Origin of the sequence: Streptosporangium sp. NPDC020072 (assembly GCF_040631445.1) — a bacterium.
Classification (GTDB): Bacteria; Actinomycetota; Actinomycetes; order Streptosporangiales; family Streptosporangiaceae; genus Streptosporangium.
Genome location: NZ_JBEYAB010000008.1, coordinates 223,055 through 279,117 on the forward strand (window position 1 = coordinate 223,055; position 56,063 = coordinate 279,117).

Sequence of the window (56,063 nt, forward strand, 5' to 3'; positions counted from 1 at the left end):
CGGCATACGCGACGCCCGATGACGGTCCGTCCCCAGGGCTGTACGCGTATCGTCCGAGACTCCGGCCGGTCCGGCCCAGTCTAGAATGACGGGTTCGGTCTATATGGTCGCGGCATGAGTTCCTCCTCCTCGAATGTCTTAGGCCCGTGGTCGGAACAACTGACCGGTGCCTTTGAGATCCTGCTCGGTCGTCCGTTGGCGGGTTTCGACGCCAAAGCCGTCTACGCGACGTTCTTCGGCGGCGACCTCGTCAACGAGCTCGGCTTCACGCGGGACTCCATCTGGATGAGCCCGGCCGTCCTCCGCGGTGCTGAGCCGGTTGTCTGGGACTGCCCGGTCTTCGACCTGGAGGAGCCGCTGCTGGAGTTCGACGCAAGCCGGTCGGTCTTCGAGTTCGACAAGGCGGGACTTCCGCCGGAGTTCGAGACGGACCTCGCGGTGGCGTGTTTCTCCGGCCGTCTCGTCCTGGGTGGTGACCTGGCTCCTGTGTTGGCGCGACACGGCCTCTCCGCGTCCGATCTGCGCGGCACCTGGACCGTCTGCTACCCGCGGCTGGTCTCGGACGGCACACTCTTTGACGCGATGCGGGTCGCCACCGCGCTCGGCACGGGCCCCGAAAGCCTCCTTCCCCTTGAGGCGGAGGCGGCCGAGGAGTGGCGGGAGGCGCTGGCCGACCGCACGTCGCCCGAGTTGTTCGCCCACTTGAGCTTCTTCTGCACCGAGGGCGAGGAGGGGCTGATGTACCTGCGAACCGAACGGTCGGGCGGTGACCTGCTCGCCGACGAGGGCTGCACGCTGATCGCCAACTGGGAGGAGGGCCAGGGTCAGGTCGAGCTCGCGGTCGTCCAGGTCGGCGAGCTCCTGGGCGGCACCGCGACATCCTGAGGCGCGCACGGCAGGCGGTACGACGCCGTCTGCCGTCGGCCTCTCGAAATGCGGCGCAAGGCTGAGCCGCCTGCTCAAGCGCACCGACCTGGCCCCGGAGGCACGCAGCCACCTCCTCGCCGCCTACGCCGAAGAACTGGTCGGCGAGGACGACCCCACCGCCCTGGCGGCGGCCCGCGAGGCGCTCGACCTCGCCTGCGGGCGGCGGCCATCCAGGTCCTTATCCGCGGCCACCGCGGCCTGCCCGAACGTGACGACCTCTGCCGCGAACTGGTGGCGATCGGCACCGAACACGATCTGCCCGTCTATCGCGTCATCGGGCCGCCGAGGCCCCGGTGGCAATGAGGAAATTCCCAACGAAGTACCGCCTGACCTGCGCTAACGAAGGTGTCGCAAGCCGGGTTTCGGCTTCCGCCGCCTGACGTGCGGTCTCCAGCGGACGCGACCCGTTTTCGCCGTATTCCGGCGGCACCTCAAGACGAGCATGACTCGGTGGACACGCGGGCGCCGCCGGACGTTCAACAATTGCCTTGCTCGCCGGGTTTCAAGATCAGTTAGTGTCCACGGAGGCAAGATCCCTCCGGAAGGAAAAACCCTTTGCCTCTCGCATGGAAGCGCAGACTGACCCTGGCCTGCGCCGCACTCACCCTGCCCCTGACAGCGACGGCGGTTCCCGCCCAAGCGGAGGCGGCGGGTCTGGCACCACTCCTCGTAGCCGGCCCGACGGCCGTCGGAGGAGACCACTACATCGTGGTCGTCAAGGAGTCGGCGACCCTGTCCGGGGAGTTACGCGCGTCGCTGGAGCGTGACGCGGTCGTCGAAGGCGGCCAGATCACCCACCGCTACGCCAAGGCCATCGCCGGTTTCGCCGCCGTCCTGCCCGACGACGCCCTCGACGCGGTCCGTGCCAACCCGGCCGTGGCCTACGTCGAGCCCGACTCGGCGATCAGTGGCCAGACGGTCCAGCCCAACCCGCCGAGTTGGGGTATCGACCGCGTCGAGCAGCACAACCTGCCGCTGGACAACAGCTTCACCTACACCACGACCGGTGCGGGCAGCACGGCGTTCATCGTGGACAGCGGCATCCGTACCACGCACACCGAGTTCGGCGGGCGGGCGTCCTTCGGCGCCAACTTCGTCGAGGACGGCAGGACCGACGACTGCCATGGTCACGGCACGCACGTGGCGGGCACGGTCGGCGGCGCCACCTACGGCATGGCCAAGGCGGTCAACCTGGTGGCCGTGCGCGTGCTCAACTGCGCCAACAGCGGCCTGACCAGCGACCTGGTGGCGGCCATGGACTGGGTCGCGCTCAACCACCCGGCGCGCTCGGTGGCCAACTTCAGCCTCCAGGGCTACGGCACGGCCGCCAACGACGCCGCCGAGGGTCTGATCGACTCTGGCGTCCAGACCGTGTTCATCGCCAACAACTACAACACTGACGCCTGCACCAACGCGCCGCGCTCGCCGCGCGGAATCGTGGTCGGGGCGACGGACATCACCGACCAGAAGGCGACGTTCTCCTCCTACGGCACCTGCGTGGACGTGTTCGCGCCCGGTGTCTCCATCACATCCTCGGTCAACACCGACGACAACGCCTCGGGCTCCTGGTCCGGCACGTCCATGGCCGCCCCGCACGTGACCGGCTGGGTCGCCCGCTACCTCCAGGACAACCCGACGGCGACGATGGCCGACACCAAGACCGCGCTCATCAGCAGTTCCACCAAGAACGTGCTGACCAACATCGGCGACGGCTCGCCCAACCGGCTGCTGTACGCCGAGCCCGGTACCACCCCGGTGGAGGATGTCCCGCCGAGCACGCCGGGGACCCCGGTGGCGAGCAACCTGACCTCCCGCACGGTCACGCTCACCTGGACCGCCTCCACCGACAACGTCGGTGTCATCGGCTACGACCTGTTCACCGGCTCGGGCCAGCCCGTCGGCACCTACCCCAGCGCCAGCGCGGCGCTCACCGGCCTCAGCCCGAACACCACCTACACCTACTACGTACGGGCCCGTGACGACGCGGGCAACGTCTCGGACCCGTCCGGCACGGTCAGCCTGACCACCCCGGCCGATCCGGGCGTCGGCGCCTGCAAGGTGACCTACAACCTGGCCTCGGAGTGGTCCAACGGCTTCAACGCCGACATCACCTACACCAACACCAGCCTGAACACGGTCACCGGCTGGACCATCGCCTGGTCCTTCTCGGCCGGCCAGCACGTGAACAGCGGCTGGAACGCCGTCTGGGGCCAGAACGGCGCCAACGTGACGGCCGACAACCTGACCTGGAACAAGACCGTGGCTCCCGGCGAGTCCGTCTCGGTTGGGATCAGCGGCAGTCATACCGGCACCAACCCGGCGCCGACCGCCTTCACCGTGAACGGCTCGACCTGCACGGTGGGCTGACAGCACGGCAGCGAACGAGGGAGGCGGCGGGCCACGGTGCGCGCCGCCTCCTGCCGTGTGCGGGGTCAGGGCAGCGGCCTGCCAAGCCTCAGCCGAGGTTCTGACGCCCGAGATGTCGAGCTGCTTCTGCCACGACCCGGCGGAGGCGGCCCCCACGCACGCGTCGATCCTCGCGTGGGCCGCCGACCACAAGGCGCTCGTGATTCCGGCGGGGCGGGAGCGGTGAGGTCGGAAGAGGCGGCTCCCGATTCGCCGTACGACGTTGGACGGGGTCACGCCCTGAGCGGTCGCAGCGCCGTACTCCAGGAGACGACCTGGTCGAGCAGCCTGCCCAGGGCGTCCTCCTGGTGCGCGGCGGGTTTGAAGGTGGTGAAGTTCTCGAAGTCGGTGTGCAACAGCAGCTCCACGCCCACCTGGACATCGGCCACCTTGACCTGACCGAGCACCTGCCGCAGGTGTTCGGCGGCCCGCACGCCGCCGCTGACGCCGTAGCCGACCACGCCCGCGGCCTTGTCGTGCCATTCGGCGAACAGGAAGTCGATGGCGGTCTTGAGTGCTCCGGTGATCGAGTGGTTGTACTCGGGTGTCACGAAGACGAAGCCGTCGAGGTTCGCGACGGTCTCGGACCACTTCTTGGTGTGCGGGTGTTCGTACACCCCGGTGGCCGCGGCGAGAGGTTCGTCCAGATGGGGCAGGTCGTAGTCCTTCAGGTCGACCAGTTCGTAGTGCGCGTCGCCACGTCTGACCGCGTGGTCGTGGACCCAGCGGGCCACGGCCTCGCCGTTGCGTCCCGGACGCGTGCTGCCGACGATGATGCCAATCTTGATCATTTACCCACCTTCAATACGATTTTTCCGCGAATAAGGCCGCGCTCTGCTTCGTGGTGCAGAGCAGCCAGGGAATCCAGCGGGCGAACGTCCACCGTGACGTCCACCACGCCCTCGTCGATCAGCGCCACGAGTTCGGCCAGCTGGCCCGGGTCGTTGCGGGCCACGAACCGGACGGCGCGCGGGTGCTCGATCGGCCGGGTGATCGAGACGAACTCCTCGGCCAGCTCCGTCACCGAGGCGGGCACGTCGGCCACCAGGTTGATCAGCACGTCGTTACCGCCCGGCAGGGGAGCGGTGGTGTAGTCGACGACCTCGTCGGCGCCCAGCGCCCGGACGGCGGCGGCGCTGCGCGGACCGGCGGTCGCCACCACGTACGCGCCCGCGTGCTTGGCCAGCTGCACGGCGAACAGCCCGACGCCGCCGCCCGCCCCGTTGATCAGCACCCGGCTGCCGCGACCGATGCGGGCGTGCTCGAAGACCGCCTGCCACGCGGTAAGCCCGGCCACCGGCACGGCCGCCGCGTCCGCCAGCGGAATCCGCCGCGGTGCCTTGGCCAGCGCGTCCGCCTTCGCGACCGCGTACTCGGCGGCCGCCCCGCCGATGAGCCCGATCACCCGGTCGCCGGGGGCGAGGTCACCGGCCCCGACGACCACGGTGCCCGCGACGTCCCAGCCGAACGTGTGCGGAAGCGTGACATCGAGCACGTCCCGCAGCAGGCCCGTTCGCAGGCCGACCTCCGACGGGTTGAACGACGTGGCGGCCACCCTGACGAGCACCTCGCCCGGCCCCGGCCTCGGCACCGGCACCTCCTCCAGCGAGATCACCGAGGCGTCGCCGTACTCATGGATGCGGGCGGCCCGCATGGTGCCGAGGAAGTCGGCGGCGTGCTCGCTCGCCCACGTCTCGAAGGTGCTCGCGGACACTCCGGTGACCTTCTCCACGGTGTCGGTGGCCGGGCCCTGCTCGGCCAGGCCGCGCAGCATGCCGTCCACGGCGGGAGCGGGCCATCCGAGCCCGAGTAACCGCAGCCTGGCCTCCTCCGGAGGCTCCTCCTCCCAGCGCACCGGCAGGCCGATCGCGTCACCGATCGCCCGCGTCTGTTCCCGCTGGGTCAGCGGCCGGGGCCCGGTCAGTGTGTGGACCACGCCGTGGTGCCCCCCGCCGAGCAGTGCGCGCACCGCGACGGCCGCCACGTCCCGCTCGTGGACGGGGGAGAAGGCCACATCACCGTACGGCTGCCGCACGACGCCCGCCCGAACCTGCGCGGCCCACCGCAGGGCGTTGGCCGCGAAGGCGTGTGGGCGCAGCACCGTCCACTCCCGGGCGGTCCCGGCGATCAGGCGCTCGATCTCGACCTCGTGCGGGCGTGCGGCGGCCGAGGACAGGTAGACCACCCGCCGCGCTCCGATCAGTTCCAGCGCCTCGCGGGCGCCCTCCGCCGAGGCGAACGGCCACAGCAGGAACACCGCGTCGACGCCGTCGAGGGCCGCCCCCAACGCGACCGGATCGGTCAGCTCCCTCGTCACCGTGCGGACGTCGGCGCCCGCGTCTTCGAGTTGGCTCACCAGAGGACGGCCGATCGTGCCGGTCGCCCCGCTGACCAGTACTTTTGTCACGCCGTCAACGATATGAGCCACAGCCGAGACAACCAATGCGCCTCTGTCTGTGATTAATACGCGATCGTCTTCGACATTAGACTCATGTCATGGACGTGCTGAGCGACGTGGTCGCCTTCATGCGCTTGGGTGTGCCCCGCTCGGCGCGTGTCGAGTGGCCGGCCCGGTGGGGACGGCGGTTCCCGTCGGCGCCCGGCTCGGCGGGCTTCCAGGTGGTGCTGCGGGGCTCGTGCTGGGTGATCCCGCCGGAGGGGGAGCCGGTCCCGGTCGCGACGGGGGACGTGCTGTTCTTCCCCCACGGGCACGGCTACGCGCTGGCCGACTCGCCCGCGACCCCCGTCGAGGAGCCCGACTGCGACCCCTACGCCGAGACCGAGCTGTTCTCTTCGGCCTCCGTCGAGGGCGCCGGGCCCGTCACCGTGACGCTCTGCGGTGGCTACCGGCTGGACTCCAGCCGGGCGCACCCGCTGCTCAGCGGGCTGCCCGAGATGATTCACCTGCCCGCCAGGCTGGGACGCGACACCGAGCTGCGTGCCGCCGTCGAGCTGCTGGGCAAGGAGATCGAGAACCCTCGGCCAGGCGCGGACCTGGTGGTGTCGGCGCTGCTGGACATGCTGTTGCTGTACATCCTGCGGGCCTGGTTCGACACCTCGACGGAGCACTGCGCGGTCGACAGCTGGGCCGCCGCGCTGGCCGACCCGGCCGTCGGTGCCGCGCTCGACGGCATCCATCGCGACCCCTCCCACCCGTGGACGGTCGAGTCGCTGGGCCGTCGTGCCGGACTGTCCCGTGCGGCGTTCTCCAGCCGGTTCACCCGGTTCGTCGGGCAACCACCGCTGACCTACCTGACCTGGTGGCGGCTGGGCACGGCCGCGCGCATGCTGCGTGACTCCGACGCCGCGCTGAGCGAGATCGCCCCCGCCGTCGGCTACGGCTCGGAGTTCGCCTTCGCCAACGCCTTCAAACGCGAGTACGGCATGGCCCCCGGCAGATACCGCCGCCTGGGCTGTCCTCCGGACCGGACGACGACAGCCCCGCAACCCTGAACGGGGATTGAGGAACGGCGGAGCGGAAACCCCGTCGTACCTGGTAGGCCAGAAGCAGCGGTGCCTCGCCTGCGATCGGTTCCGCTGCCATGCCCTCGGATCGAGGAGGACCCTGCCGATCGGGCGGTCCTCGACGACCCGGCGCTGCGCCTCGGCGGCCTGCTCCAGCGGGTTCCTCCTCAAAGACACCTCCGGAGCCCAACTGGCCGAAGCCGTACCCCGCAGCAGTACCCGGACCGCTATCGCGAGGTGTCCCCAACCTCTGACATTCGCGCCGGCCTGCCCCGCACCCTGCTCGTGGTCGGGGACCGCGACCGCAGCGCCCGCCCCGAAACCGTCACCGGCTTCGGCGACGCGCTCAGGAAGAAGGGCGTCCATGTCGAGGCCGAGGAACTGCCCTTCGCCGAGCACGCCTTCGACAACGCGTACGGCAGCCTCACCTCCCAGACCGGCCGACGGATCCTGCTCGATTTCCTCATCAAGGACACACGCTAGGACCTGCCTGCCAGTCGAACCCCACCAAGGTCGGATCGTTGCCCACCAAGGCCGTAAACACCCCCGAACGGCGCAAACCCCAGTTCAGGCGCGTCAGAACGACCATCCGCACCACACCGTCTCCACCAGGACCGCCAACGCGACCATTCGTTCCGATGCGATGCCGGCATATCCGCCGTCCAGGTCCGCCGCGGCACGTCGCGATCCAGAGATCCGCGCCGGCCCCCGGTTCGTCAGTCCCCGGTTCGTTCCGAACGCGGGCGGAGGCCGTCCAGCAGGACGGTGAGATAGGCGTCGGCGAGGTCCTGGGAGGGGGGCCGGGTGCGAGCGACCGCCAGGGCTGTCTGGCCGATCAGAGTCGTGGTGACGACAGGGTCGATGTCGGTGCGAACCGTACCCTCACGGCGTGCCCCGTCGATCATTTCCTCGACGGCCCGGACGAGGTCGGCGCGCAGTGCCGTGGTGGCGGGCAACTCCAGGCCGCCCAACTGGTCGTTGACGGCGTGGTGCGCCGCCTGGAAGGCGATCAGTTCACGCAGGAAGACCCGCAGGGCCCGCGTGGGCGTGGTCTCGGCGAGCAGGTCACGGGCGCGTCGCACCACCGGTTCGAGCAGGCGTGACACGGCGGCGTCCAGCAACGCGTCCTTGCCGCCGAAGGCGCGCACCACGGTCGCCGCCCCCAGGTCCGCCTTCTTGGCGATGGCCTCGACGGTGAGGGACGCGCCGGGTTCGGCCATCAGGGCGGTGGCGGCGTCCAGGGCGAGCTGACGGTTGCGGACGGCGTCGGCTCGGCGCCGGGATCCAGCGGGCGTTGACAAATGGAATGCCCCTTCCACATAATAAATGGAACATGCATTTCATTTATTCTAGCGCGGAGGAGTCCTGTGAACGAACACATCCTGATCTCCGGTGCGAGCATCGCCGGCCTGACCCTGGCCCACTGGCTGGCCCGGTACGGCTTCAGACCCACCGTGGTCGAACGCGCCCCGGCACCGCGCTCCGGCGGCAACGGGGTCGACGTGCGCGGCAACGCCACCGAGGTGGCCGAGCGGATGGGCATCCTGTCGCGGATCCACGAGTTCGCCACCGACGTCCACGGCATGAAGTTCGTCGACGCCGCCGATCGGGCCGTCGCCCGGATCGACACCAGGGACCCGGCCTCCATCGAGATCATGCGCGGTGACCTGGTGACCCTGCTGCACGAGGTGACCGATGTGGAGATCCTGTTCGGTGACTCCATCCTCGGCCTGGAACAGGACGACGACGGCGTGTCGGTCACCTTCGAGCACGCCCCCGCCCGTCGCTTCGACCTCGTCGTCGGCGCCGACGGAATGCACTCCAACGTCCGCAGGCTCGTCTTCGGGCCCGAAGAGCGGTTCGTCCAGTTCAAGCACCACTACTTCGCCTTCGCCGACACCGACGCCTCACTTGGGGAGAACCGCTGGGTGACGATGTTCAACACGCCGGGCAGGATGACCGGGATCTACCGATCCGGCAACCACCCCCAGGCCAAGGCGTACTTCATGTTCCGCTCCGCGCCACTACGGTACGACCACCGGGACGTCGCCGAACACAAGCGCCTGATCAGCGAGGCGTTCGGGCGAGAGTCGTCCTGGCGGACCAGGGAACTGCTCGACGCGGCCCTCGCCGACCCCGACTTCTACTTCGACGCCCTGGGCCAGGTGCGGATGAACTCCTGGTCCGACGGCCGTGTCGCCCTCGTCGGCGACGCCGCCTGGTGTGCCTCTCCCGTCTCGGGCGCGGGTGCGGAACTCGCCCTGGTCGGGGCCCACCTCCTCGCCGGGGAACTCGCCGCGTCGGGCGGCGACCACCGTGTCGCCTTCGCCCGCTACGGCACGGCCCACCGCCCACTGGTCGACGCGAAGCAGCGGATCGGCCCCAACGTCCGCCTCATGGTGCCCAGGACCGAAGGCGGCCGGTGCGTCCGCGACGTCGTCGCCCGCCTGCCGCTGATGAAGGTCATCGGCGCCGTTGAGCGCCGGGCGCAGGCCAGGAACGCCCGCCCCCTGCCGGAATACGCCCTTGGGCGACGCGGGAACGGCGCCTGAACCGTCCTCACCAGGTGACGGGCAGGTCGCGGACTCCGTAGAAGACCGCGTCGGGTTTGAAAGTCAGCTCCTGTGGCGGTACGGCCAGCGCCAGCGTGGGAACACGCCGGAACAGGGTGCCGAAGACGACCTGGAGCTCCACACGGGCCAGCGACTGGCCCAGGCACTGGTGGGCGCCGTAGCCGAAGGCGACGTGATGGCGGGCGTCGCGGTGGACGTCGAGCACGTCGGGATCGGCGAAGACGGCGGGGTCGCGGTTGGCGGTGCTCTTCACCGCGATGACGCCCTCACCCCGGCGAATCAGCCGCCCGCCGATCACAAGGTCCTCGCGGGCGACACGACGGGCCTCGGTGTGGGTGATGGACAGATAACGCAGGAGTTCCTCGACGACGCCCGCCACCCGGGCGTGGTCGGCGCCGTCGCGGACCGCGCTCAGCTGCTCCGGATGTGTCAGCAGCGCCGCCGTACCCAGCGCGATCATGTTCGCGGTGGTGTCGTGCCCGGCCACCAGCAGGAGCTGCCCCAGTATGGCGATCTCCTGCCGGGTCATGGCGCCGGTACGGTACTGCTCGACGGCAAGCCCGCTGAGCATGTCGTCGCCCGGCTCCGCGTTCTTCTCCTCCAGCAGTCTTTCGAGGTAGGCGTTCAGTTCCTCACTGGCGGCCAGGGCGTGGGCCGGGTCGCCCTCGTCCATGACGAGCTCACCGGCCACCCGCTGGAAGAAGCCACGGTCGGCGTAGGGCACGCCCAGCAGCTCACAGATCACCAGCGAGGGAACCGGAAGGGCGAACGCCTCCACCAGGTCGGCCGGGTTCGGCCCGGCGAGCAGGTCATCGACGAGACCGTCGACGATCCGCTGAATCGTGGGACGCAGCGCCTCCATCTTCCTGACCGTGAAGTCCGCGGTCAGCCGACGCCGGTGAACGATGTGCTCCGGCGCGTCCATCTGCATCAGCGTTTTCATCCGCGCGTCGCGTGCCTTGCTCACCGCGTTGGTGTGCGGAAAGCCGGGCTCGGCGACGTCGACGCTGACCCGCGGATCGGCGAGCAGCGCGCGTACGTCGGCGTGGCGGGTGACCATCCACGCGCCGCTGCCGTCCCAGAGCCGCACGCGTGAAACCGGACTCAGCTCGCCACGGCGGCTCAGCTCCGGAGGCGGATCAAAAGGGCAGCCCATCGCACGGGCCATCGGGAACATCGGCGTCTCGGACAGGTCGTCGGGCATGGCGTCTCCATCGGGTCGTACACGGACATGGTCGAGCCGCGGTTCAGCTCGCATCAGTGGGCGGGACAGGTCGCGGAGCGGGCCGACCGGCCGGTGCCGAACGGCTGAGGCGAGCCGCCGTACGGGCGGTGACGGCGCCGACCGCGCAGACGGCCGCGCACCCGAACAGCATGTAGCGGGCCGAGTCGAGCACCGAGGCGCCGCCCAGGTTGACCAGGACCCCGGCGACCGCCGTACCGAACGCGATCGACAGGCTCGTCACCGTGGCGATCGCGGCCGCCGCCCGGCCGCCTTCCTCCGGATCCCGGGTGCTGGACATCACCGCCACCGACAGATGCGGATAGGCCAGCCCGATGCCGGCACCGGCGACGAACAACACCGGCACCCACACGAGGACCAGCCAGACCGGCGAGTCCTGCCGCTGTAGCAGCCCCTGGACGAGGAGACCGGACGCCAGCAACAGCGGGCCCGCGACACGCGACCGGAGAACCGTGCGTTCCTTGACCATCGAGGAGCTGACGATCTGGGCCGCCGACCAGCCCAGCGAGATGGCCGCACCGAAGAACCCGGCCGCGGCCGGGGCCAGCCCGCCCAGCCGCTGGCCGAACAGCGGCAGGAACGACTCGACCGCGACGCCGAAGGCCAGCAGCGCCAGGGTCAGATACAGCCACTTCAGCGGCGAACCCGGCCGGTAGGTGGTGCACGGGAAGACCCGCGGCCCACCGCGTCGCTCATGAGCGACGAACGCGACCACCAGCAGCAACGCGACCGCGACACCGGCCGCCATGGCCAGGGGGCCGGACAACACCCCCGCCACGCTGACCGCGGTGGTGGCAGCCGTGACCAGCAGCAACGACACGACCGGGACCGGCGCCCCGGCTCCACCCCGCTCGCCGGCGGGCAGCACCCGGTGCACGAACGAGGCGCACACCGCCGCGATCACCGCCATCGTCACGAATGCCAGCCGCCACCCGCCGAACTGGGCGAACAGCCCGCCAAGCGCAGGGCCGACGAAGTTGCCCACGCCGTACATCGCCGACATCAGCGCGTTGCCGCGCGTCCACAACCGCCTCGGCAGGGCGGACCGGACAACGGCGAAACCCAGCCCGGACAGCAGCCCCGCCCCCAGTCCCTGAACACCGCGACCGGCCAGCAACACCGGCATCGCCGGGCTCACCGCGCAGGCCAGCGAACCCACCAGGAACACGGTGAAGCCGAGCAGGTAGGCACCGACGTTGCCCCAGCGGGTCAGGAGGCGGCTGACCGGCATCGTCGCGACCACCATCGCGACGAGGTAGATCGTCATGTTCCACGCGTAGAAGCCGGCGCCGCCGATCTCGGCCACCGCGGTCGGCAGCAGGCTTGAGGCCAGGTAGATGTTGACCGCGCCGACGAGCACCCCCGCGGCCAGCACGATCGCGGCACCGGCGTGCTCCGGGCCCAGCAGTTCCCGCCACGAGGGCGGCACGTTTGTCACGCCGTCACCCTCGTTCCACCGGGTACGGCACGCCCTACGGGGCCGTGACCGCCCAGGTCCTCGACGAGGGTTCGTTCTCTGTCGCAAACACTCATGACATCAAGGCTGTCGTTGAACGAATCCCGGAGACTTCCGTCCCCTGCCACCCGTTCCGGCCAGCGGACGACCCGCGGGAACCCTCAAACCAAGGGAGAGCCCGCACGCCGACGTGTCATCCGGTGATTTCCGAGCAGCCGATGGTCACCATCGGGCGGTGGTACCCGGAGCCCGGGTGAGGATCGCCCGGATGCGGTGTGGCCGCAGCCGGGCCAGGGCCCTGTCGCCGAACACCTCCAGCAGCTCTCCGCCGTGGCGGCGCGTCCCGGCGTACCGCTCAGTGACGTACCCCCTTGGGGGAGCGGCTCAGCAGCGGTTCGGGCACCCACCACCGGCACCGGCTCCGGGCGCCGCCGTCATCGCCGCGAGGACTCCGGCCTCCCGCGTGGCCGTACGGCCCGGCGGGCTCAGCCGCCGCCGAAGAGGCAGGCCACCGGGTGCCCGGCGCCGCGTTCGGTGAGTTCGGGGAAACGCTCGGCGCAGACGTCCACCGCGTGCGGGCAGCGGGAGCGGAACGCGCAACCGCTCGGCGGGTTCATCGGGCTCGGCGGGTCACCGCGCAGGATGATCCTCTCTCCCCGGTGGTGGGGGTCGGGCACCGGGGCCGCCGACAGCAGGGCGCGCGTGTAGGGGTGCGCGGGCCGTTCGAAGATCTCGGAAGCCGTGCCGGTCTCCACGATCCTCCCCAGATACATGACCGCGACGCGGTGCGAGATGTGCCGCACCACGGCCAGGTCGTGCGCGATGAAGACGTAGGCCAGTCCGAAGTCACGTTGCAGCTGCCTCAGCAGATTGATGACCTGGGCCTGGATCGACACGTCCAGCGCGGAGACCGGTTCGTCGCACACCAGGACGTCGGGGCGGAGCGCGAGCGCGCGGGCGATGCCGATGCGCTGACGCTGCCCGCCGGAGAACTGGTGCGGGTAGCGGTCGATGTGCTCGGGGTTGAGACCGACCGTCCGCAGCAGTTCCCGCACCCGGCCGCGCCGGTCGTCGGGCGCCGCGTCACGGTGCACCGCGAACGGCTCCGCGATGATCTGGCCTACCGTCATCCGGGGGTCCAGTGACGAGTACGGATCCTGGAAGACGATCTGCACCTTGCGGCGCAGGTCGCGTAGCCCGCGTCCGCCCAGCGTCGCGATGTCGGCGCCCCGGTACCGGATGTGCCCGCCGGTCGGTTGCTCCAGCCGGATGAGCAGCTTCGCGAGCGTCGACTTGCCGCACCCGGACTCTCCGACGACTCCCAGCGTCTCCCCGGCCCGAAGCTCGAAGGACACGCCGTCGACGGCCTTGACCACCCCGGCCCGCCGTCTGACGACGTGCCCCCGTCGTACCGGGTAGTGCTTGGTCAGGTCCTCGACCGTCAGCAGTTCCTCACCGGTCATGACACGCTCCGGCGGAAGCCGTACGGGTGGGAGGTCATCGGCGTGGTGTCCTTTCGGCGGTCAGGTGCAGGCAGGCGGCGAGGTGCCCGGCGGACACCGGGCGCAGGCCGGGCTCGCTCTCGGCGCACTCGGCGGTACGGCTCGCGCAGCGGGGCGCGAACGCGCATCCGGACGGCAGCGCGGTCATCGTCGGCGGAGAGCCGGGGATGGCCCACAGCTCCTCCTCGGCGGGCCGGTCCAGGCGGGGGACCGACTCCAGCAGGCCGCGGGTGTACGGCATGGCGGGACGGTCGAAGACGTCCGCGGCGGTGCCGGTCTCCACCAGGCGGCCCGCGTACATCACCGCGATCCGGTCCGCCACCTCGGCCACGATGCCCAGGTCGTGGGTGATCAGCAGGATCGCCGCCCCGGTGCGTTCCCGTACGGCCCGCAGCGCCGCGAGCACCTGCGCCTGCACGGTCACGTCCAGCGCGGTGGTCGGCTCGTCGGCGATGATGAGGTCCGGGTCGTTGGCGATGGCCATGGCGATCACCACCCGCTGACGCATCCCGCCGGAGAACTGGTGCGGGTAGTCGCGCAGCCGGTTGCGGGCGTCGGGCACGCCGACGATGTCCAGGAGTTCGGCGGCCCGGTCGCGGGCGGCGGCCCAGGAACCCCCCTGGTGCACCCGCACGGCCTCCGCCACCTGGTCGCCGATCGTGTGCACCGGGCTGAGGGAGGACATCGGGTCCTGGAAAACCATCGCGACGCGCCGCCCGCGCAGCCGCCGGTACCGGGACTCGGCCAGCCCGACGAGCTCCTGACCGGCCAGGCGGATGGAGCCGCTGACGGTCGCGGCCGGCGGCAGCAGCCCCATGATCGCGGCGGCGCTGACCGACTTGCCGGAACCGGACTCCCCGACCAGGCCGACCACCTCGCCCCGGCGCAGGTCCAGGTCGAGGTGGCGGACCGCGGGCACGTCGTCCCCGGGGGCGGCGAAGACCACTCTCAGGTCCCGGACGGACAGCAGCACGTCGTCGGGGATCACGTCGGTGCGCTCGACCGGCCGGGCCAGGTACCGGCGCCTGCGTGGCCCCCGGGTCTGCGCCGGGTCCAGCGCGTCGCGCAGCCCGTCCCCGATGAAGTTGATCGACAGGGCGATCAGCAGGATGACCACGCCGGGGGAGTAGAACAGCCAGGGCCGGGTGCCCACCGCGGACTGGGCGTTGGCGACCAGGAGACCGAGCGAGGTGTCCGGCGGCTGGACACCGAAGCCGATGAACGACAGCGCGGTCTCGGCGAGGATCGCGCCGGCGACCAGGACCGTCACCGAAACGATGATCGGTCCTGCGATGTTGGGCAGGATGTGCGAGACCATGATCCGGGTGTTGGAGGCGCCGAGCGCGCGGGCGGCGGCGACGAACTCGCGTTCCCGCAGGCCCAGCACGACCCCCCGGACGACCCGGGCGACCGTGGTCCACATCAGGGCGGCGAGCACCGCGGCGATGAGGAACCAGCCGCTCTCCCCGGCGAAGTTGTGCCCGAGCACGGCGGCGACCGCGATCGTCGGGACGGTGAGGAACAGGTCGACGACCCGCATCAGCAGCGCGTCGGCGCAGCCCCGGTGGAACCCGGCGACGACGCCGACCAGGGTGCCGATCAGCGCCGCGCCCAGGGCCACGCTCAGCGCGATGAGCAGCGACTGCTGGGTGCCGCGCATCACCTGGGCCAGCAGGTCGTGGCCGAGCGAGTCGGTGCCCAGCGGGTGGGCGGCCGACGGCGGCCGGGAGTTGTCCGGGGTGATCTGGTCGTACCCGTAGTGCCACAGCGACGGCCCGACGAAGGCGAACAACGCCACGAGCGTGAGTACGGCGAGCGCCGCGACGGCCGGCCGGTGCCGCAGGAAACGGGCGGCGACGGTGCGCCACCGACCGGGTTCGGTGCCGGTCACGGGTGCCGGTGAGGAGTCAGCGGACATGACGGATCCTCGGGTCGAGGGCGGCGTACAGGATGTCGGCCACCAGGTTGAACACCATCACCGCCAGAGCCGCCACGAGCAGCCAGGCCATGACGGCGTTGACGTCCCGCGCGTTGATGGACGACAGCAGGTAGTCGCCCATGCCCCGCCACTGGAAGACCGTCTCGGTGATCACCGCGCCGGCGAAGACCGCGGTGAAGTCCAGTGCGATGACCGTGATCAGCGGGGTGAGCGCGGTGCGCAGCGCGTACTTGCGCAGCACCGTGCGCCGGGGCAGCCCCTTGGCGGTGGCCAGCCTGACGTAGTCGCTGTTGAGGACTTCGAGCATGGACGAGCGCTGGAAGCGGCTCCACGCCGCGAAGTGGATCAGCACCAGGGTGACGGTCGGCAGGATCATGTGCCCGGCGATGTCGGCCAGCTGCGCCAGAAGGGTTGGCGGCGGCGGCACCGACCTGTCGCCGATCATGTAGAAGGTGTCCGTACCGGTCGCCCGGTTGAACTGGATGCCTCCCTGTTTGAGGAGGATCGCCAGCCAGAACGACGGCATCGCGAGAAACAGGAACCCGGCCGAGGTGAACAGGTGGTCCAGCCAGGAGTACTGGCGGACCGCGCTGACGACCCCGACCAGGATCGCCAGCACGGCCGCCACCAGCATCGCGACGAGCACGAAGCGCATGGTCACGCCGAGGCGTGTGCCGATCTCCACGGCGATGGAGGCGTTGCGGTTGACCGACGGCCCGAAGTCGCCTCGCACGACCCCGGTCAGCCAGTGCCAGTACCGCTCCAGCACGGGGTGGTTCAGCCCGAGCCGTACCTCCTCGGCGGCGATCGTCTCCGGAGGGACCGGCGGTTGACGCTCCCGCAGCTCGGTCAGCGGGTCACCCGACCCGGCGACCGTGAGAAAGATGAGGAACGTCGACACGAGCAGCACCGGGACGGCGACCAGCAGCCGCCTCAGGGCGAAGCCCAGGATCTCCATGAGAGTCTCCGTGCCCGTCGTCCGTCAGTCCTCGCCGCCGGCGATCCTGCGGATGCGACCCCAGTGCCAGAACGGGACCCGGAAGTCGATCTGGTCGGCCCATCCGAAGAACTTGTCGCTGCGCAGCAGGTAGATGCAGTACCAGAAGAGCGGGACCACGCTGACGTCGCGGGCCCACACCTCCTGCAGCCGCCGGTAGTGCGCGACCCGTTCCCGCCGGTCGACGGTCGCCCTGGCCGCGGCGTAACAGGCGTCGGCCTCCGGGTTCGACAGCTTCAGGTGGTTGCGCTGCCCGCCGGTGGACAGCCTGCTGGCGGTGATGTCCGGATCGGGCATCATGTTGCCGCCGCTGATCGTCAGGTCGAAGTCTCCCTCTCCGGAGATCTGGCGGCTCCACGTCTCGGAGTCGAGGCCGCCGTGCTCGACGCGGATGCCGACCGCGGCGAGGTCCTCGGCGACGCTGGCCGCCAGGCCGCCGTGCCCGTCGAAGGTGGCCATGTAGTACAGCCGCAGCGACATCCGCCAGCCGTCCGCGTCACGCGGGTAACCGGCCTCGTCGAGCAGTTTCTCGGCCTGGGCGGCGTCGTGCCCGACCGCGGTCACGTCCTCGGCCACGGCGAAGCTGCTGCCGGGGAGGAAGTTCGCCCACGGCTCCGACCAGCCGGGTTCGGCGAAGCGGCGCAGCCGTTCACGGTCGACCGCGTGGGCGAGCGCCAGCCGCAGCCTGCGGTCCGACCAGCGTTCCTGGCGGTAGTTGAAGCCGAGCAGTGCGATGCCGGGGCCGCGCTCGCGGTACACCTCGGCGTGTTCCGCGCCCTCGGCCAGCGGCAGCCGCTTCATCGTCAGCACGTCCTGCGGCGCGTAGTGCGCCCGGCCGTCCGCGATCATCCGGACGCACTCGTCGAGATCGGGTTCGATGAGCAGGGTGACCCGGTCGACACCGGCGGGCGGCCCCCAGTAGCCGTCCCACCGTTCGAGGACGATCCGCTCCCCGGGGACGTGTTCGGCGAACCGGAACGGTCCGGAGCCGACGGGGTGCTGGTTGTGCGGGTTGTCGGCCCAGTCGGTGCCCTCGTACAGGTGCCTGGGCAGCACGTGGGTGGCGGCGAAGTTGCCGAGCTGGGTGAGGAACGCGGCGTTGGGCTCGTGCAGGACGTACTCGACCAGGTGGTCGCCGAGCACCGTGATGTCCGCGATGCCGTGCAGGAACGAGGCGGCGTGGTAGCCGTTGGCCAGCGCGGTGAGGTGGGTGTAGGCGACGTCGTGCGCGGTGACCGGACGGCCGTCGTGCCAGCGGGCGTGCCGGTTGAGCGTGAACCGCCAGCGCTGCCCGCCGTCCAGGCACTCCCAGTGCTCGGCCAGGTCCGGGTAGGACGCCGCGCCGCCGACCTCGGTGACGACCAGGCGGCTGTAGACGTTGTTGGCGACGAAGTAACCCGCGCCTCCGACGACGTTGCGGTACGACTCGTTGATCTCGGTCGCGTCCACGGGTACGACGACGATGTACTCGTCCAAGTCCCTTTTCCTCTCCTTCGTGAAATGCCTGGATCTCAGGCGGGAAACGGTTGGTCAGGCGGTGGCGGGGCGGATGCGGCCCCAGTGCCAGAACGGGACCCGGAAGCCGATCTGGTCGGGCCAGCCGAAGAAGTCGTCGCTGCGCAGGTAGTAGGCGGCGTACCAGAACAGCGGAACCCAGTCCACGTTGCGCGCCCAGACCCGCTGCAGTTCCCGGTAGTGCTCGCCGCGCCGTACCCGGTCGACGCTCGCGCGGGCGGCGGCGTAGCAGGCGTCGGCCTCGGGGTTGGACAGCCGGGTGTGGTTGCGTCCGCCGCCGGTCTCGAACCGGCTGGAGGTGATCTCCGGGTCCGGGATCATGTTGCCGCCGCTGATCGACAGGTCGAAGTCCGCCTCCCCGGCCACCTCACGCGACCAGGCCGGTGAGTCGAGCCCGGCGACCTCGACGTCCACGCCGGCCGCGCGCAGGTTCTCGGCCACCACGGCGGCGATGCCCGCGTGCCCGGTGAAGGTCTTCATGTACACCAGCCGCAGCGGCGCCGTACCGGTGACGCCGCACTCGCCGAGCAGGCGACCGGCCAGCTCCGGGTCGAAGGCGGGCGCGGTCGCGTCGTCGGCGTAGGCCCACTCGACGCTGCGCGGCAGGTAGTGCGCGTACGGCTCCGACCAGCCGGGGTCGGCCAGCGGTTCGAGGTCGCGCCGGTCGACGGCGTGCGCCACCCCGGCCCGTGCCCGGCGGTCGCGCCAGCGTTCCCGGGTGTGGTTGAAGCCGAGTACCGCGACGCCGGGGCCCCGTTTGCGCCACAGCGAGGCGGTCGTGCTGTGCTCGGCCAGGTGCAGCCTGGGGAAGGTCAGCACGTCCTGGACCATGTAGTGCGCCCGGCCGTCGGCGACCTTGCGGACCGCCTCGTCGAGGTCGGGTTCGATGTCCAGCACCACCCGGTCGACGCCGGCGGGCGGCCCCCAGTAGTCCTTCCAGGCTTCGAGGACGATCCGTTCCCCGGGGACGTGCTCGGCGAATCGGAACGGTCCAGAGCCGACCGGGTGCTGGTTGTGCGGGTTGTCGGCCCAGTCGGTGCCCTCGTACAGGTGCCTGGGCAGCACATGGGCGAACACCAGGTTTCCGAGCTGGGCGAGGAACCCGGCGTTGGGCCTGCGCAGCGCGTACCGCAGCGTGTGGTCGTCGATCACCTCGATGTCCTGCACGTCCTGCAGGAAGGAGGCCGCGTGGTAGCCGTTGGCCAGCGCGGTGAGGTGGGTGTGGGCGACGTCGTGCGCGGTCACCGGGTGCCCGTCGTGCCAGCGGGCGTTCCGGTTGAGCTGGAAGCGCAGGGTCCGGGCGTCCTGCGCCATCTCCCAGTGCTCGGCCAGGTCGGGAAAGGCGGCCGGTGAACCGGTGTCGTAGACCACCAGGCGGCTGTAGACGTTGTTGGCGACGAAGTATCCGGCGGAGCCCACGAAGTTGCGGTAGACCTCGTTGAACTCGACGGCCGGGGCCGGGACCTCGACGACGAAGTCCAGGCTCGGCCGACGGTCAGCCGCCATTCTTGACACCCCATTCCTGGACGTTGTAGCCGGTGCCGAAGCGGGTGGGGTTGACCCGGATGTTGCCCAGGTCACCGCGGTAGGCCAGCAGGGTCGGCGTCTGGTACAGCGGCAGCGTCACGGCCTGGTCGCTGATCCGTTCGTCCACCTTGTTCAGCAGGTCGACGACCTGCTTGGGGTCGAGTGTCTGGGCCGCGTCGGAGAGCCAGCCGTCGACCTCGGAGTCCTTGTATCCGGTGTGGGTGCCCTTGGAGCCGAACACCGACTGCGCCGTCGCGGTGGGGATGACGTCGAGGTTGGTGCCGAAGACGATCAGGTCGAAGTCACCGGTGTTCACCGTGGTGCCGAGGCTGTCGGTCTCCTGGAGCTGGAGCGTGATGCCCAGCTGCTTGAGCTGGTTCTGCACGAGCACCGAGGTGTCCAGCCGCATCTGGTTGCCCTTGCTGTAGCGCATCCGCAGCGTGGGAACCGGCTTGCCCTTGGGGTCGGTGAGCCCGGCGTCGCCGATCGTGTATCCGGCGTCGGTGAGGATCTTCTTGGCGGCGTCGATCTGGCCGCCACCCAGGCCCTTGCCGGTCACGTTGTCCTTGTAGGCGTCGGTGCCCTCCAGTTTCTGACCCGGCATGAAGTTGCGGTTGCCCAGCGGTTCGGTGTTCGGGGAGAACTGCCCGATGGTCTTGTCGACGATCGCCTTCCGGTCGATCGCGGTGAAGACGGCGCGGCGCAGCGCCTGGTCGGACAGGGCCGGGTGCGCGGTGTTGATGTCCAGGTGCTCGTAGAGCAGGCCGGAGGCCATCATCGTGGTGACGCCGCCGATGCCCTTGAGCTGCTCGACGAGGTCAAGGGTCGGGCGCGGCGCCACGACCTGGATCTCGTTGTTGGCCATGGCCGTCACGGCCTGCCGCTCGTCGGTGAGGATCCGGAAGATGAGCTGGTCGAGCCGCGGGCCGTCGCCGTACCACTTGGGGTTCTTCCTCATGGTGACCGACTGGTTCGGCACGTGCTGCTCGATGAGGTACGGCCCGCCGGACCAGGTCGGCACGGTGGTGGCGAAGAAGTCGTTGAAGGAGGCCGCCAGGTCTCCGTGCTGGGCGGCGATGTGGGCCGGGAGCAGGTACGGGAACATCAGCCGCCACGGCTGGTAGGTCTTCTCGAAGGTGACGGTGACGGTCTTGCCTTCGCCGCCGGTGACCGAGGCCACCTGGTCGTATCCGGCGGTGGTGGCGGGCTGGCAGGTCGAGCACTGCCCGGGGTCCTGGACCTGCCAGGTGTACTTGAAGTCCTCGGCGGTGATCGGTGTGCCGTCCGACCAGGCGGCCTCCGGCCTGATCGTGTACTCGACGGTCTGCGGCGACTCCTTCACGACCTTGGCGTCGAGCAGCAGCGCGTCGTTCTTCGCCATCGTGAAGTCCGGCATGGAGATCATCGCGTGTGGCAGGACGGGGTTGAGGATCTGCCGGTAGCCGAAGACGTCGCCGGTGGCGTGCAGGATGTTCCAGTTCTTGACGTCGACCTCTATGGAGTAGGTGACCGCGCCGCCGTCCCGCACCTCGGCCTGGTTGGCGTCGAGCTGACCGGCCTGCATGCCGGTCGCCACGGTCTGGCCGCCCTCGGTTCCGTCTGTGGTGCCGCACCCGGCGAGCACGGCGACCGCGGCCAGCGCCGCGCCGTATCTGATCCGTGCACCTTTGATCCGCGTCATCGCGCTCTCCCTCGTGCGCCTCGCCGGCGACAGGTCGTCGGCCTGGGCCGGGCATCGGCCACCGTGGGGGGTGGGGCCGACCCGGAGTAAGCTCGGACCGTACGGAACGTACACACAGCACGTCAATGCACTTATGTACACGTACATATACGCGACAGCCCGATCCGGAACGGGGGGAGCGTGGAGCCCGACGAGCTTCGCAGGCTCATCGCGACCCGGACGCCGCTGCACAACGCGAGCGTGCTGGCGCGTACCGTGCTCGAACTGATCGCCTCCGGTGAGATCCCGCCGGGGACGCGGCTGCCCACGATCCGCGCGCTGGCCCACGAGCTGAGGATGAGTCCGTCGGCCGTCGCGCAGGCCTGGCGCGTCCTCGCCGACCGCCGTGTCGTCGAGACACGCCGCAGGGGCGGGACGATCGTCACCGGGCCGCCGTCCGTCCCCCGTGCCTCACGGCTTGAGCGCATGTTGCGGGCCGGCGCCGGGATGCCCGTCGACCTGGGGAACCTCAACTACGACCCGGAGCTGCTACCGGACTCGCGGGCGGCGCTGCTCGCGGCGGCGGGGACGCCCAAGCTGCACCTGCTCGAACCCGAGCTGATCACCCCTGAGCTCCGCGACGCGGTCGAGCCGATCTGGCCGTTCCCCGCGGAGGATTTCCTGGTCGTGCACGGCGGAATGGACGGTGTGGACCTCGCGCTCGGCACATCGGTCAAGGCGGGTGACCGTGTGATGGTCGAGGAGCCGTCGTTTCCCCGTATTTTCGACATCGTCGAATCCGTCGGGGCGACTCCCGTCTCCATTCCCTATGGCGAGGGAGGACCGGATCTCGACGTTCTAGAAAAGGCACTGGCCGACAAACCGAGTGCCTTTATCTATCAGCCGTCCGGTCACGTCCCGCTGGGGCGTTCGGTCACTCCGGCCTGGCTGGAGAGGGCGGCCTCGTTGCTCGCGGAATCGTCCGTCACCGTCATCGAGGTCGTCATCATCCCCTTTCTCGCCGAGAACGGCGTGCCGTCGCTCGGGCCGTATCTGGGCAGGCAGATCGTCCAGGTCCAGAACTTCATCTTCTCCCACGGTTCCGACTCCCGGGTGGCGGTCGTCGGTGGAACGCACCACCACGTCGAGCGGATGTGGTTTAAGATCACCTATTCGAGCAGGTGGGTGAGCCGGATTCTGCAGAACGCCCTCGCGTTCCATCTCACCGACGCCGGTTCCGTCGCGGCCGTCACCTCCTCGGCCGCCACCTACCGGCGAAGGCACGCCGATTTCGTCGAGGCGTTGAGAGAACGCGGATTCGACATCGGAAGCGACTCGGGAATAAGCGTCTGGGTGCCGGTTCCCGATGAGCACTCGGTTTCGACGCGGCTGGCCAGGAAAGGCGTCTCCATATTGCCGGGGTTCCTGTTCAGGAAACAGCCCGCCGCCCCGGACCACATTCATGTGAACGGCGGTACGGCCGCCCAGGCGACCGAGTACTTCGCGGACGCGATCGCCGACGCCGCCGACTTCGCCCTGGGGTCCGGCCCTCGATCCCGCCGGAGGCGGTGACCCCTCCTTTCCCGGTCGTATGCGACCGCGTACGGCCGTGGCGTCGAGGCGTGGTCGCCTCGACGCCACGGCGGGGTCAGGTCGCTCGGAGGTGGCTCGCGCTTGATGACAGAGCGGGCGCAGGGGGGCTGCCTGCCGCACGATCGGCGCCTCTTCGAGAACTTCCCTCATGTGTCAACCCGGGTTGACACATGGGTGGTTGTCAACCCAAACTGACAAACACCCGGAGGCGACACGTCCCGCTTCTTCGCCGCCGGGTACACGAAGCCGCATCGTCACCCATTCCCAGAGGGGCAATGCCATCCATGTCAGCGCGAACACGTTCCCGATTGGCCGAGGCGGCACGGACCGCCCCCCTCCTCGTCTGCGGGGTGATCGCAGGCCCGCTGTTCGTCCTCACCTTCCTCGTCGCAGGCGCCGCCCGAGCCGGCTACGACCTGTTGCGCCATCCGGTCAGTTCACTCGCCCTGGGTGATCTCGGGTGGGTACAGGTGGCCAACTTCCTCGTCGCGGGCCTGCTCACCCTGGCCTTCGCCGTCGGGTTACGGCGTGCGCTCCAGCCGCTCGGGGGCTCGACCTGGGGGCCGCTACTGGTGGCGGTCTGGGCGTTGGGACTGCTCGGTGCCGGGATCTTCGTCACCGACCCGATCAACGGTTATCCGCCGGGCACCCCGGCCAGGCTCACACACTACGGCAGTACGCACGCCGCCCTGCACGACGGCATCTCGTTCGCCACCTTCGTGGCCCTGGTGGCGGCCTGCTTCGTCTTCACCCGGCGCTTCGCCGGCTGGGGAGAACGCGGATGGGCGGTCTACTCCGCGTTCACCGGGATCGCCTTCACGGTGGCGATGACCCTCTCCAGCCTGGGTTTCGAGCAGGCCGAAGGACTGGCCGGTCTCAGCGGGCTGTTCCAGCGTGTGGCGATCATCATCGGGTGGTGCTGGCTGAGCCTGCTGGCCCTTCACCTGTTGCTCCGGAGCGGGGCCTTTCGCCCGCTCTCCGAAAAGGCGTAGCGGCCTCGTTGCGGAGATCTGGAAGTAGGTACTAATCTCCATTCTTACTATGAATGACGTACACAACTACGGGCACGACGAGGACGGGACCCTCTACGACCCCCGCGTCAGAGAGGCGATGGCGCGGTTCGCCGAAGACGGCGACCAACTGCTCGCCTTCGAGGCGGGCGCCGCCGTCCGCACCGCCTACCACTCCGTGGAACGCGTGCGCGCCCAGGGCTCCGAGGGCAGGGGGGTCAGCGCGGGCGCCCTCGACCTGCTGATCCGGCTCGGCGCGGCCGGCCAGGGCATCAGCATCGGTGACCTCGCCCGCGCCGCCGGGGTCAGCTCCCGCAACGTCACCGGCCTGGTGGACACCCTGGAACGCGACGGGCTTGTCCGCCGCGTCCCCGACCCAGAGGACAGGCGCTCGGTCCTGGCCGAGATCACCGCCGAGGGACAGGCGTGGATCGAGGCGTTCCGCCAGCCCGCGCGGATGGCGATGCGGGCCATGTTCCAGGGGTTCACCCCCGACGACCTCGTCACCTTCCGCGACCTGTGCCTGCGGCTCGCCGCCAACCAGCACCGCCTCACCGGCCACCTCCGCCAGACGGGACCCCGCTCATGACCACCTCCTCTCCGGAACGAACCCGCCACGCCGTACGCGGCTATCACGAGGCGCGCTTCCGCGGCGACGTGACCGCCGCCGCCGAGCACCTGGGGGAGCCGTTCCACTTCCAGAGCCCGTTCATCAGCTCCGACGACCGGACGGGCCACCTGGCCGCACTGCCGGGTTTCGTGTCGATCGTGACCGGTGTGGAACTGATCAGCGAGCTGTACGGCGAGGCGGAGGCGACCCTCGTCTACGACGTGCACACCGCCACACCGGTGGGCACGCAGCGCACCGCCGAGCACTTCCGCCTGGAGGACGGCAGGATCGTCTCGATCATGCTGCTGTTCGACGCCTCCCCCTGGCAGTCGATGAAGGCCCACATCGAACCGTGACAGGTCGGCGGCCACGGGCAAGAGCATGCCGACCGAGTGCGGCCGTCGAGCAGAGCCGGGCAAAGCCTGTTCACACACCATCGGCCGGCAGCTTCGCCACGGTGGCCGGGCCGGGACCGGCCGCATGCGCACCGCGTGTCCGTGCGGCCCGTCGGCCCCTTCGACGTTTCGGCCCTGGCCGAAACGACCGGATCCTAGGCTGCCACCATGAACGCGGCATCTCCCCACACCCTGCCCGAACAGACGGTCGTGACCCACCTGGAGATCGAGCCGAGCATCCTGTACTTCGGGACGCCGGTGGTGCTCCTGACGACGGAGAATCCGGATGGCTCGTTTAACCTCGCCCCTATATCGTCCGCATGGGCCCTTGGGCAGACGGTGGTGATGGGACTGGGGCTTGATGGGCAGACCGCGTCCAACCTCGGCAGCCGCCCCGACCTGGTCATCAGCCTGCCGGCCCCCGCCCAGTGGCCGGCCGTGGAGCGGCTGGCGCCGCTGACCGGCCGGAATCCGGTTCCCGCCGGCAAACCCAAGGGCTGCCGCTTCGAGCCGGACAAGTTCGCCGCCGCAGGCGTGACCGGCGAACCCTCCCATCTGGTCCGGCCGCCTCGCGTCGCCGGATGCCCGATCCAACTGGAGGCCCGCGCCGAGCGGGTACGGCCGGATCTCTTCGAGGACTTCCTCATCGTCGAGGCCGTCGTGTGCAAGGTGCACGCCGACTCCCGCATCGTCGTTCCGGGCACCGACCACATCGACCCCGCCGCCTGGAGCCCCCTTATCTACAACTTCCGCCACTACTTCGGGCTCGGCCCGGAGCTCGGCCACTCCTACCGCACCCAGACACCCCGCACCTTCGAGGGACCTGCCGCGCTCACCGACACGGTGCCCAGCTGAGGGCGGGCAGCGGGTCCTCCATCGAGGCGACCGGCCCCGCTTCCTGACACCACCGCCGCGCGCCGTGCCGGGCTCCCAACGACCAGGACGGCCCTCAGCGGCCCGGCGGGTCGTCCGCCTCGACGGGGAAGCTCCTGGTCAGCAGGGGCATGAGCAGGTCGTCCACCAGGCCGGTCAGGAATTCGTGGTCGAGCGGGCCGTTGAGGATCATCCGGCGCATGATCTGCCCCTCCGCCACCTGATGCGCCAGCTCGGTCGATGTGCTCGCGGGCACCTCGCCACGGGCCACGGCGCGTTCCACGATCACCCGGAAGGGCCCCTGGTCCTCGTCGGCCACGTGCGAGCGCAGGGTCTCGGCCAGTTCTGCGTCGGTCCGCATCGCGTGGATCAGCCCGGTCATCATGGTCAGGTACCGGTCGTCGGCCTGGGCGCACAATGTGTCAAGCGCCGCCAGCAGGTCACCGCGCAGGGTGCCGGTAGAGGGGATCTCGGCCACCTGTACGGCGTCGCGCGCGTCCAGCGCGGCCTTGACCAGCTCCGGTTTTCCCCGCCACCGGCGGTAGATGGTCTGCTTGCTGGCGCGTGCCCGCTGGGCCACCGCGTCCATCGTCAGCGCCTGGTAACCGATCTCGCCGAGCAACTCGATCGTCGCCGTCAAAATCGCCTGTTCGCGCGCAATTCCTCTGACCATGCCCACCTAACCAAACGAGACCGTACCGTACACTTCATATCCTAGCCGTACCGGTTCACGTGCGGCAACGACGTCTGTTTCCACCGAGGACGGGGCGAATGAGCGGCAGGGCGGAGATCGAGTGGCATGACGACGTGGTGACCTCCGCGGACGGGACGACGATCGCGTTTCTCAGCCAGGGAAACGGGCCGGGGCTGGTGGTGATCCCCGGGAACAACCGGCGCGCCCACCACTACGGCGTCCTGGCCCGGGAGCTTTCGGACACCTACGCGGTGCACGTGATCGAGCGACGGGGGCGTGGCCTGAGCGGGCCGCAGGGCCCGGGTTACGGTGTCGAGACCGAGGTCGACGACGCGGTCGCCGTCATGGAGCGCACGGGCTCGGACCTGGTCTTCGGGCACAGCTACGGAGGTCTGACGGCCCTGCATCTCGGGCTGCGCAGAAGGGTGGCCGCGTTGATGGCGTACGAGCCGGGCGTGAGTGTCGAAGGGTCGTTCGACACTCGCTGGCTGCCGGACTTCACCCGTCTGCTGGGGGAGGGCAGGCAGGTCGCGGCGATGGCGGCCTTCCTCAGGGGCACTCGCCTGACCCCGATCGGAAACGCGCCGACGCCGGTGTTCCGCGCGCTGGCGTTCATGATGCTGAGCGGGGCCGAGGGACGCGACATGCGGGCGATGATGGCGACCACCCCGGCGGAGATCGGCGAGATCGGCCGCCTCGACTCCGACGGCACGAGATACGCGGGCATCGCCTCCCCGGCGTTGCTGCTGGGCGGGGAGAAGACGCCCGGCTATCTGACCGGCGTGCTGCCCCGCCTGGCGGAGGTGATGCCCGACGCCCGGTACGTGATCTCGCGCGGGCTGGACCACAACGCCCCCGACCTGAACGCGCCCCAGGCGGTCGCCGGGCAGATCCGTGCCTTCCTTCGCGAACGTCTGGTCACGCCCTGATCGGAGACCGCGCCGCCCCGGCCTCCGTTTCCGAGGCCGGGGCGGCGGTCGTCCAACGGTGCTTCAGGACGCCTCGGGGGTTCCGGGCGTTCTGAGGGTGGGTTCCATGTGCGGGGACCGGTCGGTTCGCGCAGCGGGAGCATGCGGCGAATCACCCTCGGAGCGAAGAACGACGACGGGTAAACGGATCGGCGGGCGTACGTGGCTCGCCCGCCGATCCGGGCTTGAGAGGGTTGGTGCCTCACGCGCCGCCGTACGCGAAAGGTCTCGCGGTGGGGCCGTTCATGAACCGACGGGACCGGCCTCCTGGGTGCCCTGCCCCTCACTCGGAAACAGCTTGTGATTAGTTTGTCGGCTTATAGCCGGTATGTCATTGACGGCTGCCGCACCGGTTACTGATATTTCCCGCCCGGCCTCACGGGAGAACACGCTCTCCGGCGGCGGCAGTGGTCTCCCACCTCCCCGCCGGTCACGGCCGTGCCACACCCATTCGCGCGACGAGCGATAGCCGGCGGGGGACAGACCGTAGGCGGCGCGGAAGGTGCGGCTGAAGTGGGCGTTGCTGGCGAACCCCCACCGGGCGGCGATGGCGTGGATCGGCAGGGAGCGCTGGGCCGGGTCGGCCAGGTCGTGACGGCAGCGTTCCAGGCGGCACCGGCGTATCCAGGCCGCCACGGTCAGGCCCTGCTCCTCGAAGAGGTGGTACAGGTGGCGGACGGAGATCTGGTGGGCGGCGGCGACGGTCTCGGCGCACAGCGCCGGGTCGCTGAGGCTGCGCTGGATGAAGGCGTGGATGCGCGTCTTCAGCACCTGCCGGTGGGTCTCGGGCGGCAGGGCCTCGGTGGCCTCAAGGTGGTGGGCGCACATCGCGGTGAACAGGGCGACGGTGACGGCCGACAGGCGGGAGGCGTCGGCCATGGTGTAGCCGGAGGCGTTGCGCATCAACTCCTCCAGATAGCGGTGCAGCAGGGCGCCGACGCCGTCGCGGGAGGGCAGGCTGACCGAGGCCAGAGAGGTGAGCGCGTCGGCGGGCAGCGACAGCGCGGCCTTGGGGACCTGCAGGACCAGCCCCTCGAAACTGCCGGTTTCGTCGGCGACGATCTCACCGTGACAGGGATGTGAGTTGTCGTAGAACACCATGTCCCCGGGCCCCGCGGTCGCCTGCCTGCCGAACTGGGTGATCTGCGTGGTGCCGCGCCGAGAGAGCGACAGGCAGTACGTCTCGGGATCGGACCCGCGAACCTGCGCCGAGGTACGGCGCGACCGCAGGGACGGACAGGTCACCGCGTACACCTGCGTCGAGCCGAGGTCGAGCACACGCATGGTGGCACGGAAGTCGGCCTCGTGGTCGCTGTGCACCACGGTGGGCATCAGGGACCGGTCCGCCGTCTCATGCCACCGGCCGAACCGGTCGGAGGCGGGCAGGTCCTCGCTGCGGGACACGGCCTCGTTCATCGCTGGTTTTCCATGACAGAATTCGCCACTGTCAAAAAAATTGTTATCGGTCTCCCGTATTCACTGACGCACACGAAACGATCCTTTCGCGTCCCAGATTGCGCGGGTCTCCTGCGACTGTTTAGACACGGGTGACCGGTGAATTGTTTGGAGAACCGGCACCGGATATGAGAAAAGGCGCGATACACGCCGACGGAGGCCACCGCCGGACACACCCGAAACCGCCCCATTCTTCGTGAAGCCATACGGTGCGTGGCCAGAACTGCCCCAACTGTCTCTGGCGTCACATCTTCATCGCCCTGAGACAACTATAAGTGACTTATGCATCACTGTCTGTGGTGGCAGGATGAAAAGGCGCGCGAGGGTTTCCGAACGGACCCGACCGCGTCTCCATCTTCAACCGAGCGAAGGAGACAACAGTGGCCAGGTACAACACCGAGATCCACACGGGTGGCGGCGGATGGCAGCAGGACACTCCTCTCATCCTGTCCATCGCCAGTCGTGGCCAGGTCGTCCCCGGCGACGGCCGTCCGGCCACGGGCACCACGGTCACCTGGAGCAGCGACAACGCCGGCAACGGCTCGGTGACCTTCTTCGACGACGGCACCAAGTTCGAGGGGACCGCCCGTTTCCCCGGTGAGGGGCCGGTCGGGTACCGAGGGCAGATCGCCTGATCCTCCGGCACGGACGGGCATCGGCGACCGGCCGGTGTCACATCGCTCCTCCATCGGGCCGCGCGGAATCCGCGCGGCCCGATGTGTTCGTGGCGGCCGGAGCGGCGAACCGGTCTCATCGGACGGGCGGCGGCCGGAAAGTCATCTCCGGCGGACGGATCCGGGCCGATGCCGCCGAGGGTTCCGGCGCTGCAGCCCTCCCACCGCCCCTCGGAGACGGCGACCACCGTCGCCCGGCGAAAAGTCTCAGCCTTGGCCGGCAGGAGAGAACGCGGTGCCCTCGGTGAGCTGGGAGTGAAGACGCTTGCACTCGTGGACGAAGCGGATCCTCCGGCGGCTGCGCGCGAAACCGGCGACGACCGGAATCTCTCCGCTCGCACCGGTCCAGCGCGCCACGTCGGTGGCGAAGGCGACGAGTTCGGCGTGGGTCACGGTGATGCGCTGTCCCTCGCCCGGCAACATCTCGGGCAGCAGAGCGCACAGGATGTTCCACACCTCCTGGTGGCCACCGGCGTCCGCCAGCCCGGTCAGGGCCGCGATGGCGGAACGGGTCTCCAACCAGGTACGGCGTAGCACCAGCGCGAGCTGACGGCCGATCGCCTCGGCGGGCAGTTCGCTCCTGGCGGCCATGCTCAGGACCAGCGGGATCACACCGGGCACGCCGCCGGCCAGGAGGTAAGCGAGGATCACCGCCGTGGACTCGCCCATCGGGCCCTGGGCGATCTCCAGGCCGGTGATCTCCGAGGGGGTCACCTGCGTGCTCCAGTAGCCGCCCAGCAGGTAGGGCAGGTAGTTGACAGCCGCGACCTCGCGGTGTGAGGGCAGCATGGCGGGCCACGCCCGGAGCGTGCTGCCGGCCCCTTCGACCGTCCAGTCGAACGGCTGACGCAGCAGCACCTCGTCGATCAGCCGATGGCCGGTCGGGGCCGTCACCCGCAACACCGGCTGCAGCCTGACATCGGTGAAGTGCTCCGGTTCGCCGTCGCCGAAATCGACCATGGACGCGTTCACCATGTGGCGCCACACGTGGCCGCACTCGGGATCGGCCATGCCGTCACCGGCGAGCCAGCGGGCGGCCGAACACGCCGCCTCCGAGTCGACCTTGGCGGCCCGCTCTGCCGCGGCCTGATGGCTGCCCCGGGGCAACCGCAACAACGCCTGCGCCAGGTCGGCCGGAGGCGGCTCGACCCCGGCGGCGGCGCAGGTCTCCAGCCGGTCGACCAGCACGTCGGGATCGAGGTGGCCGCTCATCCAGGTCGGCGTGGCCAGCAGCACGGGCGGCAGGGTGTCGTTTCGGAGGGCTTCGGCGAGTTCCGCGTAGCGGTGCAGCAGGAAATCATGGGGCGGGGAGACACGATTGGGGTGGGGCAGGTGGTTGCGCCGCCGCCACTCGTCGTGCTCGGGCAACTCCTTGGGCATGAAGGAGCGCAGCCGGGACGGGACGAAGACGACGGTCACCTCCACGAGCGGCTCGTCCGGGCCTGGCGGGGGTACCCGCTCGCCCGCCCGCATCGCCGCGATCCTGGCGGGGTCCAGACCGAGCTCCGCCATGCGCTCGTAGGCGTGGTCGAGGATGAAGGACGGCATGGCCTCATCGGAGTCGTCGTACAGGACACCGGGCCTCATCCGCGCCGGATGGAGGTGGTCCGGCAGTTCGTCGTCGTTCTCCTCGTCGTTGAAGGCGTCGGAGGGACGGGGCAGTTCGTCGTCGGCGGGGGAGTCGTACAGGTGGATCCGGCCCCCGCTGAAGGGGACCCGCTCATCGCCCTCGCGGGCAGTCGCCCCGTCTGGGCCGTCGTCGCTGTTCCAGGTGATGAAGAAGGCGCGCAGCGGGGTGTCGTCGTCGAGGTAGCGGCCGGGCCGGTAGGCGCCGCCTATGACGAACCGCCGGGGCCTCGGCTCCGGGTCGGGCTCCTCGCCACGGGTGAGCGTGCGCACCCCCACGGAGTGGTTCGCGTCGTCCCAGAACTTCTCCGGTTCGATCGGTGGCAGCTCCGGCACGCTCCCGGGGGTGACGAGCTCGGCGGACAGCGCCGACTGCCAGTCGTCGGGGTCGAGACGCGCCTCCCTGGAGCGCCAGTACCCCTGGTTCTGCTCGACACGAGGCTTGAGCCTGCGGCGCAGTTCCGCCCGGTCGTCGGCGACTCCGGTGACGAAGGCCGCCAGCCAGCGCTCCTGGCCGATCCAACGCTCATCGTGGCCGGGGGAGATCGACGGCTCGGGGAACCTCCGCGCCTCCGAAGGCGCGGGCAGCGGCGGGAACTCCTTGCGCTCCAGCGGTTCCTCAACCGGAACCTCCCCGCCGAACCGCTCGGCCAGCTTCACCCCCAGATCGACGGGCAGGTGGTGGACGCCGTCGAGGACCGCCTCAGGGTGGCCGGCGAACAGGCCTGCGTGCTTCAGGGTCAGCTCAACCGCGCGGTTGCGCACGTCGAAGGACTTGTGCGCGTACGCCGTGGTCAGCGCGGTCACGAAATCGGCGGCCGTCTCGGGCGTGGCCCGGATCGCCTGGTCGAGCCAGCGCAGGCCCGTGGCGGCGAGCTTGGCCTCGTCCCGGAAGGTGAGCGCCTCGACGGCCTCGACCAGGTCGGCATGGTCGAGCGGCATCGCCCCACGTACCTGCTCGGCGGCCAGTTCGGCGACCGTGCCCGGAGCCGACGGCAACAACCGCAGGTAGTCACGCAGCCGGGGCGCGGACTCCTCGGGAGTGGGGGCGAGGAGCGTGTGCAGCCGGACGAAGAACCGCAGGTCCTGCGCCTCGCCGCCGCGCAGGAAACGGCTCACACAACCGTCGAGCGCCTGTTTCCTGGGCAGTTCGCGGGCGGCGGAGGCCAGCCAGCGGGTTGGCCGGGGCTCCAACCGCTCGTCACGGAGGGCGCGACCCGCGCCGTCGGCGTCGAAGACACGAGGCAGCAGCACGGGGGTCAGCGGGTCACCGGCCACGCTCGGCGCGGCCAGCCAGGCGGCCACCAGCGGGTCGTGGTCGGGCGGCACCGCGCCGGACTCACGCAGCAGCGCCACGGCCAGCGGCGCGATGCGGTCGCCGGGACGGCGCACCCGCTGGACCAGCCGGACCGCGACATCACGACGCCACTCTTGGGGGCGGGTGGCCGCCACCCGGCACACCTGGGCGACGTCAACAGCCTCGGCCCAGCGGCGGTTGACGTCGCGGCCGGTCATCCACGTCACCGCCGCCGCAGGGCCGGTGATGACGCCGACACCGGTCAGCAGCAGCCCGCCCGCCAGTCTGTCGAGCAGTTCACTGATCTCCCAGAAGGCCGTCTCCTCGAAGTCGTCGGGGTGATCGGCGCGCACCCGCTCGGTGAGGGTACGGCGCAGCTCCTTGACGAGGCCGGGCAACCGCCCGCCCAGTTCGGCGCGCTCCTCCTCGGTGAGCGTGACCAGCCGGGCGGCCAGGCGGGTGACCTGGTCACGGGCGACCAGGTCACAGATCTCCGCCCAGAGAGTCATCGGGAGACCTCCACGGCGGCACGGGCGACGATCCGGGCGGCCAGCACGTGTTTGCACGGCCCACGGGAGCCGCGATGGTCCCACCACCACTCACAGGTGCAGGACCCGTCGGTCAGCGAGACCCGGCGCGCTCCGCCCGAGGTCCGGACGGTGGCCAGCTCGCCTTCGAGGTGTACGGCTCCCGCGTCGACGAGCTTGCGCGCCTTGGCCAGCCGTGGGTTGAGCAGGATCACGTTGTCCTTGTCGTAGGGCAGCTCACGGTGGAAGTGGGCGGCCTCCGACAGGTCGTAGCCGACCCGGCCGGCGACACCGAGCTGCGTCAGCGCGGCCCGCACCCGGCCGGCGGGGATGCCCGCGCGGTCGGCCAGCAGGCCGATCTCGATCTCGGGCTCGAAGTTGAGCAGCATGCCCACCACGTCGGCGTCGTTCTCGGCCTCGTCGGTGGCCAGGTCGTCGAGCACCGCGCCCTCACCGGAGAAGCCGCGCCAGCGCTCAGGCGAGAGAGTGAGCGTGTAGCGCATACCGGGGAGCTCCAGTTCCCAGGCGCTGCAGGCGGCGTCGGCCGGGCCGTACACCCGCAGGGACTTCGCGAAGCGCAGCAGCGGCAGGAGGGTGCCGAGCCGGTTGGGGCCGGCGAGCTGGACCGAGCCGGGAACCCTGCGGTCGGAGACCTTCAGCTCCCGTCCCACCTGCGCCACCCACACCGTGCCCTTCTTGGGCAGCCCACGCAGGAACCGCACCGCCGCCATGCCGGTCAGCTCACCGCGCTGGTCCATGCCCGAGGCGATGACCTGCACCTCGGCGAAGCCGCGTAGCCAACGCTCGGGCAGCGGCACCTTCTTCTCCACCACCGCGCCGTCCATCGTGGTCACGACCAGTTCGTCGAGCCCGACTCCCAGGTGCAACGGGTCACGCGCGCCGATACGCGCCAACGCCTCCCGGAGCGGGGCGTTCACATCGACGTTGGTGGTGCCCCGGTCGAACACCTCACCGTCGAGCGCGCCGCCCAGCAGGTCAAGCCGGGCGTACACGCCGCCACAGGCCGAGAACGACTCGAACCGCAACCGGTCTCCGTTGCACGTCACCACCGGGTCACGCACCCAGCCGGGCCGCGCCTGCGGCTGGTGGTAGCGGGCCAGCGCCACGTCGGCGACGCCGAGCAGGGCAGCCGCGGCGGGGGCCGCCTGGGTCACCACGCCGCTGAAGAACCGGGGGGCCACGGCCGGGCCGGACAGGGCCCGCCCGCCGGAGGTCGCCAATCCGAGACGGCCGTCGACAAGGGAGGAAGGCGCGGCGTACGTGTACGCCTGCGTCGCTGAAGTCATGGCCGGGACACTAGATCACCCCACCGACAACCCCGGGGACGGCGAACCCGGCCAGGCTTGAGCCCCGTTTGCGAAGGAGCCGCCGCCCCGCTTCGCCGAGGCGACCACCTTGGCCGGGTGTGGGAGGCACCCGACGTGACGGTGCGGATCGCGGTGCGCCGTGACACGTGTGGTGTCCCCGGTGGTGTGTGACGGCCTGTCGCCGCGGATACCGCGAGGTCCGGAGGCTGCGGGCCGGGGTGATGCGCACCTTGACGGGAACCAGCGAGATGTGGAGGGGGCTTTGAGATGATTTCCCCATGCCCTCTTCGCAGGTCGTCCTCGTCATCGTGCTCGTGTTGCTGATCGCCACGAACCTTCCACGCCGGGGCCGGGCGACGTCGTACAGGGACGCCGACCACAAGGGCGTGGTCGTCTACTGGCGCCCCGGTTGCAGGTACTGCATGAGGCTCCGCACACAGCTGCGCTTCACACGGCTGCGCCACAGCGAGGTCAACATCTGGAAGGACCCTGACGCGGCGGCGTTCGTCCGCTCGGTCGCGGACGGGAACGAGACCGTGCCGACCGTGACCGTGGCCGGGGAGGCGATGGTGAACCCCTCCAGGAGCCGGCTGTTCGAGGCGGTCAGGAAGCACGCCCCACACCTGATGCCCGGCGCCGGGAGGTCAACCGGAACATGACCGGCCCCGGAGGTTCCGATGTTCGTCTGGGCGGGTCTGACCCGCCCAGACGGTGGAGACGGGTGCGTCAGGCGTGGTCCCCCGCGGGGATCGAGCCCAGGCGGCCTGCCTTGTAGTCGTCGAAGGCCTTGACCAGTTCCTCGTGGGTGTTCATGACGAACGGTCCGTAGTGCGCGACCGGTTCGCCGATGGGCTCGCCGCCGAGGACGATGACCTCCAGGCCCGAGGTGGGCGAGGCGGTGATCGTGATGGTCTCGGCGTCGGTGGCCAGGCCGGGCCGGTTGCCGAAGCCCTCGAAGACGGCGAGCTGCCCGCCGGTGATGGACGCCTTCTCCGCGCCGACGCTGCCCTTGCCGGACAGCGCGTAGGCCAGGGCGTTGAAGTCCTTGCGCCAGGGCATCGTGAGCTGCGCCCCGGGGCTGATGCTGGCGTGCAGCAGGGTGATCGGGGTGTGGGTCGCACCGGGCCCGGCGTACCCGGCCACGTCACCGGCGATCAGCCGGACCAGGGCACCGCCGTCGTGACTGCTGAGCAGGGCGACGTTGGCGCGTCCGATGTCCTGGTACTTCGGGGTGAGCATCTTGTCCTTGGAGGGCAGGTTCACCCAGAGCTGGATGCCGTGGAAGAGGCCGCCCTGCTGGACGAGCCACTCCGGCGGGGCCTCGATGTGCAGCAGACCGGATCCGGCGGTCATCCATTGGGTGTCGCCGTCGGCGATGACACCGCCGCCGCCGTGGGAGTCCTGGTGGACGAAGGTGCCGTCGATGATGTAGGTGACGGTCTCGAAGCCGCGGTGCGGGTGCCACGGCGTGCCCTTGGGCTCACCCGGCGCGTAGTCCACCTCGCCCATCTGGTCCATCATGATGAACGGGTCGAGGTATTCGAGCTTGATCGCCGCCAGGGCCTTGCGGACGGGGAAGCCCTCGCCCTCGAAGCCGCTGGGCGCGGTCTCGACGGCGAGCACCTTCCGGCCGATCCCCAGGTCCTGCGGGATGCGGGGCAGGGCCAGGACGTTGTCGACGGTTACGGCGGGCATGTCTGCGCTCCCTTCAGCGTGGTTCGCCACTCACAACTCAGTTGATGTTTCAACTATTCCGGGGCGGTGGACCGCCGCACGCAGTGATCGTCCGGTGGCGGGGTTCGGCACCAGGTGATCTCCGGGCACAAGCATGCCGTGAGGCACGGCTCTTGACGGTACGGCTACCGGCCGTGGGCAGGAACCCGCCGAGCCGGCCCGAAGGCCTAGCCTTGCCGGCGTGCGCGTTTTCCGAGGTCGCGACCGGCCCGGGCAGGCGGCGCGCGTGTGCCCTCGGGACGATAGGAACGAAGAGACGCCGTGGACATGAGCCGAGCCGTGGAGTGGTGGGACAGGCACCAGATCCCCCTCTATCTGGTCGCGATCGCCGCCGGTGCGTTCGCGGGGCTCGCCGTGGTCGAGGTCACCCCGTTCCTGGAGGCGTTCGGTGTGCTCATCGCCGCGCCTCTGGCCGCTGCGGCGGTCGTGCAGGCGCTCGCGCGCCGCCACCGGGCCGGCCGGATCGTCGAGGAGGTCATGGCCGGATCCATGGTGCCGCTGATGATGGCCACTCTCGCCGTCGTCGTCGGTTCCCAGATCTCCGCGGTCGGCTCCCAGGCCCTCGCCCTGGTACGTCTGGTCCCGCTGTACTCCGCCTTCGTGGTGCTCGCCGTCGCCGTCGGCAGGCTCGCCGCCCGGACGGCGAGCCTCGATGCGGCGGCCACCCGGGCGGTGATGTTCTCCGCCGCCACCCGCAACTCCCTGGTCGTGCTGCCGCTCGCCCTGGCCCTGCCCGCCGTACTCGACATCGCGCCGCTGGCGGTGGTCACCCAGACCCTGGTCGAACTGGTGGCGATGGTCGTCCTCGTCCGCCTCGTCCCCAGGCTGGTTCCCGAAGCGCTGCCGGCCTGAGCGAGGCTCCCGGCACGACGGAACCCCCGGCCCGGGCCGGGGGTTCCGCCTTCGCTCACAGGGGCGGATCAGGGGTTGTCGTAACCGATCCAGTTGATGTACCAGCCGTACTGCTGGGCGATGGCGGGCGTCAGCGGCCTGCTGTCCTTCCACTGGACGTAGACGCGGAACTTGCTCGCCGTGGCGTCGTAGACGGCGCTGGGGCCGACCAGCGACCACTGGTTGCCGCCGGTGCTGCCGATGGAGGTGACGTAGACGGGGGCTCCGGTGAAGTGGGCCGCGGTGGTGTCGACGTCGATGTAGATGCCGTTGGGTCCGTAAGCCTGCCAGCCCTGCCCGGGGGCGGTGTGTCCGGAGGCGATGCGCGCAGTCGGCATGATGCGTCCTCTCGCGAGATACGAACTGTCGCGCTAAGTGTTCATTCAATGACTATGGGTGTCTACAGATGCTTCCCTGCCCCTTCCGCCACACACACCCCACCTTTCCGACAGGTGTCCGACGGCGGGCGAACGGGGCACGTGGTCAGGGGCTCGCCGGGCGTTCGGGGGAAAGGCGGCGCAGGAGGAGGCCGATGAGGGGCGGAAGGGCGAGCAGGATGGCCAGGACGGCGTATCCGTGGGTGAGGGAGGCCGCGGTGGCGACGGCGGCGACGAGCAGGGGGCCTCCGGCGTCGCCGAGTTCGCGGCCGAGCTCGGCGGCTCCCATGGTCTGGCCCATGCGTTCGGGAGAAGTGCGGGCGGCGAGAGCGGCGAAGCCGAGCGGGGTGATGAGCCCGGTCCCGACGCCGATCAGTACGGCGGCGACCAGGACGCCGGCCAGGCCGGGCAGCGTCGCGCCCGCCAGGCCAACGGCGGTGATGAGCAGCCCGGCCACGATGCCGGTTCGGGTCGTCAGGCGCCCCTCGTCCAGCGCGCGTCCGGTGCGGGGCTGCACGATCGCCGCGCAGGCGGCCAGGACGGAGACGGCGGCACCGGTGGCGACGGTGCCCAGGTCGGCGGCCCTGCCGGAAACGGGCAGGAACCCGACTCCGACGGACAGTGCGGCGGTGGCGGCGGCCAGCGCCGCGGTGGGCGCGAGGAAGGCCGGGTCGGCCAGACGCCTGACCAGGTCGAGGACCGTCTGACGGCTCTTGGGCAGCGGCGGTACGGCGGGCACGGCCAGCGCGGCCCACACCGCCACCACCACACCCAGCACCGCGAGGACCGCGAACAGCGACCGCAGTCCGCCCGCCCACACCAGCAGTCCGCCCAGCAAGGGGCCGAGGGTGTAGCCGATCGACTTGTGGAAGCCGTATCCGCCGAAGGCCCGCCCGAGCTTCGCCGCCGGGTTGAGGCGGGCCACCAGGGCCGAGGCCGACGGGGAGAACGCCGAGGCCGCCGCGCCCTGTCCCAGGCGGGCGGCCCACAGCCATCCGGGGCTGTCGGCGACGACGTAGACGCCGGAGGCGAGTGCGAACGCCACCAGGCCGCCCAGCAGTACCGGCCGGGCGCCGATCCGGTCGGCGACGCTGCCGAAGAGCGGCTTGAGCAGCACCTCGGCCCCGTCGTAGAGGGCGAGCAGGCCGCCGAGGACGAGCAGGGAGGTGACGGCGTCATCGGAGAAGCCGCCGAGGTTGGCGGCGATCCCGTGCGCGCCGAACGCGGTGGTGAACCCGGCCGCGTACAGCGGCCACATCTGCCGGGCCGGAGCGGCCTGGGCCTGTCCTGTCACCGCGTCCGTCCCGGTTCCGGCAGTTCGTGCAGCGCGGCGAAGACCCGTTCGGCGTAGTCCTCGCACGCCGCCGCGCACTCGCGCAGCCGCCGTCCGGCTTGCGCCGCCTCGGGCGCGCCGAAGACGTCCCGCGCCGTCAGGTCACGGTGCCAGCGCCGCAACCGCTCCAGCGACTGTTCCTCCTCCTCAAGTTCGGCCAGGGTGAACTTGCCGATCCCGATCTCCTTGGCCAGTTCCTGCTCGAACTTGCCGCAGTCGGCCAGGAATTCCGTCCAGTCCGCCGAGCGCGCCGCGGTGAACATCTCCCGCAGTCGTTCGGCGTCGCCGCTGTCGCGCCCTGCCGCGACAAGCGTGACGAACTGGCCGCCCGCCTGTCCGGTGAGTTCGCCCGCCCGGGTGACACCGTCGGTGAACACGGGGACGTCCGGTACGGCCCACACTCCTTGCCCGAGCGACAGGGCGCCCATTTTGCGCAGTTCCCGCCATACGGCCACCCGGTGCCGGGACGGTTCCGCAGGGATCTTGACCAGGAAGACGAGCCACCGGCCCGCCTGCTGAGAGTCAGACACATCATGGAATGTAGCAGCCGTTACAAACCATCAAACCGTATGAGCGCTGTTATATTAGCGCTGTGACATCTTTGGACCCCACCGCGTCGCCCGGCCGCTGGGACGCGCTGCACACCCTGCTGGGCGACCTGGACCGCCAGATCGAGACCTTGTACACGGATCGGGGCATCGAAGGCGTCCGCTCCCGGTTCGTCCATCCGTTGATCCGCCTCGCGCACACCGGCCCGCTGACGATCCGTGAGCTGGCGGAATCCCTGGGCCGCTCGCACTCGGCGATGAGCCAGACGATCTCGGTGATGCGCCGCGAGGGCCTGGTCAACTCGGAACCGGGCACGGACGCCCGCACCCGGCGCGTCACCCTCACCGACCGCGCCCGCGACCTCATCCCCTTCCTCGAAGCCGAGTGGCGCGCGACCGAGGCCGCCGTCGCCGAGCTCGACGACGAGATCCCCCACCGGCTCAGCGCGGTCGTCGCCGAGCTGGAGAGCGCGCTGGCCCGACGGTCCATGAAAGAGCGGATCCTCTCCCATCTCGGTGATTTCCCGGCCGCCGAGACCGCTTCCGCGGAGGCTTCCACAGTGGCTTCCGCGGAGAGGGAGACCCGGCCGTGAGCTGGCGCGAAAGGCTGATGGACGTCCGGCCCCTCCGCGACAGCCGGCACTTTCGCGACCTGTGGATCGGTTCCTCCCTCGCCTCGATCGGCCGGCAGATCGCCGTCGTCGCCGTACTGCTACAGGTCTGGGACCTGACCCACAGCTCGTTCTGGACCGGGGTCATCGGTCTCGCCACGGGTCTGCCGCTGCTGGCCCTCGGCCTGGTCGGCGGGTCGCTGGCCGACACCGTCGACCGCAGGAGCCTCGTCCGCCTCACCACCGTCGGCCAGGCCCTGACGGCCGCGGGGCTCGTGGCGCAGGCCGCCGCGGGGAACCGGTCGGTCGCGCTGCTGCTCGCCCTGGTCGCCGCCCAGTCCGGCTGCTCGGCGCTCGGAGCGCCCGCCCGCCGTACCTTCCCGGTCCGGTTGCTGCCCGCCGACCAGGTCGCCGCGGGGCTCGCCCTGCAGAACATCGCCTTCCAGGCGTCCATGCTCGTCGGGCCCGCCCTCGCCGGTTTCGTGCTCGCACGGTGGCACTATCCCGCCGCGTACACGATCCAGTTCCTGGCCGGGCTCGCGTCACTGGCCGCCGTGGTCAGGCTGCCCCCGATGCCCGCCCTCACAGCGGAGGACGGGCCGGAGACCGACGGCGGATCGCGGAGCAGGCGCGGGCCGGTCAGGGGAGGCTGGCGGATCAGCCTCCAACGCCCCACCCTGTGGGGTTCCCTCTCCGTTGACCTCGCCGCGACCGTCCTGGCCATGCCGGTCGCGCTCTTCCCCCTGGTCAACGAGATCCGCTTCGCGGGCGACCCGCGCACCCTGGGGTTGTTCCTGACCGCGCTCGCGCTCGGCGGGATCGGCGCGGGCCTGTTCTCCGGGACCGTCACCCGTCTGCGCCGCGGCGGCCTCGTCCAGCTCGTCGCGGCCACGGTCTGGGGGCTCGCCCTGGCCGGGTTCGGCGTGGCCGGGCCGATCTGGCTCTCCCTGCTCTGCCTGGCGGTCGCCGGTGCGGCCGACACCGTCTCCGTGGTCACCCGGGGCGCGCTCGTACAGCTTGAGACCCCCGACCGGTACCGGGGGCGGGTGTCCTCGGTCGAGCACGTCATCGGCATCGCCGGTCCCGAGATCGGCAACTTCAGGGGAGGAGTGCTCGCCTCCCTCACGTCGGCTCCGGTTGCCCTTCTGGTGGGCGGGCTGACGGCCGCGCTCGCCGTCGTCTCCGTCGGCCTCGTCAACCGCCCCCTGCGCGCCTACCGCGTCCCGGCCGAGCATGAGGCCGTACGGCAGGCCGAAGTGGGTTGAACACTTGAATTGGTTCCAATACATGCGTATAGAATCTTGGACGTGCGACCAATATCCGAAGAGGACCTGACGACACGGGCCCGCATCCGTGACGCCGCACTCGGGCTGTTCGCCGAGCAGGGCGTCAGGGCGACCACGATCCGGGGGATCGCCGCCGCGAGCGGCGTCTCACCCGGCCTGGTGCAGCATCATTTCGGCACCAAGGAGGAGCTGAGGCAGGCGTGCGACGACTACGTCCTCGGCTACATGCGTGAACAGGTCGACGTGGGCATCACCGGCCGCAACCTGGAGAGGCCGGAGTTCATCGAGAACGTCCACCGCACCGCACCCCCGCTGATGAAGTACCTCGGCCGCGCGCTCGTGGACGGCTCGCCCGGCGCGGCCGCCATGTTCGACGAGCTCGTCGCCATGACGGAGGAACACCTGGCCCGCGAGGGGCACGCGGAGGCGGACCACCGCGCCCGCGCGACCGTGCTGACCGCGATGAAACTCGGCATCACGGTGCTGCACGAGCACGTCTCCCGCGCGCTCGGCACCGACGTCTACTCCGCCCCGGGCACCGTACGCGTCGGCAAGGCCCAGCTCGACCTGATCAGGCCGGAGTTCCTCGGCCGGGAACTGTTCGAACAGGCACGGACCGGGCTGGACAAGTTAGAGGAGCGACGATGAGCGCGGCGGTGCGGGTCGAGGCCCTGGTCAAGAGCTTCGGGCAGACCAGGGCCCTGGACGGGCTCGACCTGACCGTCAGGACAGGGGAGGTGCACGGCTTCCTCGGACCGAACGGTTCGGGGAAGACCACCACGACACGCGTTCTGCTCGGCCAGATGCGCGCCGACTCGGGCAGGGCCGAACTCCTCGGCGGCGATCCCTGGCGGGACGCGACCGAGCTGCACCGGCGGCTCGCCTACGTGCCCGGCGACGTCACCCTGTGGCCCTCGCTCACCGGCGGTGAGGTCATCGACCTGCTGGGCAGGGTGCGCGGAGGCCTGGACCCCCGGCGACGCGCCGAACTGCTCGAACGCTTCGAACTCGACCCGCGCAAGAGATGCCGCGCCTACTCCAAGGGGAACCGGCAGAAGGTGGCGCTGGTTGCCGCCTTCGCCTCCGACGTCGAACTGCTGATCCTCGACGAGCCGACCTCGGGCCTCGACCCGCTGATGGAGGCGGTCTTCAACGAGTGCGTCCTGCGGGAGAAGCGCGACGGCCGTACGGTGCTGCTGTCCAGCCACATCCTGTCCGAGGTCGAGACACTGTGCGACCGCGTGAGCATCATCCGCGCGGGCCGTACCGTCGAGTCCGGCAGCCTGGCCGATCTTCGGCACTTCACCCGGACCTCGGTCACGGCACAGCTCGCCGGACCCGTGCCCGGCCTGGCCTCGCTGCCCGGCGTGCACGACCTCACCGTGGACGGCGCCCTGCTGCGCTGCCAGGTGGACGGCGACGCGCTCACGGCCGTGCTCGGCGAGCTGTCCAGGGTGGGCGTGCGCACGCTGACCACGCGGCCGCCGACGCTTGAGGAGCTGTTCCTGCGCCACTACGAGGGAGCCGCGGCGTGACCGGGACCTGGACGTTGATCCGGCTCATCCTGCGCAGGGACCGCGTGCTGCTGCCGGTGTGGATCATGATCAGCGCGCTGCTCCCGGCCGGTGTCGCCTCCGCGACCGCCGCCCTGTACACCGACCAGGCCGCCCGCGACGCCTTCACCGCGGCCTCGATGAACAACCCCGCCCAGCTGGCCATGCGCGGCCCCGTCCACGAGGCGAGCCTCGGCGGCCTGACCGCCTGGACGCTCGGCTCGTCCGGGGCGTTGATCGGCGGCCTGGTCAGCATCCTGCTGGTGGTCAGGCACACCAGGGCCGAAGAGGAGGCCGGCAGGCGCGAACTGCTGGCCTCAGGCGTCGTCGGCCGTCACGCCCCGCTGGCCGCCGCGCTCACGGTCGTGCTGGCCGCCAACCTGCTGCTCGGCCTGCTTTCGGTCCCCGGCCTGGTCCGCGAGGGCCTGCCCGCCGGCTCGTCGGTGCTGTTCGGGCTGTCGACGGCCTCCGCGGGCTGGGCCTTCGCGGCGGTGGCCGCGCTCACCGCGCAGCTGACCGCGGCTTCGGGTACGGCGCGCGGCGTCGCGATCGCCGCGGGCGGTCTGCTGTTCGCGGTGCGTTCGCTGGCCGACGCCGGTGGCGTCTCCTGGCTCGCGTGGCTTTCGCCGTTCGGCTGGGCCAGGCTGACCAGGCCCTACGCGGGTGACCGGTGGTGGGTGCTGGGAGTCGCCGTGGTGTCCGTCGCCACGCTGACGGCCGCCGCGTTCGCGCTGTCCACGCGGCGCGACGTGGCCGGTGGCCTGCTGGCCGCCCGGCGGGGACCCGCCGCCGGGACGCTGCAGGGCGGGATCGGCCTGGCCTGGCGGCTGCACCGGGGCACGATCGTGGGTTCCGGGATCGGGTTCTGCCTGCTGGGCGTGTTGCTCGGCATGGCGGCGCGCGGGCTGGACAGCCAGGTGGACACGCCGCAGTTCCGGGAGCTCGCGGCGACGATCGGAGGTCCGGGAGCGCGCGTCTCCGAGGTGTTCTTCACGTTCGTGATGTACGTGCTCAGCCAGATCGTCACGGCGTTCGCGCTGGTCTCGGCGCTGCGTGCCCGGAGCGAGGAGGCCGCGGGCAGGGCCGAGCTGCTGCTGGCCGCCCCGGTCGGCAGGTTGCGCTGGGCGCTGAGCCACCTGGTGTTCGCCGTCGCGGGCCCGGCGTTGCCGCTGGCCGTCCTGGGGGCGGGTGCGGGGCTCGCCTACGAGGGCGACGCGCTCCGCGTCGCCGGGGCGACGCTGGCCTATCTGCCCGCCGTCTGGACCATGGTCGGGTTCGCGACACTGTTGTTCGGCGTGCTGCCCCGGCAGGCGGCGGCCGTGAGCTGGAGCGTGCTCGGCCTCATCCTGCTCGTGGACCTGCTGGCGGAGTTCAGGCTGGTCGGTGGGGGCGTTCAGGACCTCTCACCGTTCGTGCACGTGCCGCCGGCGCTGCTCGGAGACGCCTCCTCCACGGTCGCGCCGCTGCTCGGGCTGACCGCGGTCGCGGGCGCCCTGGTCGTCGCGGGGCTGGCGCTCCTGCGCCGCCGCGACCTGGTCCCTTCAACCTGACGAACTTTTCGGATATATCGCGATAATGAGGCATGGAGTTCTTCTGCTACCACCGTGACCGGCCCGGTTCGGTGGCGTTGCGTCACGAGCTGCTGGAGGAGCACTGGTCCTACATGGACCGGTACGCCGCCGAGATGATCGCCCGTGGCCCGACCTTCGACGACGACGACACCCCGACCGGGAGCGTGCACATCGTCGACCTGCCCGATCCCGCCGCCGCCCGCGCGTTCGCCTTCGACGAACCCGGCTACCAGGCCGGGGCGTACCGCGACGTCCTGCTGCGCCGGTGGCGCAACACGCTGGGACGCACCATGTGGGACTTCCCCGGCGGCCGGACCGGCGGCGACCGATACCTGGTGCTCGGCCTCGGCTCCGGGCAGCCCGCCGACCTCGCCGTCCCCGCCGCCCGGGACGGGCTGATCGCGTACGGGCCGCTGCTGTCCGACGACGGCGAGAGCTGGCTGGGGACGGCGGCACTGGTCCGGGCTCCGGACGCGGACACGGCGCGCGCCGTACTGACCCCGGACGGATACGCCGACATCGAGGTGCACAACTGGTGCTTCGGCGGACGCCGGTCCTGAGCGCACGAAGCCGGTTTCGAGGAGACGAGAAGCGTTGGCAGAGGAACCGAACCGGCTGTTTCGCACGGCCGCCGACCACGCCACCGGTTACCGCCGGTCACTGCCCGGCAGGCCGGTGGGAGTGCCGGTCGACCAGGAGGCGTTGACCAGGGCGTTCTCCGGCCCGCTGTCCCGGGACCCCTCCCCACCGGAGCGAGTGCTGGCCGAACTGCTCGCCGCGGCCGAACCGGGCCTGGTCGCGAGCGCGGGCCCGAGATACTTCGGATTCGTCGTCGGCGGCGCGCTGCCCGCCGCGACCGCGGCCGACATGCTGACCGCCGGTTGGGACCAGCTCGCGACCAACGCCGTCACCTCACCCGCGGCCATCGCCGCCGAGGCCGCGGCGGGCGCCTGGCTGAAGGACCTGCTGGGGATCCCCGCGTCGGCGTCCACCGGATTCGTCACGGGCTGCCAGGCGGCCAACACCGCCGGACTCGCCGCCGCCCGGCACCGGGTGCTGGCGGAGGCCGGGTGGGATGTGGAACGACGCGGGCTGCTCGGAGCACCACCGATCCGGGTGATCGCGGGGGAGGAGCGGCACGGGACGATCGACCGCTCGCTGCGGTTGCTCGGTTTCGGGACGGACGTGATCGAACCGGTACCCGCCGGACCGAACGGTGCCATCGACATCAAGGCGTTGCGGATGTCGCTGCGAGCCGCCTCCGGGCCGGCCATCGTGTGTCTCCAGGCGGGCAACGTGAACACCGGCGCCTGCGACCGGCTCGGGGAGGCGTGCGAACTGGTCCACAGGCACGGTGGGTGGGCGCACGTGGACGGGGCGTTCGGGCTGTGGGCCGCGGCGAGCCCGGCGACCCGGCATCTGGTCGACGGAGTGGAACTCGCCGACTCCTGGGCCTGCGACGGCCACAAATGGCTGAACCTTCCCTACGACTCGGCCTTCGCGTTCTGCGCCCGGCCCGACGTGCACGCGGCGGCGATGTCCTACGCGGCCGCCTATCTGACAGGTTCCGGCGGCGCGCCCGTGGGAGCCGACCTCACCGCTGAGTCATCGCGCCGGGCCCGGGGATTCGCGGTGTGGGCCGGACTGCGGGAGCTGGGCAGGGACGGGGTCGCGGCGCTGGTCGAGCGCTGTTGCGCGCTGGCCCGCCGGTTCGCCCAGGGACTGGCCTCGGCCGGGTTCGAGGTGGTGAACGAGGTGGTCCTCAACCAGGTGCTGGTGGGGTTCGGGGACGACGCGCGCACCGAACGGGTGATCGCCGCGGTTCAGGCGGACGGCACGTGCTGGGCGGGCGGCACGACCTGGCGGGGACGGCGGCTGATGCGGATCTCGGTGTCGAACGCCACCACGACGGAGGCGGACGTGGACCTGTCGGTCGCCGCGATCACCCGCCTCGCCGCCTGACCGATCACCGTACGGCCCTGACCCGGCGCGCGGCGACGGCGATGACCGTCCGCCCGGCCGGATTCGACCTCCTCGCCGAGGGCCCGCCCGTGACGGAGTGGGCCGATCGGCAAACGGGCGGAGGTCCTCAGTCGTCGTCCTCGGCGTCGTGCTTGCTCGCGTCGTCGCGGCGGTCGTCGTCGGCCTTGCCGGTGACCAGGGAGCCGGTCTCGGCGTCGACGGCGAACTCCCGCTCGCTGCCGTCGCCGCCCTTCACCTCGATCTGCCAGGTCCGGCGGCCGTGTTCGGTCTCAAGCTCGGCGGAGGTCACCCAGCCCGAGGGGACCTGCTCCAGGGCCGTCTTCTCCGCCTGCGAGCTGAGGACCTTGGGGGCCTTGGCGGCGCCGTGGTCCCCGGGGGCGTCCGACGTCGTGGCCGAAGGGGTGGGCTCGGCGTTGGCGGCCGTCACGGCGGCTCCGCCGCCCGCCACGAGTACGGCCGCCGTGGCGATACCAGCGATGATCATGGGCTTGCGCATCCGAACCTCCGGTGCGGTAGACGTCCTTGCTGACGTCTCCAAACCTGCCGTGCCGGGCGATAGCGCGGGCCTGTGACAGTCCTAAACGCGGGTTAACGCGGACCGGGCCCGAACTCCACGGTGACGCGGGCGCCGCCTGCGGGACCGTCGGCCAGCGTCATGGAGCCTCCGGAACGTTCGGCGGTACGGCGGACGATGTCCAGTCCGAGGCCGGTCGAGGACGCGCCGCTGACTCCGCGCGTGGCGGCGCCTGGGTGCAGGAACCCCGGCCCCCGGTCGGTGACGAGGAGTACGGCTCCGCCGCCGGGACGGGCCGACAGCCGTACCTCGAAGTCCGTGCCCTCGGGAGTGTGGGCGAAGACGTTCTCCAGCAGGGCGTCGACGCAGGTCGTCAGGGCCTCCTCTCCGACGCCCACCGGCAGGGGAGGATCGGTCAGCTCCTGGCTGACCAGGCGGTCCTGGTCATGGGCCAGCATCGACCAGTGCTCCAGACGTTCTGCCACGACCCGGGCGGCGTCGCATTCCCCCGGTGCGTCATGGCGGGCACGCCGCGCCTCTTTGATCACCCGCGTGACCATGCGTTCCATCGACTCCACGGCGGCGCCCACGCGGGTGGCCTGCTCGCTTTCCGGCAGCCCTTCGGCCTCCAGCCGCAGCACGGTGAGCGGCGTTCGCAGCTGGTGGGACAGATCGGCGACCGCCTCCCGTTCCTGGGCCAGCAGGACACGGATGCGCTCGGCGAGGTGGTTGAGCGCTCCGGCCACCTGCCGTAGTTCTTCGGGGCCCTCTCCGGGCGCTCTGGCGGTGAGGTCTCCGGCCGCGAGCCGGTGGGAGACCCGCGCGATGCCGGTGATGAGACGTATCTGTGAGCGGGCGAGCCGGTCGGCGACGAGCAGACTGACGGCCAGCACACCGGCTCCCACCAGCGCGAGGATCAGCCAGGCGCGCCTGACCCCTCTGGTGAGGTCGGCGTCGGAGACGAAGGCGCGGATGACGGTCGTGCCCGCGGAACGGCCCGCGACGGCGACGAGGATCTCCCTGCCGCCCCGCGCCTGAGCGGTCAGGCTGCGCCCGGTGAAGGCCAGCCGTACGGCCTCGGAGCGGGGGGCGGGCTCACCCAGGACCGCACCGGTGGGCAGGAAGACGGTCAACGGGTGGCCGTTGGTGCCGTTGGCCTGTTCCACGGCCAGCTCCAGGGCGGGGCCCGTACCGACCGAGGCCACGGGGACCAGCGACTGCGCGCGTACGAGCGCGTCGGCGGTGGCGCGGTCGGCGGCCAGCATGAGCGCCAGCAGCGCCAGCGGCACCAGGAAGGCCACCAACGCCAGGGACACCATGGAGGCGACCAGGACGAGCAGACGCCGCCTCATGTCGCCGGGTCCACCAGCTTCACGCCGACGCCACGGACGGCGCGGATGTAGCGCGGCTGCTGCGCCGACTCGCCCAGTTTGTTACGCAGCCAGGACAGGTGGACGTCGACGGTCTTGTCGGCGCCGCCGTAGGGCAGCTGCCACACCTGCGTCATCAGTTCGCGTTTGCTGACCACCTGGTCCGGCCGGGCCGCCAGGTAACACAGCAGGTCGAACTCCTTCGGCCGCAGGTCCAGGGGGCGGCCCGCCAACGTGACGTGGCGGCTGCGCGGGTCGATGCGCAGTTCGCCCACCACCAGGGGCTGCGAGGCGTCGTCCTCCCCCTGCAGGCGGCGGAGCACGGCGCGGATACGGGCGTCGAGCTGGACCGCTCCGAACGGTTTGACCAAGTAGTCGTCGGCCCCGGCGTCCAGAACGCGGGCGATCTCCTGTTCGTCGTCACGGGCGGTGGCGACGATGATCGGAACCGGGCTGACCGCTCGCAGCATGCGAACGACCTCGTGGCCGTCGATGTCGGGCAGGCCGAGATCGAGGATCACCAGATCCGGACGATCCTCGACGGCCCTGTGCAGTCCGGACATGCCGGTGACGGCCGAGGTGACCGCGTGGCCGCGTTCGGTCAGAGCCCGCATCAGCGCGGAGCGTACGGCGGCGTCGTCTTCGACGAGGAGTAACTGTGCCATCACCTCCACCGTATGAGCATCGGAAGGCGTCGCGGCCGGTTCCTCCTTGGCGTTGAACCGGCGTTAGGCAAGCGTTAGGACTCGGCATGGCAGGCTGGCCGGGTGAAACGTCGCTCGCTTGCCGCGGTGCTCGGCTGGGTGGCGGTCGCCTGCGCCACGACGGCGACCACTACCTGGGCGATCGCCCTGCTGGGACAGGGGTTAAGCCGGCAGGTCGTCTCCCCGATGAGCCACGCCGAGATCACCCAGGCGCTCGCCGCGGCCACGGCGGCCGGGGAGACGGGCGGTCCGCCCTCTCCCTCCGAGGGAGCCGGGGGAGTCAGCCGGGCCTTCACCACCCCCGGAGGGTCCGTCGTCGGCACCTGCGTGACCGGCCAGGCGTCCCTTCTCGCGTGGAGCCCGGCGCAGGGGTACGCCACCGACGATGTGAGCGAGGGGCCGGGGCCCTACGCCTCGCTGGAGTTCGAATCCGAGAACGACAAGATCACCGTCAGGATCACCTGCGTCCGGGGCGCTCCCACGATGACCCTCAAGGAGGACGGGGACCGCGACTAGGTTCCCGTCGATCTTGGCAACGTGGTCGTGACGTCACCAAGGATGTCGGCGGGGCCGGTCCATGATCGATCCCACGCGTGGGTGTTTCCGCGTTACCACAAGCACCACCATCGGTCCCTCCGTGCGTCTCGGCCATGAGAGACGGGGTTAACGGTCCTGCCGGCCGTACAGCGCGGTGAGCTGGGCGGCCAGTTTCGCCAGCTCGTCCTGGACGGACCGCGGTTCCTCCACGACGACGAGGTCGCCCCAGCCCGCGAGCTGGCGGGCGATGTCCAGCGCGGTCGGGGCGGTGAGTGTGACCCGGACCCTCTCACCGTGGGAGATCACCTCGCAGTGGCGGCCGAAGCGGTCGCGCAGGACGCGTAGGTAACGGGCCTCGACGGTCGCGGTGGCGGTGGTCGTCGAGCGTCGTGCCTCCATCGCGGTGACGACCTCGTCCCAGGCCGCCGCGAGGTCGAAGCGCTCCGGGCGTTCGGCCGGTTCCTCGGTGATCTCGGCGTCGGCGATCCGGTCGACGCGGAAGGTCCGCTGCCCGTCGGGGGTTCCGGCGATCAGATACCAGGTGTCGTCCTTGTCGACGAGACCGAGCGGCTCGACGACGCGCTCACGTCCGGAGTAGGTGAGGCGGGTCTTCCGGCGCCGGACCACCGCGTCCTCCAGCAGGTCGACGAGCACGGGCCGCGTACGGCGGTGCTCGCCCCAGCGGGCGGAGTCGACCACGACCGCGTCCGCCGCCGCCTCGGCCTCCTGCCGGAACGTCGTCGGCAGGGCGCGCACGAGTTTGCGCAGCGCCGCCTTGGCCTCCGGCGCGATCGCGGCGGCCGGGCCGAGCAGCAGGAACAGCGCCCTGGCCTCTGAGGCCTTGAGCCCGGACAGGTCGGTGCGGGCACCGCCGAGCAGTGCCCAGCCGCCGCCGCGTCCGGCCTGCGGGTACACGGGGATACCCGCGGCCGACAGGGACTCCAGGTCACGGCGGGCCGTGGCGACCGAAACCTCCATCTCGGCGGCGATCTCCGCCGCCGTCACCCGGCCACGTGACTGCATCAGCAACAGGACGGCCACCAGACGATCTGCTCTCATGCTTCGATCCTGCCAATAAAAGTGCTCATTCCATGAGCAGTTTGGCTGACAGGATCGATCTCACAAGCCACCGAGCGGAAGGCAGCAGGACATGCTTCGCGGACTCACCACCATCAGCTTCTACGCCCACGACGTCGCCGCCGCCCGTGACTGGTACGCCGAGTTCCTCGGGATGGAGGCCTACTTCCAGCGGCCCGAGCAGGGCGAGCCGGTCTATGTGGAGTTCCGGGTGGGCGACTACCAGCACGAGCTGGGAATCATCGACGCGCGCTTCGCCCCGCAGGGCTGGAGCGCCGAGAACGGCGGGGCGATCGTCTACTGGGCGGTGGACGACCTGGAGGCGACCTGGGAGCGGCTGCTGGAGATGGGGGCCGTCCCGTTCGACAAGCCGACCGAGCGCGGCCCCGGCTTCGTCACCGCCTCGGTGCGCGACCCGTTCGGCAACATCCTCGGCATCATGATCAACAACCACTACATGAACGTCCTCGCGAGCCGGAAGGGCTGACGCCGCCCCCTCCTGCGGGCGTTACCGCAGCTGGTCGCGGCGGTGGGTCAGGTAGGCGGTCTCGGCGGCGTTACCCGCCAGGTCGATGGCCCTGTCGTAGGCCGCGCGGGACTCCCGGCCGCGGCCCAGCCGGCGCAGCAGGTCGGCGCGGGTGGCGTGGTAGGCGTGATAGCCGGCCAGCCTGTGCTCAAGACGGTCGACGATCGCCAGCGCCACCTCCGGGCCGTCGAGCTCGGCGACCGCGATGGCCCGGTTGAGGGAGACGATCGGTGAGGGGTCGAGGCGGACGAGCTGGTCGTAGAGGGCCAGGACCTGCGACCATTCGGTGTCGCGCATGTCGCGGGCGGAGGTGTGCACGGCGTTGATCGCCGCGAGGATCTGGTAACGACCCGGTGCCGCTCCCGTGGCCGCGGCGGCGAGACGCTCGCGCACCAGCCGGTGCCCTTCGGCGATCAGCGCCGTGTCCCACGCCTCACGGTCCTGCTCGTCGAGAGCGACCAGTTCGCCGTCGGCCGAGACCCGGGCGGGCCGGCGAGCCTCGATGAGGAGCATCAGCGCCAGCAGCCCGGCCACCTCACCGTCGTCCGGCAGGAGGGCACGGATCAGGCGGGTGAGCCGGATCGCCTCGGCGGTCAGATCGTGACGCAGGGGATCGGTGTCGGGACCGGTGGCCAGGTAACCCTCGTTGAAGACGAGGTAGAGGACGGCGAGCACACCGGAGACACGGGCCGGGAGATCCTCGACGGACGGCACGCGATAGGGGACGCGGGCCGCCTTGATCTTGGCCTTCGCACGGGTGATCCGCTGCCCCATGGCGCTCTCCGTCACCAGGAAGGCGCGGGCGATCTCGGACATGGTCAGCCCGGCGACCATACGCAGCGTCAGCGCCACGCGGGTCTCCATCGACAGCGCCGGGTGGCAGCAGGTGAAGATCAGCCGGAGCCGGTCGTCGTCGATGACGCCGAGAGGCTCGGGCGGGTCGCCGTAGGCCATCTGAGCCTTCCTGTGCTTGTCGTCGCGCTTGTTCTCGCGCCGGATCCGGTCGATGGCCTGGCGGTTGGCGGTGGTGGTCAGCCAGGCCCCCGGACTGGGAGGCACGCCGTCGGCCGGCCACCGCTGGACGGCGGTGGCGAACGCCTCGGCGGTCGCCTCCTCGGCGATGTCGAGGTCACCGAAGCGCCTGGTCAGGGAGGCGACCACCCGCGCCCATTCCTCACGGTGGGCCCGGGTGATCGCCTCACGGACGTCGATCCCGTTCACAGGAACGGCCGCACCTCGACCTTCCGGTTGCAGGCCTTCGATCCCTCGGCCGCCAGCTTGAGCGCCACGTCGAGGTCGGCCGCCTCGATGATCCAGAAGCCGGCGAGATACTCCTTGGACTCCAGAAAAGGCCCGTCGGTGACCATCTCCTCGCCACCCCGGTTGTCGATGACGGTGGCCGTGCCGGGCGAGGCGAGGCCCCCGGCGAAAACCCAGTGGCCGTCGGCCTGGAGCCGGTCGTTGAACACGTCGATCGCGGCATCCTCGTCCGGGGTGGCGAGGCCGGCCCGGTCGTGGATCACGGAAACCAGGTATCGCATCTGAAGATCATCTCCTGTGGTGTCGGGGCTGTGCGGTGTACCGGTCGGGAATCTCAAGGCGTCGCGTACCGCGGGCGTCCGGCGGGCCGGTAGACCTGGATCGCCACGCCCTTGGAGTCGACCCGCGACTCGACCAGGTCGAGCGCGAGATCCGGGCCGACCTCCGGGAACAACCGCGCGCCCTGCCCGAGAACCACGGGAACGACGATCAAGGTCATCTCGTCGACCAGGTCGTTCTCCAGCAGCCAGCGGATCAGGACGCCGCTGCCGTGCACCTGCAGCTCACCTCCCGGTTCGGCCTTCAGGTCCGCGACGGCGCTCGCGAGGTCGTCGGACAGGACGGTGGTGCCCGGCCACGCCGGATCGGTGAGCGTGGTCGACGCCACGTACTTGGGTCGTGTGTTCAACGCCCGCATGACAGGCTCCCAGGCAGGGGCGTCCTGAACCGTCATGGTCCCCCACGAGCCGGCGAACAGCTCGTAGGTCCGCCGCCCGAACAGGAACGCGTCGGCGCACTGGTAGGTCTGGTTGATGAACGCGCGGGTCTCGTCGTCACCCTTGCCCAGGGCCCATCCGCCGCGCTCGAACCCGTTCCTGCGGTCCTCGTCCGACGCGCCGCCGTTTCCCTGCATCACTCCGTCGATGGTGACCTGAGTCATGGTCGTCAGCTTCATGATCGCGGTTCCCCTGCCCTGACTTGCCTTGGCACCGTCCCGTATGAACGGCCTTACCCCTGCTACGAACACCACCGCCCCGATCCGACACCGCCTCCGGGATTTCTTCGAAGAACTTTCCGGAACGCCGGTCGCCCGTGATCCGACAACACGGCTTCCCCAGGCATGCGGGGAGTCTGGGCGCGGAAGCCGGCGACGCGCTGGATCCGCCGGCTGAGGCCGAGCCCACGTCGCGCAAGGCGGCCCGCACGACGGCCTCGGCGACGAAGACGCTTGTGCCACCGATGGAGGTGTGGAGGAACGACCGAGCCGATCACCGGTTCACGGCGGTCGCCGGTCCGCCACCGTCAGGCGTCCTGCGGACGGTGACCGAGCCGGAGGTCCCTGGAGAGGTGCGGCCTGGCGGGCGCTTCGCGGCCGGGCCATGCGATGTCGTCAACGGCGAGGAACGGCTCGCCGGCCACGGTCGCGGGGGTCGTTCCGGTGAACGCCATGACATCACGATGCAGATGGGACTGGTCGGCGTAGCCGGCGTCGGCCGCGACCTGGGCCGCGCCTTCACCCGCGACCAGGCGGTGGGCGGCATGGTCGAAGCGGACCAGCTTCACGGCACGCTTGGGCGGCAGGCCGAGTTGCGACCGGAACCGGGACCACAGCCGCTTACGGCTCCACCCGACCTCGGCCGCGAGCCCGTCGACCCGGGTCAGACCACGGCTGCCGACGATCCGGTGCCAGGCCCAGGCCACCTCCGGATCCACCGGCGGCCCCGCCTCATACCGGCGGACGAGCAGTGCGTCCGTCAACGCGAAGCGATCCTGCCACGACGGGGCATCGCACAGTCGCTCACGGATCCGTGACGCCTCCCGGCCCCACAGGTCGCCCAGGGACACGACGGCGCCGTCGAGGTCGGCGGGGGAGACGCCCAGAACGGCGCCTGCGATCACCGGGGACAGACGCACCTGCACGCACTCGACGTTCTCTCCCCGCGCCAGGACCGCGCCTCCGGACCCCAGCCCGGGCCCGGCGACGACGCTTCCCCGTTGCTGTTGCCCCGCGGCGCCGTCGAGGACGGGCGAGCCGGCGCCGAACTCCAGGAGCAGCGTCACGGCCGGGTGCGGGACCATCCGGAGCGTGTCCAGGTCACGGACACGGAACCCGGCCATGGTGACACCGGCCACCCGGCTGGGCCGTCGCGGGCACGCGACGTCCCAGACAGCCGCGCCATGCACGAACGTAGGCACCGTCCCATGCTACGAGAGCCGGTTGAGGGGAACATTCGTCCAATCCACCGGCCCACGCCGGCGGAGCCAGTGGGCCCATGACTGTTTCCGACGGCCGGCCGTACGCGAACGACGGCGCCGAGAGTTCGACCCTGTCGCTGGACGGCTGCGACATCCACGTGTGCCAGGACGGCCCCCGCGCTCCTGCTCATCCACGGGTCCGCGTCCTCCACCCGCTCGTGGGACCCGATGGTTGCGCTGCTGACAGGGTCCCACCGCGTCATCCGGATCGACCTGCGCGGGCACGGCCGGTCGGCCAAACCGGCCGACCGCGACTACGCGATCCCGGAACAGGCACGCCGGGCAGGCGCGGCACTGGACCGGTCGACCAGTGACCGGCGCATGCGCGCCGACCCGTTGGTGTGTCGTCCGTGAGACATTCGCTCGAACAACCGGTAGAACGTCGCCCGCGACGGCACCACCACGCCGTCTTGGCCGGCGAGCATCCCGACCCGCCAGTGGAAATAGCTCGCGGTGCGCGTCGATGCGCCGGTGGCCTCCTCAATCGCCTGCCGCAGCGCCTCGACCACGCGTGGCCCAGTTCGTCCGGTGACCGGCTGGAGGCGGTCATGACGGCCGTCGATCAGTCCGGCCAGGCCTTGGGTCTGGTAACGCAGCCGCTTGCGTTTGAGCGTGCGCGTGCTGACCTTGGGCGTCCCTCGGTGGCCGGTCGGCGGCCTTGGCCTGCTCGCGCTGGGTGAGCGTCGTGGTGGCCGGGTCGAAGTGCGGGTGTGGTCTCGCACCGGCAGGCGCGTCGGCCCGGACGCCTGTGAGCACTTCCAGAACGTACTGCTCCCACCACAGCGCCTCCTGCCCGGTGGTTGTCAGCGGATTCTCGGCTGATCCTCAGCCGGCTACCGGCACGGCACAAGCCCGGCGACCGTCGGCATGAGGATCAGCTTTCGTTGGCGCGGTGGCGGTGGACCAGTTCCTCCAGCGCGGTGATCTCCTTTGAGAGTGCTACGCGGCCTTCCTTGGTAATGACGATCCATGTCTTCGGGCGCCGTCCGTCGTATCCCTTCTCCAGGGTGATCAGTCTGGCCTCCTCCAGGACGGCGAGGTGACGGTTGAGGTTTCCCCTGGTCAGTTGGAGCACCTCGCACAGGTAGGTGAACTCGACCCGAGACGCCTCGCCGGCGATGGTAAGGATGCCGAGGCGATGGCGCTGGTGGACGGTGTCATCGAGATTTCCGGTCGGGTAAGTCATGGGTGTGTCTTTCGCCGGACGGTCAGTCCGCCCACGAGGAGGATCATGGCCGGGAGCAGAACGGGACTGCCCTGGAGAAGACCGTAGGGCATCTCCTGCGGGGAGACGCCGAACAGGTGGAACAGGCGGTGGTACTGGTTTTGCACGTCATAGACGACGGCCGGGACGGCTGTCGCCGTGTAGAGGGCGGTGACGATCCAGAGATGGCGGCTGCGTTCGGCCCGGGCCAGGGCGATCAGGCCGAGGGCCGAAGCCAGGAGGCCGAAGGTGTCGCGAATGAAGAACGGCCAGAGGAGGAAGCCAACCAGCGGCAGGAGCGTCCAGACCAGCGGGGCCGCCCCAGCGGTGCTCCAGATGATCGTTGGGTTTCGCGGTGAGGTCTGAATGCCCGCCCGATGGCCGTGGCGGCGATACCACCACACGGTGAGCCCCGCCCCGGCGACTAGTCCGGCGAGCCAGACCATATCGATCCACTCTCCGAAAGGC

General features: G+C 70.6%; 55 protein-coding genes and 1 pseudogene (2 of these 56 running past the window's edge). 26 read left to right on the forward strand and 30 right to left on the reverse strand.

The window, feature by feature from the left end:
* The 3 genes from ABZ470_RS21135 to ABZ470_RS21145 all read left to right on the forward strand — a co-directional run.
* Nucleotides 1–22, forward strand: partial view of a HEAT repeat domain-containing protein gene (locus tag ABZ470_RS21135; protein ID WP_362913117.1) — the end only. The gene continues 992 nt to the left of window position 1, outside the view; 22 of the gene's 1,014 nt are visible here — the last part of the coding sequence; its start codon lies beyond the left edge, outside the window; the stop codon is at nt 20–22.
* A 173-nt stretch (nt 23–195) separates the two neighbouring features.
* Complete coding sequence (locus ABZ470_RS21140; protein WP_362913119.1) at nt 196–885, forward strand: hypothetical protein; 690 nt, start codon at nt 196–198, stop codon at nt 883–885.
* 597 nt (nt 886–1,482) lie between these two features.
* Nucleotides 1,483–3,294: a cellulose binding domain-containing protein gene (locus tag ABZ470_RS21145; RefSeq protein WP_362913121.1), complete on the forward strand. Its 1,812-nt coding sequence runs from the start codon at nt 1,483–1,485 to the stop codon at nt 3,292–3,294.
* A gap of 272 nt (nt 3,295–3,566) precedes the next feature.
* On the opposite strand, the gene ABZ470_RS21150 is transcribed toward ABZ470_RS21145, so the two are convergent.
* Together ABZ470_RS21150 and ABZ470_RS21155 are read right to left on the reverse strand one after the other, a co-directional pair.
* Nucleotides 3,567–4,124 carry an NAD(P)H-dependent oxidoreductase gene (locus ABZ470_RS21150; RefSeq protein WP_362782673.1) on the reverse strand — a complete coding sequence of 186 codons (558 nt, stop codon included), beginning with the start codon at nt 4,122–4,124 and terminating at the stop codon, nt 3,567–3,569.
* Nucleotides 4,121–5,740, reverse strand: coding sequence for a zinc-binding dehydrogenase (locus tag ABZ470_RS21155; protein WP_362913123.1), 1,620 nt, complete (start codon nt 5,738–5,740; stop codon nt 4,121–4,123). Before ABZ470_RS21155 ends, ABZ470_RS21150 begins: the two co-directional genes overlap by 4 nt.
* A gap of 89 nt (nt 5,741–5,829) precedes the next feature.
* On the opposite strand from ABZ470_RS21155, the gene ABZ470_RS21160 reads away from it, so the two are divergent.
* Nucleotides 5,830–6,786: an AraC family transcriptional regulator gene (locus ABZ470_RS21160; RefSeq protein ID WP_362913125.1), complete on the forward strand. Its 957-nt coding sequence runs from the start codon at nt 5,830–5,832 to the stop codon at nt 6,784–6,786.
* A gap of 60 nt (nt 6,787–6,846) precedes the next feature.
* Entirely contained in the window at nt 6,847–7,281 is a 435-nt protein-coding gene (locus ABZ470_RS21165; RefSeq protein WP_362913127.1) for a prolyl oligopeptidase family serine peptidase, read from the forward strand.
* 233 nt (nt 7,282–7,514) lie between these two features.
* Here the strand turns inward: ABZ470_RS21165 and ABZ470_RS21170 are convergent, their stop codons facing one another.
* Nucleotides 7,515–8,099, reverse strand: coding sequence for a helix-turn-helix domain-containing protein (locus tag ABZ470_RS21170; RefSeq protein ID WP_352012329.1), 585 nt, complete (start codon nt 8,097–8,099; stop codon nt 7,515–7,517).
* 66 nt (nt 8,100–8,165) lie between these two features.
* Here ABZ470_RS21170 and ABZ470_RS21175 point away from each other — a divergent pair, with 66 nt between their 5' ends.
* A complete protein-coding gene (locus ABZ470_RS21175; RefSeq protein ID WP_362913130.1) occupies nt 8,166–9,350 on the forward strand; it encodes an FAD-dependent monooxygenase in 1,185 nt (394 codons plus the stop codon).
* A 7-nt stretch (nt 9,351–9,357) separates the two neighbouring features.
* Here the strand turns inward: ABZ470_RS21175 and ABZ470_RS21180 are convergent, their stop codons facing one another.
* The 8 genes from ABZ470_RS21180 to ABZ470_RS21215 form a co-directional block, all read right to left on the reverse strand.
* Nucleotides 9,358–10,575 (reverse strand): cytochrome P450, encoded by a 1,218-nt coding sequence (locus tag ABZ470_RS21180; protein WP_362913132.1) that lies wholly within the window; start codon nt 10,573–10,575, stop codon nt 9,358–9,360.
* Between the two features lie 43 nt (nt 10,576–10,618).
* Nucleotides 10,619–12,052, reverse strand: coding sequence for an MFS transporter (locus ABZ470_RS21185; RefSeq protein WP_362913134.1), 1,434 nt, complete (start codon nt 12,050–12,052; stop codon nt 10,619–10,621).
* A gap of 503 nt (nt 12,053–12,555) precedes the next feature.
* The gene (locus ABZ470_RS21190) at nt 12,556–13,533 is read right to left on the reverse strand and encodes a dipeptide ABC transporter ATP-binding protein (protein WP_362913136.1); all 978 of its coding nucleotides are present in this window, start codon (nt 13,531–13,533) and stop codon (nt 12,556–12,558) included.
* A gap of 34 nt (nt 13,534–13,567) precedes the next feature.
* Nucleotides 13,568–15,490, reverse strand: a complete 1,923-nt coding sequence (locus tag ABZ470_RS21195) for a dipeptide/oligopeptide/nickel ABC transporter permease/ATP-binding protein (RefSeq protein ID WP_362913138.1) — start codon at nt 15,488–15,490, stop codon at nt 13,568–13,570.
* On the reverse strand, nt 15,480–16,469 hold the full coding sequence (locus ABZ470_RS21200; RefSeq protein ID WP_352012336.1) for an ABC transporter permease: 990 nt from the start codon (nt 16,467–16,469) through the stop codon (nt 15,480–15,482). The genes ABZ470_RS21195 and ABZ470_RS21200 overlap by 11 nt, the downstream gene beginning before the upstream one ends.
* Before the next feature lie 24 nt (nt 16,470–16,493).
* Complete coding sequence (locus ABZ470_RS21205; protein ID WP_362913140.1) at nt 16,494–17,984, reverse strand: ABC transporter substrate-binding protein; 1,491 nt, start codon at nt 17,982–17,984, stop codon at nt 16,494–16,496.
* 54 nt (nt 17,985–18,038) lie between these two features.
* Nucleotides 18,039–19,529, reverse strand: a complete 1,491-nt coding sequence (locus tag ABZ470_RS21210; RefSeq protein ID WP_362913142.1) for an ABC transporter substrate-binding protein — start codon at nt 19,527–19,529, stop codon at nt 18,039–18,041.
* A complete protein-coding gene (locus tag ABZ470_RS21215; protein WP_362782639.1) occupies nt 19,519–21,231 on the reverse strand; it encodes an ABC transporter family substrate-binding protein in 1,713 nt (570 codons plus the stop codon). The genes ABZ470_RS21210 and ABZ470_RS21215 overlap by 11 nt, the downstream gene beginning before the upstream one ends.
* A gap of 180 nt (nt 21,232–21,411) precedes the next feature.
* Here ABZ470_RS21215 and ABZ470_RS21220 point away from each other — a divergent pair, with 180 nt between their 5' ends.
* From ABZ470_RS21220 to ABZ470_RS21240, 5 genes are all read left to right on the forward strand, one after another.
* Nucleotides 21,412–22,782 carry an aminotransferase class I/II-fold pyridoxal phosphate-dependent enzyme gene (locus ABZ470_RS21220; protein WP_362913144.1) on the forward strand — a complete coding sequence of 457 codons (1,371 nt, stop codon included), beginning with the start codon at nt 21,412–21,414 and terminating at the stop codon, nt 22,780–22,782.
* Nucleotides 22,783–23,087: 305 nt separating this feature from the next.
* The gene (locus ABZ470_RS21225) at nt 23,088–23,795 is read left to right on the forward strand and encodes a DUF998 domain-containing protein (protein WP_362913146.1); all 708 of its coding nucleotides are present in this window, start codon (nt 23,088–23,090) and stop codon (nt 23,793–23,795) included.
* Nucleotides 23,796–23,844: 49 nt separating this feature from the next.
* Nucleotides 23,845–24,402 carry a MarR family transcriptional regulator gene (locus ABZ470_RS21230; RefSeq protein ID WP_362782629.1) on the forward strand — a complete coding sequence of 186 codons (558 nt, stop codon included), beginning with the start codon at nt 23,845–23,847 and terminating at the stop codon, nt 24,400–24,402.
* Nucleotides 24,399–24,779, forward strand: coding sequence for a hypothetical protein (locus ABZ470_RS21235; RefSeq protein WP_362913148.1), 381 nt, complete (start codon nt 24,399–24,401; stop codon nt 24,777–24,779). The genes ABZ470_RS21230 and ABZ470_RS21235 overlap by 4 nt, the downstream gene beginning before the upstream one ends.
* 207 nt (nt 24,780–24,986) lie before the next feature.
* Nucleotides 24,987–25,673, forward strand: a complete 687-nt coding sequence (locus ABZ470_RS21240) for a flavin reductase family protein (RefSeq protein WP_362913150.1) — start codon at nt 24,987–24,989, stop codon at nt 25,671–25,673.
* Between the two features lie 94 nt (nt 25,674–25,767).
* Here ABZ470_RS21240 and ABZ470_RS21245 read toward each other — a convergent pair whose 3' ends face one another.
* The gene (locus tag ABZ470_RS21245; protein ID WP_362913152.1) at nt 25,768–26,364 is read right to left on the reverse strand and encodes a TetR/AcrR family transcriptional regulator; all 597 of its coding nucleotides are present in this window, start codon (nt 26,362–26,364) and stop codon (nt 25,768–25,770) included.
* 98 nt (nt 26,365–26,462) lie between these two features.
* On the opposite strand from ABZ470_RS21245, the gene ABZ470_RS21250 reads away from it, so the two are divergent.
* Nucleotides 26,463–27,314, forward strand: coding sequence for an alpha/beta hydrolase (locus ABZ470_RS21250; protein WP_362913154.1), 852 nt, complete (start codon nt 26,463–26,465; stop codon nt 27,312–27,314).
* Between the two features lie 282 nt (nt 27,315–27,596).
* On the opposite strand, the gene ABZ470_RS21255 is transcribed toward ABZ470_RS21250, so the two are convergent.
* Nucleotides 27,597–28,769 (reverse strand): helix-turn-helix domain-containing protein, encoded by a 1,173-nt coding sequence (locus ABZ470_RS21255; protein WP_362913156.1) that lies wholly within the window; start codon nt 28,767–28,769, stop codon nt 27,597–27,599.
* A 419-nt stretch (nt 28,770–29,188) separates the two neighbouring features.
* On the opposite strand from ABZ470_RS21255, the gene ABZ470_RS21260 reads away from it, so the two are divergent.
* Nucleotides 29,189–29,443 (forward strand): hypothetical protein, encoded by a 255-nt coding sequence (locus tag ABZ470_RS21260; protein WP_352012348.1) that lies wholly within the window; start codon nt 29,189–29,191, stop codon nt 29,441–29,443.
* 246 nt (nt 29,444–29,689) lie between these two features.
* On the opposite strand, the gene ABZ470_RS21265 is transcribed toward ABZ470_RS21260, so the two are convergent.
* Together ABZ470_RS21265 and ABZ470_RS21270 are read right to left on the reverse strand one after the other, a co-directional pair.
* On the reverse strand, nt 29,690–32,914 hold the full coding sequence (locus ABZ470_RS21265) for a DUF6493 family protein (RefSeq protein WP_362913158.1): 3,225 nt from the start codon (nt 32,912–32,914) through the stop codon (nt 29,690–29,692).
* Nucleotides 32,911–34,239 carry an SWIM zinc finger family protein gene (locus ABZ470_RS21270; RefSeq protein WP_352012350.1) on the reverse strand — a complete coding sequence of 443 codons (1,329 nt, stop codon included), beginning with the start codon at nt 34,237–34,239 and terminating at the stop codon, nt 32,911–32,913. Before ABZ470_RS21270 ends, ABZ470_RS21265 begins: the two co-directional genes overlap by 4 nt.
* A 299-nt stretch (nt 34,240–34,538) precedes the next feature.
* On the opposite strand from ABZ470_RS21270, the gene ABZ470_RS21275 reads away from it, so the two are divergent.
* Nucleotides 34,539–34,919 carry a glutaredoxin domain-containing protein gene (locus tag ABZ470_RS21275; protein ID WP_362913160.1) on the forward strand — a complete coding sequence of 127 codons (381 nt, stop codon included), beginning with the start codon at nt 34,539–34,541 and terminating at the stop codon, nt 34,917–34,919.
* Nucleotides 34,920–34,986: 67 nt separating this feature from the next.
* Here the strand turns inward: ABZ470_RS21275 and ABZ470_RS21280 are convergent, their stop codons facing one another.
* A complete protein-coding gene (locus ABZ470_RS21280) occupies nt 34,987–35,955 on the reverse strand; it encodes a pirin family protein (protein WP_362913162.1) in 969 nt (322 codons plus the stop codon).
* A gap of 306 nt (nt 35,956–36,261) precedes the next feature.
* Here ABZ470_RS21280 and ABZ470_RS21285 point away from each other — a divergent pair, with 306 nt between their 5' ends.
* Entirely contained in the window at nt 36,262–36,846 is a 585-nt protein-coding gene (locus ABZ470_RS21285; protein ID WP_362913164.1) for a hypothetical protein, read from the forward strand.
* A 68-nt stretch (nt 36,847–36,914) separates the two neighbouring features.
* On the opposite strand, the gene ABZ470_RS21290 is transcribed toward ABZ470_RS21285, so the two are convergent.
* From ABZ470_RS21290 to ABZ470_RS21300, 3 genes are all read right to left on the reverse strand, one after another.
* Nucleotides 36,915–37,223, reverse strand: a complete 309-nt coding sequence (locus tag ABZ470_RS21290) for a hypothetical protein (protein WP_352012354.1) — start codon at nt 37,221–37,223, stop codon at nt 36,915–36,917.
* A gap of 145 nt (nt 37,224–37,368) precedes the next feature.
* Nucleotides 37,369–38,556 (reverse strand): MFS transporter, encoded by a 1,188-nt coding sequence (locus ABZ470_RS21295; RefSeq protein ID WP_362913166.1) that lies wholly within the window; start codon nt 38,554–38,556, stop codon nt 37,369–37,371.
* Nucleotides 38,553–39,125: a Chromate resistance protein ChrB gene (locus tag ABZ470_RS21300; RefSeq protein WP_362913168.1), complete on the reverse strand. Its 573-nt coding sequence runs from the start codon at nt 39,123–39,125 to the stop codon at nt 38,553–38,555. Before ABZ470_RS21300 ends, ABZ470_RS21295 begins: the two co-directional genes overlap by 4 nt.
* A gap of 62 nt (nt 39,126–39,187) precedes the next feature.
* Between ABZ470_RS21300 and ABZ470_RS21305 the strand changes: the two genes are divergently transcribed.
* Genes ABZ470_RS21305 through ABZ470_RS21335 form a run of 7 tightly spaced genes read left to right on the forward strand, consistent with a single transcriptional unit; the run spans nt 39,188 to nt 46,126 of the window.
* Nucleotides 39,188–39,736: a MarR family transcriptional regulator gene (locus ABZ470_RS21305; protein WP_362913170.1), complete on the forward strand. Its 549-nt coding sequence runs from the start codon at nt 39,188–39,190 to the stop codon at nt 39,734–39,736.
* Nucleotides 39,733–41,019 (forward strand): MFS transporter, encoded by a 1,287-nt coding sequence (locus ABZ470_RS21310; RefSeq protein WP_362913172.1) that lies wholly within the window; start codon nt 39,733–39,735, stop codon nt 41,017–41,019. The genes ABZ470_RS21305 and ABZ470_RS21310 overlap by 4 nt, the downstream gene beginning before the upstream one ends.
* 42 nt (nt 41,020–41,061) lie before the next feature.
* On the forward strand, nt 41,062–41,688 hold the full coding sequence (locus ABZ470_RS21315) for a TetR/AcrR family transcriptional regulator (protein WP_362782591.1): 627 nt from the start codon (nt 41,062–41,064) through the stop codon (nt 41,686–41,688).
* Nucleotides 41,685–42,575, forward strand: a complete 891-nt coding sequence (locus tag ABZ470_RS21320) for an ABC transporter ATP-binding protein (protein WP_362913174.1) — start codon at nt 41,685–41,687, stop codon at nt 42,573–42,575. The genes ABZ470_RS21315 and ABZ470_RS21320 overlap by 4 nt, the downstream gene beginning before the upstream one ends.
* The gene (locus ABZ470_RS21325) at nt 42,572–44,143 is read left to right on the forward strand and encodes an ABC transporter permease (protein WP_362913176.1); all 1,572 of its coding nucleotides are present in this window, start codon (nt 42,572–42,574) and stop codon (nt 44,141–44,143) included. Before ABZ470_RS21320 ends, ABZ470_RS21325 begins: the two co-directional genes overlap by 4 nt.
* A gap of 32 nt (nt 44,144–44,175) precedes the next feature.
* A complete protein-coding gene (locus tag ABZ470_RS21330) occupies nt 44,176–44,724 on the forward strand; it encodes a YciI family protein (RefSeq protein WP_362913178.1) in 549 nt (182 codons plus the stop codon).
* A gap of 34 nt (nt 44,725–44,758) precedes the next feature.
* Nucleotides 44,759–46,126 carry a pyridoxal-dependent decarboxylase gene (locus ABZ470_RS21335; protein WP_362913180.1) on the forward strand — a complete coding sequence of 456 codons (1,368 nt, stop codon included), beginning with the start codon at nt 44,759–44,761 and terminating at the stop codon, nt 46,124–46,126.
* A 127-nt stretch (nt 46,127–46,253) separates the two neighbouring features.
* On the opposite strand, the gene ABZ470_RS21340 is transcribed toward ABZ470_RS21335, so the two are convergent.
* The 3 genes from ABZ470_RS21340 to ABZ470_RS21350 form a co-directional block, all read right to left on the reverse strand.
* Nucleotides 46,254–46,643: a PepSY domain-containing protein gene (locus ABZ470_RS21340; protein WP_362913182.1), complete on the reverse strand. Its 390-nt coding sequence runs from the start codon at nt 46,641–46,643 to the stop codon at nt 46,254–46,256.
* Between the two features lie 92 nt (nt 46,644–46,735).
* Nucleotides 46,736–48,013, reverse strand: a complete 1,278-nt coding sequence (locus ABZ470_RS21345) for a HAMP domain-containing sensor histidine kinase (RefSeq protein ID WP_362913184.1) — start codon at nt 48,011–48,013, stop codon at nt 46,736–46,738.
* Nucleotides 48,010–48,696: a response regulator transcription factor gene (locus tag ABZ470_RS21350; RefSeq protein WP_352012366.1), complete on the reverse strand. Its 687-nt coding sequence runs from the start codon at nt 48,694–48,696 to the stop codon at nt 48,010–48,012. The genes ABZ470_RS21345 and ABZ470_RS21350 overlap by 4 nt, the downstream gene beginning before the upstream one ends.
* Before the next feature lie 102 nt (nt 48,697–48,798).
* On the opposite strand from ABZ470_RS21350, the gene ABZ470_RS21355 reads away from it, so the two are divergent.
* Complete coding sequence (locus ABZ470_RS21355; protein WP_362913186.1) at nt 48,799–49,251, forward strand: hypothetical protein; 453 nt, start codon at nt 48,799–48,801, stop codon at nt 49,249–49,251.
* Nucleotides 49,252–49,398: 147 nt separating this feature from the next.
* Here ABZ470_RS21355 and ABZ470_RS21360 read toward each other — a convergent pair whose 3' ends face one another.
* Complete coding sequence (locus ABZ470_RS21360; protein ID WP_362913188.1) at nt 49,399–50,331, reverse strand: WYL domain-containing protein; 933 nt, start codon at nt 50,329–50,331, stop codon at nt 49,399–49,401.
* A gap of 91 nt (nt 50,332–50,422) precedes the next feature.
* Here ABZ470_RS21360 and ABZ470_RS21365 point away from each other — a divergent pair, with 91 nt between their 5' ends.
* Nucleotides 50,423–50,836 (forward strand): VOC family protein, encoded by a 414-nt coding sequence (locus ABZ470_RS21365; protein WP_362913190.1) that lies wholly within the window; start codon nt 50,423–50,425, stop codon nt 50,834–50,836.
* A 21-nt stretch (nt 50,837–50,857) separates the two neighbouring features.
* Here the strand turns inward: ABZ470_RS21365 and ABZ470_RS21370 are convergent, their stop codons facing one another.
* The 4 genes from ABZ470_RS21370 to ABZ470_RS21385 form a co-directional block, all read right to left on the reverse strand.
* Nucleotides 50,858–52,096: a sigma-70 family RNA polymerase sigma factor gene (locus ABZ470_RS21370; protein WP_362913192.1), complete on the reverse strand. Its 1,239-nt coding sequence runs from the start codon at nt 52,094–52,096 to the stop codon at nt 50,858–50,860.
* Nucleotides 52,093–52,416 (reverse strand): YciI family protein, encoded by a 324-nt coding sequence (locus tag ABZ470_RS21375; protein WP_352012376.1) that lies wholly within the window; start codon nt 52,414–52,416, stop codon nt 52,093–52,095. The genes ABZ470_RS21370 and ABZ470_RS21375 overlap by 4 nt, the downstream gene beginning before the upstream one ends.
* Nucleotides 52,417–52,469: 53 nt before the next feature.
* Nucleotides 52,470–53,090 carry a dihydrofolate reductase family protein gene (locus ABZ470_RS21380; protein ID WP_362913194.1) on the reverse strand — a complete coding sequence of 207 codons (621 nt, stop codon included), beginning with the start codon at nt 53,088–53,090 and terminating at the stop codon, nt 52,470–52,472.
* Between the two features lie 347 nt (nt 53,091–53,437).
* The gene (locus ABZ470_RS21385) at nt 53,438–54,331 is read right to left on the reverse strand and encodes a helix-turn-helix domain-containing protein (RefSeq protein ID WP_362913196.1); all 894 of its coding nucleotides are present in this window, start codon (nt 54,329–54,331) and stop codon (nt 53,438–53,440) included.
* A 228-nt stretch (nt 54,332–54,559) separates the two neighbouring features.
* Between ABZ470_RS21385 and ABZ470_RS21390 the strand changes: the two are divergent.
* Nucleotides 54,560–54,634, forward strand: a pseudogene (locus ABZ470_RS21390) (hypothetical protein); the annotation flags it as partial.
* A gap of 11 nt (nt 54,635–54,645) precedes the next feature.
* Here the strand turns inward: ABZ470_RS21390 and ABZ470_RS21395 are convergent.
* Nucleotides 54,646–54,900: a hypothetical protein gene (locus ABZ470_RS21395; protein WP_362913398.1), complete on the reverse strand. Its 255-nt coding sequence runs from the start codon at nt 54,898–54,900 to the stop codon at nt 54,646–54,648.
* 103 nt (nt 54,901–55,003) lie between these two features.
* On the opposite strand from ABZ470_RS21395, the gene ABZ470_RS21400 reads away from it, so the two are divergent.
* A complete protein-coding gene (locus tag ABZ470_RS21400; protein WP_362913198.1) occupies nt 55,004–55,213 on the forward strand; it encodes a hypothetical protein in 210 nt (69 codons plus the stop codon).
* A gap of 52 nt (nt 55,214–55,265) precedes the next feature.
* Here the strand turns inward: ABZ470_RS21400 and ABZ470_RS21405 are convergent, their stop codons facing one another.
* Together ABZ470_RS21405 and ABZ470_RS21410 are read right to left on the reverse strand one after the other, a co-directional pair.
* A complete protein-coding gene (locus tag ABZ470_RS21405) occupies nt 55,266–55,577 on the reverse strand; it encodes a transcriptional regulator (RefSeq protein WP_362913200.1) in 312 nt (103 codons plus the stop codon).
* Nucleotides 55,574–56,063 carry the 3' portion of a hypothetical protein gene (locus tag ABZ470_RS21410; RefSeq protein WP_362913202.1) on the reverse strand. Its footprint extends 191 nt past the window's final position, so 490 of the gene's 681 nt are visible here — the last part of the coding sequence; its start codon lies beyond the right edge, outside the window — the gene reads right to left on this strand; its stop codon occupies nt 55,574–55,576. Before ABZ470_RS21410 ends, ABZ470_RS21405 begins: the two co-directional genes overlap by 4 nt.

Coding starts and splice junctions, on each gene's coding strand:
- ABZ470_RS21180 (WP_362913132.1), bottom strand. CDS start 10,575: ATGCCCGACGACCTGTCCGAGACGCCGATGTTCCCGATGGCCCGTGCG.
- ABZ470_RS21280 (WP_362913162.1), bottom strand. CDS start 35,955: ATGCCCGCCGTAACCGTCGACAACGTCCTGGCCCTGCCCCGCATCCCG.
- ABZ470_RS21265 (WP_362913158.1), bottom strand. CDS start 32,914: ATGACTCTCTGGGCGGAGATCTGTGACCTGGTCGCCCGTGACCAGGTC.
- ABZ470_RS21250 (WP_362913154.1), top strand. CDS start 26,463: ATGAGCGGCAGGGCGGAGATCGAGTGGCATGACGACGTGGTGACCTCC.
- ABZ470_RS21255 (WP_362913156.1), bottom strand. CDS start 28,769: ATGAACGAGGCCGTGTCCCGCAGCGAGGACCTGCCCGCCTCCGACCGG.
- ABZ470_RS21235 (WP_362913148.1), top strand. CDS start 24,399: ATGACCACCTCCTCTCCGGAACGAACCCGCCACGCCGTACGCGGCTAT.
- ABZ470_RS21160 (WP_362913125.1), top strand. CDS start 5,830: ATGGACGTGCTGAGCGACGTGGTCGCCTTCATGCGCTTGGGTGTGCCC.
- ABZ470_RS21195 (WP_362913138.1), bottom strand. CDS start 15,490: ATGTCCGCTGACTCCTCACCGGCACCCGTGACCGGCACCGAACCCGGT.
- ABZ470_RS21285 (WP_362913164.1), top strand. CDS start 36,262: ATGAGCCGAGCCGTGGAGTGGTGGGACAGGCACCAGATCCCCCTCTAT.
- ABZ470_RS21330 (WP_362913178.1), top strand. CDS start 44,176: ATGGAGTTCTTCTGCTACCACCGTGACCGGCCCGGTTCGGTGGCGTTG.
- ABZ470_RS21215 (WP_362782639.1), bottom strand. CDS start 21,231: ATGACGCGGATCAAAGGTGCACGGATCAGATACGGCGCGGCGCTGGCC.
- ABZ470_RS21365 (WP_362913190.1), top strand. CDS start 50,423: ATGCTTCGCGGACTCACCACCATCAGCTTCTACGCCCACGACGTCGCC.
- ABZ470_RS21225 (WP_362913146.1), top strand. CDS start 23,088: ATGTCAGCGCGAACACGTTCCCGATTGGCCGAGGCGGCACGGACCGCC.
- ABZ470_RS21200 (WP_352012336.1), bottom strand. CDS start 16,469: ATGGAGATCCTGGGCTTCGCCCTGAGGCGGCTGCTGGTCGCCGTCCCG.
- ABZ470_RS21210 (WP_362913142.1), bottom strand. CDS start 19,529: ATGGCGGCTGACCGTCGGCCGAGCCTGGACTTCGTCGTCGAGGTCCCG.
- ABZ470_RS21320 (WP_362913174.1), top strand. CDS start 41,685: ATGAGCGCGGCGGTGCGGGTCGAGGCCCTGGTCAAGAGCTTCGGGCAG.
- ABZ470_RS21240 (WP_362913150.1), top strand. CDS start 24,987: ATGAACGCGGCATCTCCCCACACCCTGCCCGAACAGACGGTCGTGACC.
- ABZ470_RS21340 (WP_362913182.1), bottom strand. CDS start 46,643: ATGCGCAAGCCCATGATCATCGCTGGTATCGCCACGGCGGCCGTACTC.
- ABZ470_RS21275 (WP_362913160.1), top strand. CDS start 34,539: ATGCCCTCTTCGCAGGTCGTCCTCGTCATCGTGCTCGTGTTGCTGATC.
- ABZ470_RS21360 (WP_362913188.1), bottom strand. CDS start 50,331: ATGAGAGCAGATCGTCTGGTGGCCGTCCTGTTGCTGATGCAGTCACGT.
- ABZ470_RS21245 (WP_362913152.1), bottom strand. CDS start 26,364: ATGGTCAGAGGAATTGCGCGCGAACAGGCGATTTTGACGGCGACGATC.
- ABZ470_RS21290 (WP_352012354.1), bottom strand. CDS start 37,223: ATGCCGACTGCGCGCATCGCCTCCGGACACACCGCCCCCGGGCAGGGC.
- ABZ470_RS21190 (WP_362913136.1), bottom strand. CDS start 13,533: ATGACCGGTGAGGAACTGCTGACGGTCGAGGACCTGACCAAGCACTAC.
- ABZ470_RS21345 (WP_362913184.1), bottom strand. CDS start 48,013: ATGAGGCGGCGTCTGCTCGTCCTGGTCGCCTCCATGGTGTCCCTGGCG.
- ABZ470_RS21380 (WP_362913194.1), bottom strand. CDS start 53,090: ATGAAGCTGACGACCATGACTCAGGTCACCATCGACGGAGTGATGCAG.
- ABZ470_RS21350 (WP_352012366.1), bottom strand. CDS start 48,696: ATGGCACAGTTACTCCTCGTCGAAGACGACGCCGCCGTACGCTCCGCG.
- ABZ470_RS21150 (WP_362782673.1), bottom strand. CDS start 4,124: ATGATCAAGATTGGCATCATCGTCGGCAGCACGCGTCCGGGACGCAAC.
- ABZ470_RS21230 (WP_362782629.1), top strand. CDS start 23,845: ATGAATGACGTACACAACTACGGGCACGACGAGGACGGGACCCTCTAC.
- ABZ470_RS21270 (WP_352012350.1), bottom strand. CDS start 34,239: ATGACTTCAGCGACGCAGGCGTACACGTACGCCGCGCCTTCCTCCCTT.
- ABZ470_RS21375 (WP_352012376.1), bottom strand. CDS start 52,416: ATGCGATACCTGGTTTCCGTGATCCACGACCGGGCCGGCCTCGCCACC.
- ABZ470_RS21405 (WP_362913200.1), bottom strand. CDS start 55,577: ATGACTTACCCGACCGGAAATCTCGATGACACCGTCCACCAGCGCCAT.